This window comes from Bacillus sp. D7-8 (genome assembly GCF_052055895.1).
GTDB classification, from domain to species: Bacteria; Bacillota; Bacilli; order Bacillales; family Bacillaceae; genus Bacillus; species Bacillus velezensis.
This window is the reverse complement of the sequence record NZ_CP179922.1, coordinates 1,911,222-1,968,892: the sequence shown is the minus strand read 5'-3', so window position 1 is coordinate 1,968,892 and position 57,671 is coordinate 1,911,222. Positions and strand designations below refer to the sequence as shown.

Below are 57,671 nucleotides of genomic sequence, written 5' to 3'. Positions count from 1 at the left end.
ATTTTACGGCTTTCGCTTTTGTTCCGAGGTCTTTGCACATAAATACATATTGCAGATTTTGATATTCAAACGGTTCAGATGTGCAATTTGCGTTTGATTTAAGCGCACCGCCGCTCATTGTATTCCAGAAATGTTCTCTCGCTGACAGGGCCAGCTGAAGTGCTTGTTTTTGTGTAAGGCCATTAGGTGCATTTTTTGCAGTCGCCGCAGTGCCCAATGACAGAATCAATGTAATAGTAGTGAGGAATAATAGCCATTTTTTCATGATATAATCTCTCCTTCAATCAATCTCTTTCTCTTATGTTACAAATGTTACAATAATTACGGTAAGATTACAATACCTTTTCAGAAATATTTTCCGGACTTTTTATTTTTATGGTTTATTTCCATGCAAGACGTGAGAAAAAGATAAAGAGTTTCATTGAACAAAAGGTTTTTACAAGCTGTCTGCTGAATAATAAAATGGAAGAAAATCAAAAAAGGAGTCCTACATATGGAAGTACAAGATCATTTAGAAACAGCGGAAGGCCGCGGCCAGTCAGTCTGGCGATCGATGTCACTGTTTTTAGTGCCGCTGCTTTTAAGCAATGTATTGCAATCTGTCGGCCAATTGGTCGGAATGGTATTTGTCGGAAGGTGGCTCGGAGTCGATGCGCTTGCCGCCGTATCGTCTTTTTTTCCGCTGTTTTTTCTGCTGATCTCCTTTACGATCGGAATCGGTTCGGGAAGTTCCATTCTGATCGGGCAGGCTTACGGCGCGAAAAACGAAGAGAGGATGAAGGCGATTGTCGGCACTACACTGACTTTTACCTTTATGCTCGGTGTTGTTCTGGCAGTTGTCGGCAGTGTGTTTACGCTTGATATTCTGCGGCTGATGGGAACGCCGGAAAACGTAATAGATGTCAGTGTCCGATATGCGCGCATTTTGTTTTGCGCAATGCCGCTGATGTTTTTATATTTTGCGTATACGACATTTTTACGCGGAACGGGAGATTCAAAGACTCCGTTTTATACGTTAATCGTCAGTACAGTCATAAACATCGGGCTTTTGCCCTTATTGATTCTCGGGCTTTTCGGACTTCCGAAGTTCGGCATTTACGGTTCGGCGTATGCAACCGTGATTTCAAACATCGTGACATTTATCGTACTCATGGTTTATTTGCGGAAAAGGAAACATCCATTGGCATTTGATCGGACTGCGCTCCGTTCTCTTAAAATGGACAAAAAGCTGCTCGCGCTTTTACTCCGTCTCGGTATTCCGTCGAGCATCAATATGATTCTCGTGTCACTTTCTGAAATTGCGGTCATTTCATTTGTCAATCATTACGGATCAAACGCGACGGCTGCTTACGGGGTCGTCAACCAAGTGGCGAGTTATGTGCAGATGCCGGCGGTAAGCCTCGGTATCGCCGTTTCCATTTTTGCCGCCCAATCCATTGGCGCCAATCAATTCGGCCGGCTGAAACAGGTCATCAAAGTCGGCATCGGCCTGAATTATTTGATCGGCGGGGTTTTGATTGTGCTGATTTATACCTTCTCCCGGCAGATACTTGCTTTGTTTTTAACAGATCAGGACACGCTCCACATTGCCCGCAATCTGATTATGATTACCCTTTGGAGCTATTTGATTTTCGGTCATGCTCAGATCGTTTCAGCAACGATGCGGGCGAGCGGTACGGTGTTATGGCCGACGATTATCAGCATTTTTGCGATTTGGGGAATTGAAGTGCCTGTGGCCTTTATTCTTTCTCATTATACGAATCTCGGCATTCTCGGCATTTGGGTCGGTTATCCGGCGGCTTTTGTCGTCAGCCTGCTGCTGCAATACGGATATTACCGGTTTGTATGGAAGAAAAAACAGATCACCCGGCTGATTCAATAAGGTTTTACCGCACATCGCTCAGTTCATACGGGCGATGTTTTTTTAGAGAAGGAAAATGAGTTTAGAAAATGGAATTCCTATACATGCTAGAAAACAAGGAAAGGGCAGGTGCTTATGACGATTGAACATACGACTTATTTAGGGGTTTCAGCCATAAAAGCGGAGACTGATCAGGCTGAATGCATCATTGTGCCGGAGTGGGGATCAAATGTCATATCGCTTCGGGATAAAAGAACCGGTATGCGGCTTCTGAGAGAACCGGAAACTGCGGAGCAATTCCGCGCAAAACCGATGCTGTACGGCATTCCCGTTTTATTCCCGCCGAACCGGATTACGGACGGGACGTTTCGTTTTGACGGCCGCGCGTATCAATTTGAGATAAACGAAGAGGATAAACATAATCATATTCACGGCTTTCTTCATAATCAGCATTGGAAAGCGGCGGCAGCGAAAGAAGAGGGGGATGGAATGACAGTCGAAACAGAAATTGATCTTTCAAAGATTCCCCGTGTTCATAAACAATTTCCGCACGATGTCGTTGTCCGGATGACCTATACATTAAAAGACAATGTGTTTACGCAGCGGGCGCTGATTATCAACAAGGGAACGGAGGCTTTTCCTTGGGGGCTCGGCTATCATTCAACTTTTGTTTTCAATGAAGAGCGATCCCGTCTATTTTTGACGGCTGACCGCATGTGGGAATTAAATGAACGTTTCGTGCCGACGGGCCGTTTATTGGATGTTCCTGATAAAGAAGCGTTCCGTCATGGGATGTCTTTGAAAAATAAACAGTTTGACGATGTTTTTCTTTCTTCCGGACGGAATGGCGGCAATAATGAAGCTGTTATTTATCATCCGGATGAGCAATTATCCGTTTTGTATCAGGCAGACACGTCTTTCAAGCATTGGGTGGTATATAACGGTGACGGAAAGCAGGGGTTTGTCAGTCTTGAGCCTTATACTTCCGTTACAGATGCATTTAATCTGAATCAGCCTGCATCACTGACAGGGCTTCAGATTCTGAAACCGGGCGAAGAAGCGGCTGCGTCATCCAGGATCACCATTTTGCATGACGAAGAATAGGAAAGAGGCGGGATAACATTGAAAACATATGTGAAACGCTTGAGCGCGGTGATTCTGCTTTTGATCATTGCCGCAGTTCCTTATATTGATGATGCGGCTAAGGCGGCTGAACAAAAAAATACTTTGCAAAAAGAGCTGGAACACATTCTGGATGAAGAACCAACTTTAAAGGGAGCTTCAGCGGGCGTCAGTGTCCGGTCAGCAAAAACAGGGGAGGTGCTGTTCGGCAGCCGGGAAGATATGCGGCTGCGGCCTGCATCACTGATGAAGCTGCTGACGGCATCTGCAGCGCTTTCCGTTCTCGGAGAAGATTACACCTTTAAGACAGAAGTACGGGCAGACGGCGCCGTAAAAGGAAAACAGCTGCGCGGAAACCTTTATCTCAGGGGAAAAGGCGATCCGACCCTATTGGTTTCTGATTTTGAGAAGATGGCTAAACAGGTCAAAGCCAGGGGCATCCATGTCATTAAAGGAGATCTGGTCGGGGATGATTCGTGGTATGACGATACCAGGTATTCAGTTGATCTTCCGTGGAGCGATGAAGGCCAATATTATGGCGCGCAAGTATCAGCTCTTACCGCTTCACCAAATGAGGATTATGATACCGGAACGGTGATTGCGGAAATCAGCCCGGCGAAACAGCCCGGTAAAAAGCCGCGCATTTCGATTTCTCCCCATACGGACGTCGTTCGTGTGAAAAATGAAGTGAAAACCGTCGCTTCTGATGAAAAGAAAGATTTGACGGTTGAACGGGAGCACGGTGGCAATGTGATTACGATAAAGGGAACCATACCTGCCGGCTCGGCACAGGCAAGAGAATGGGCGGCAGTGTGGGATCCGTCGTCCTATGCTTTAGATTTATGGAAACAAGCGCTTACTAAACAGGGTATAACTGTAAAAGGGAAAATCAGAACAGGGCGAATGCCGCACCGCACCCAGCTTGTCACATCACGGACATCCATGCCTCTTTCAGAATTATTGATCCCGTTTATGAAACTGAGCAACAACGGGCACGCCGAAATTCTGATCAAGGAAATGGGAAAAGTGAAAAAAGGGGAGGGCAGCTGGGAAAAGGGCTTGGACGTGATGAAATCAGAGCTCAAATCGTTCGGGCTGAATCCGGATGAATTGATTGCAAGAGACGGATCAGGCGTTTCTCATATTAACGGCGTATCCGCCGGCCAAATCGGAGAGCTTTTGTATGCGGTTCAGAAAGAAAAGTGGTACCCGGCTTTCCTTCGTTCGCTTCCTGTCGCCGGTGCAAGTGACAGAATGACGGGAGGAACCCTTCGGAATCGGCTGAAGGGCACCCCGGCGGAGGGAAAGATTAAAGCGAAAACCGGATCACTAACATCAGTCAGTTCGATTGCCGGCTATGCAGACACAAAAACAGGAGATACGCTTATTTTTTCCGTGCTTCAAAATGGGCTGCTTGACGAAGATGACGGAAAAGACATTGAAGACAAAATTGCAGTCGTGCTGGCAAATCAATAAGAAGGGCCGAATCCTTAGAGGATTCGGCTTTTTATGATGTCTGTAAAACATTATATTGCGATTATGAATCAATCTTTTCAAAAAGTAATATCGGTAATATACTTCCTTTTTTTTACATGCTACTTTCTTACTTGTTCACCAATTTTTCATTTTCTAACATAAAACTTCTTTTCAGAAGGCAAAACCTTTTTAAAAGCGCAATTAATTATACATTTTATTCCTTATTATAGTGTTTAAGAACCAGTTTACAGTGTGCATACATACCGTTTTACATGGTATAAAGATTATAGAAATGAAGAAATGAAGTGAGGAATATATACTATATTCTAAAAAATGTTAGAGAAAATTTAATTTTTTATTGTGATTTCTAAAATATGTTTTAAAATAATGCTTATATGGATGATTTAGTCATATGCTGTCGAAATTTAATTGTAATTATTTCACTTTCTTATCCTCTTAAATTGAAATGGAGGGATTCCATTGAAGAACACTGTTTATTCTTTAACTCACGCCCAAAGAAGAGTGTGGTTTACGGAGCTGCTCGAACCGGGCACAAGTATCTGCAATCTCGCGGCATGCGTCAAATTCAGGGGGGACATCGATTTTGACGTACTGCGCCATGCTTTAGATTTTTCTATCTCGCAAAATGATTCGCTCAGGTTTCAACTGACAGAAGGGGACGGATCAGAACCCCAGCTGTATCTGGCGGGGCATCGGCCGATTTCTCTAGAGACTGTTGATTTTACTCATACTGATCAGGCAGAGCGGGACGCATGGATTGACACGCAGACCCGTGTTCCGTTCAAGCTGTTTCATTCACCTCTGTATCACTTTACTCTGCTTGTCATGTCAGACGAAGAAGTTTGGCTTTATTCAAAATTTCACCATATTATCATGGACGGCATCTCGCTCAACCTGCTCGGCAACCAGCTCATTGATATCTACCAAAAGATCATGCGGAGCGAGGATTTAGCTGAACATCACAGGCCTTCCTATCTCAGCTACATGGAAAAAGAACAGCAATACTTACAGTCTTCCCGTTTTCAAAAAGACCGTTCATTTTGGACTGAAACATACCGAACCGTTCCGGAACACCTTTCACTGGCGGAACGAACCTCTCATCTTAGACAAAGCACTGCGGCTTCCAGAGATACTATCACTCTTTCTCACTCCTTAGAACAATCTATCCGGCGTTTTTGCAAAGAAAATAATATCAGCATCATCTCTCTGTTTATGGCTTCGTTATACATATGCATCAGCCGTCTGACGGCTAAAAAGGATATTGCCATCGGCACTTATTACGGAAACCGGGGCTCCAGGCTCGAAAAGGATATGCTCGGCATGTTCGTCAGCACACTGCCGATCAGAATGACGGCAGATCCTGATGCGGAGTTCCTGTCCTTTGTCCGCAGCGTAGGAAAAGAGCAGCTGTCTGTTATGCGGCACCAGAAATATCCTTACAATCTTTTTGTCAATGAATTAAGGCAGATTCATCACGACCTGCAAAATATCATCGGGATTTCGATGCAATACCAGCCTCTCGCGTGGCGTCAGGCAGAAGGTTTCGATTATGAAACGGCGATGTTTTTCAGCGGGCATACGGCAAATGAGCTGTCCATTTTAATTAAGGAGCGGACAGATACGGGATTGATTGAGCTGAATTTTGATTACCAATCCGCTTTATTTACTGAAACATCAATTAAACGCATTCAAACTCATTTGCTGACGATCGTTGAAAATGCCGTTCGAAATCCAGACCGGCTGATTCGGCATATTGATATGGCGGATGAAAATGAAAAGAAACGGGTGTTAACTGCGTTTAACCGTACAGAAGCGGTTGAACCGCCGGCTCCGACGCTTCACGGGCTGTTCACCCGCCGTGCCGCGCTTTCGCCGCATCGTCCGGCGCTTCGTTTTCCGGGCGGTATGCTGACGTACGCCGAGCTTGACCAGTACACAGACAGGCTCGCCGCTCGGCTCCGACAAAAAGGCGTCCGCAAAGAAAGCATGGTCGGCGTGCTCGCTGAACGCTCGCCGGAGATGGTGGTTTCTGTGCTTGCCGTGTTAAAAGCGGGCGGCGCCTACGTGCCGCTTGACCCGGAGTATCCTGAGGACAGGCTGCGCTATATGCTCGATGACTGCGGCGCTTGTCTCCTGCTTGCACAGCCGGGATTATCCGTTTCTGGTTTTTCCGGAGAAACGCTTGAAGTGTCTCTTTCTGCTCTGACAGGTGAGACGGAGACAGGGGCTGTCTCTGAAGAAGCGGATAGCAATTCGCTCGCTTATATCATTTATACGTCCGGTTCGACGGGAACACCGAAGGGAGTGGCTGTTGAACACCGTCAGGCCGCCGCCTTTTTATCAGGGATGCAAGGGCAGTTTCCGTTAACGGAAGAGGATGTTATCGTGCTGAAATCATCCTTTTCATTCGATGCCTCTATCTGGCAATTGTTTTGGTGGACGATGTCCGGCGCCTCCGTGTATCTGCTTCCTGCCGGCTGGGAGAAAGATCCTGTGCGGATGATTAAAGCGTTTGCCTCAGAAAAGGTGACGACCGCGCATTTTATTCCGGCGATGGTCAACAGCTTTTTAGACGCGCTGGAAACGGAGCCTGCGGAAACAAGAACACGCCTCGGCAGAACCTTGACACGCGTGTTTGCCGGAGGGGAAGCTCTTTCCCCGCTTACGGCTGCCCGGTTTGCCGATCTTCTGCCGGAGACCGTGCTTATTCACGGCTACGGGCCGACGGAAGCGACGGTGGATGCGGCGTTTTACGTCTGTGACCGAAAACGTGACAGCGGACGGACGCGGCTTCCGATCGGAAAACCCGTTCCGGGTGCCCGTCTGTATGTATTAGATAGCGGAGGAACCATCCAGCCTGCGGGCGTGGCAGGAGAGCTGTACATCGCGGGGACAGGGGTGGCCCGGGGCTATCTGAACCGGCCTGAGCTGACGGAGGAGCGTTTTCTCGATGATCCGTTTTATCCGGGAGAGCGCATGTATCAGACGGGCGATATCGCACGCTGGACAGAAGACGGCCTTGTCGAATGGCTAGGACGTTCAGACGGACAGGTGAAAGTCCGCGGCTACCGGATTGAACCGGGAGAGATCGAAGCGGCGATCCGGCGCATCGACGGCATTCGTGAGGCGGCGGTCACCGCCCGGAACGAACACGGCGAAACCGCGCTTTACGCCTATATTGAAGGACGGGAAAGCGATGACGTGCGGGCGGAGCTTGCGACACGCCTTCCGGCTTACATGATGCCAGCTCAGTTCATAAAGATGACCGAATGGCCGGTCACACCGAGCGGAAAGCTTGACCGCCGCGCGCTGCCGGCTCCCGGCGGAGCGGCAGACAGACAGGCGTACACCGCCCCGCGGAACGTCACGGAAATGAAGCTTTGCGCCCTTTGGGAAGAGGTGCTGAAAAACGGCCCCGTCGGCATCCGGGATCACTTTTTTGAGCGGGGCGGCCATTCGTTAAAAGCGACGGCTCTCGTCTCCCGCATCGCCAAAGAGTTCGGTGTTCAGGTGCCGTTACAAGACATCTTCGCCCGGCCGACGGTGGAAGAGCTCGCTTCGGTCATTCAGGACTTGGAAGAGAGCCCGTATGAAGCGATTCAGCCTGCGCAAACACAGGACACCTACCCGGTGTCTTCGGCGCAGAAACGGATGTATGTGCTCCAGCAGCTTGAAGACGGCGGTGTCGGCTACAATATGCCGGCTGTGCTGGAACTGACGGGCCCGCTTGACCGCGGCCGGCTGGAGGAGACGTTCCGGCAGCTTGTTGAGCGGCATGAGTCGCTCAGAACGTCCTTTGAAACGGGGCCTGACGGCGAACCGGTGCAGCGCATCCATGACAGCGTACCGTTTCAGCTGGATGAGGCCGGGTCAGCTGACGCATTCGTCCGGCCGTTTTGTCTGGAGGAAGCGCCGCTCTTCCGTGCGGCCCTCGTGAAAGAATCGGACGAACGTCATCTTTTATTAACGGATATGCATCATATTATTTCTGACGGTGTGTCCGTCAACACCTTGATTAAAGAATTCGGCGAGCTGTACGCAGGCCGTTCGCTTGCGCCAATGCGCCTTCAATATAAAGACTATGCCGTCTGGCAGCGGTCGTTTCAGGAGAAAGAAGGGTACCAGAAGCAGGAAGCCTACTGGCTGAAGCGGCTAGAAGGAGAGCTTCCGGTGCTTGAACTTCCGGCTGACAAGCCCCGTCCGGCTGTCAGAAGCTTTGCGGGCGGCAGCGTATCGTGCACGCTTGACGCTGAAACGGCATCCGGCCTTCACCGCATTGCCCGGGATCACGGCTCCACTTTGTATATGGTGCTTCTCGCCGCGTACAATACGTTACTCGCGCGCCTGAGCGGGCAGGAAGACATCATCGTCGGCTCGCCGATTGCCGGGCGTCCGCACAAAGACCTTGAACCGATTCTCGGCATGTTCGTCAACACGCTCGCCATCAGAACGGAGCCGAAAGGAGACAAACGGTTTACCGATTACTTGGCGGAAGTCCGCCAGGCCGCGCTTGAGGCGTATGAGCATCAGGACTATCCGTTTGAAGAGCTAGTGGAACGGCTCGGTGTGCAGCGGGACATGAGCCGCAATCCGCTGTTTGATGCGATGTTTATTCTTCTGAATATGGAGCGAGAAGAGATAAATCTGGCCGGTCTGAAGGCGTCACGATCAGAACATACCGAACATGATGTATCAAGTTTTGACCTGACCTTATCAGCGGCTGAATCCGATGGAAACATCCGCTTTGAAATGGAATTCAGCACCGAGCTTTTTATGAAAGAAACGATTGAACGCTGGATGGGCCACTTACTGAATCTCTTGCGCCATGTTGCCGCCGAACCGGAAATCACACTATCGAAAGCTGACATTTTGGATGAAGAAGAAAAACAAAAGTTACTGATTGAGTTTAATAACACACAAACCGAATTCATGGAAAAACACAAACTGTTTCACCAGTTGTTTGAAGAGAAAGCAGAAGAAACGCCTCATCAGACCGCTGTTATTGAAGGAGCACAACAGATCAGCTATTCGCAGCTTAATGAGCGGGCAAATCGGCTTGCGCGAACATTACACAAAAATGGATTCGGTCCGGGAAAAAGAGCAGCTATATTGGCAAACCGCTCGATTGAAGCGATCGTCAGTGTTCTTGCCGTCATGAAATCGGGAGGGGCGTATATACCGGTTGACTCCCATTATCCCGAGGAACGGATTCGCTATTTATTAAAAGACAGCGCGGCATCCGTCTTAATGGTGCAGTCAGAATACAAAGAACTTGCTTCACAGCTGACGGATCACAATTTATTTCTCATTCAGCTTGATCTTGAAGATCAATACGATATTTGTGCAAAGAATATTCAGCCGTCAGCGTCACCGGATGATACTGCATATATCATATATACTTCGGGAACAACGGGAACGCCGAAGGGAGTCGAAGTCAGAAATCGCAGCTTTACGCATGCAGCACTTGCATGGCGCAGGATTTATGAGCTTGATCTTATACCGGTCAGAGTGTTGCAGATGGCGAGTTTCTCATTTGATGTATTTTCTGGGGATCTTGCACGCGCCCTGCTAAACGGGGGAACGCTTGTCATTTGTCCGGATGACGTCCGGCTTGAGCCACAACAGCTTTATCGGCTCATTGATCAGCACCGTATCACGTTTATGGAGTCGACACCCGCGCTGGTAGTTCCGTTTATGGAATATATATATCGCCGGAAGCTCGCGCTGCAAAGTGTAAAAATACTGGTACTGGGTTCAGATATGATCAAGTCGCAGGATTTTTATACGCTTCATGAACGCTTCGGAAAAGAAATGCGGATCATTAACAGCTACGGTGTAACAGAAGCGACAATTGATTCTTCGTATTATGAAGCCGAAATGAGCGAAGAGCCGCGGGAAGATGATGTGCCGATCGGTGTTCCGCTTCCGAATGTGCAAATGTACGTCTTAAACAAAGACAAACAGGTCCAGCCGATCGGCGTTTTCGGAGAGCTGTATATCGGAGGCGCCGGCGTCGCCAAAGGATATTGGGGACAGCCTGAGCTGACAGAGGGCGCATTCAGTGACCCGTTACAAATGGGAGAAACGCTTTACAGAACCGGAGATCAGGCTTGCTGGCTGCCAGATGGAACTCTTCGTTTTCAAGGGCGGATCGATAAGCAGGTGAAGATCAGAGGATACAGAATTGAGACGGGAGAAATAGAAAGTGTGCTTTTGAAACACGATCAAGTCAAAGAAGCGGCTGTTACCGTGATAAAAGATGCTGAAGGACAAGCCCGATTAGCGGCATACATCGTTCCTAAAGAGGCCGATACCTCATCACTTCGCCAGTCTCTTATGCAGGAGCTCCCGGCTTATATGATGCCGTCCCATATTATCGGTTTAGACAGCATGCCCCTGACACTGAACGGCAAACTTGATAAATCGGCATTGCCGGCAGAAGAGATACATTCATCACAGGCATTTGTCGCGCCCGGCGATGAAAAACAGGCGATGTTATGCCGGATTTGGGAAGATGTGCTTCATATTCAGAAAGCGGGAATTCATCACTCTTTCTTTGAGCTTGGGGGAGATTCCATTAAGGCGCTTCAAGTGTCAGCCCGACTCGCCGGAGAAGGCTGGAACATGTCGATCCGCGATTTGTTTCAGTTCCCGACGATTGCAGAACTCGCGAAGCACCTCACGCCGGCTGTTGCAACGGCTGATCAGGGGCCGATAGAAGGAAGCGCTCCGCTGACACCGATCCAGCAGAGATTTTTTGAGGAGCCGGGTGCGTTTGAGCTTCATTATAACCAAGCGGTCATGCTGTGCAGTGAAGACAGCCTCGAAATAGATGCGCTGTATCAGGCGGTTTGCGCGCTGACAGAACATCATGATGCGCTGCGAATGACTTTCACTGAAAATGAGCATGGGGAAACGGTTCAATATAATCGCGGAATCACAAAGCAGTATGAAGAAATCTTTACGCTTAACGTCATAGATATTTCAGAAGAAACGCAGCCCGAAAAACGGATAGCCGCTGAGGAAAAAGAAATACAGCAGGCTATGCGTCTTGATCAAGGGCCTCTGCTTCATCTCGGAGTGTTCCGGCAGAAGGAAGCCGACCATCTTCTTATAACGATTCATCATCTTATCGTGGACGGCGTGTCATGGAGGATATTGCTTGAAGATCTGCAGACAGCTTATCAGCAGGCATTGGAAGGCAAACAAATCAAACTGCCGCCGAAAAGCGATTCTTATATAAAGTATGCCGAAGAGCTTTTTGACATTTCCAAGAGTAAAGCATTGCTGGAGGAAGCCGCATACTGGGACAGCGTGATGTCTAGTGAAACAGCGCCGCTGCCGAAAATAACTGATGAAAACGCCGGACGATTGCAGGAAAACGCGCGCACGGCATCGTGGATATTAAGCAGCGAAGTCACGAAACAGCTGCTGTTGGAAACACAGCAGGCATACGGAACGGATGTTCATGAATTGCTTTTAACGGCGCTTGGAATGGCGCTTCATGAGTGGACGGGTTCTGAACAGATCCTTATCAGCACTGAGGGGCACGGGCGCCAGGGGCATATGCCTGACATTGATATGTCAAGAACGGCAGGATGGTTTACATCTGTTTACCCGGTGCTTTTGGATATGAGAGTGCCGGACGGCACAGGCGAAAAAACCGCTCACAGCATAAAGACGGTAAAAGACATGATGAGACGGGTTCCTCATCACGGAACCGGCTACGGGCTGCTGAGGTATTCGCGAAACATTCTTTATAAAGACCCAGAAATAAGCTTTAACTATCTCGGTGCGTTTGACGGTCTTGAGGGAACGCTGAAGATGTCACCGTTCAAGCCACAGCATGATATAGCGGCCGGGCGCATCCGCGAGTTTGATCTGGATATTAACGCGATGGTGGCGGCCGGGCAACTGGAGGTAAAAGCCGTTTATACCGATGTATTTGCACCGGGGGCAATCGAGTTCTTCATGAATCGTTTCCATACTCACCTCGAGGACATCATCGCCCACTGTTCCGGCAAGAAAGAGCGGGAAAAAACATTAACGGATTACAGCCATACAGAATTGACCGCTCAAGCACTATCAAGTATTGAAGATCTCGTAAAAGGACTTTAATTTCATAAAAAGGTGTGTGGCATTCGTGACACAAGCGACAGAAATTCAAGATATTTACCCTTTATCATATATGCAGGAAGGCATGCTGTTTCATTCGCTTCTGGATTCCGGATCAAACGCATATGTCGAGCAGATTTCGTTTACAGTCAGCGGGGATTTATGCATTGATACATTCCAAAAAAGTCTGGATATGCTTGTCAGCCGCTATGATATTTTCAGAACGATTTTCATAAAAGAAGTGCCTGACCTTGAAGGTCCGCAGCAGGTTGTCCTTTCACGCCGTGACACAGCCGTACAGACTGAGAACATTTCAGATTATTCGGAAGAACGGCAGCAAAGCATCATTGAGGAATTCAAGGAAACCGACCGGCATAAGGGGTTTGATCTGCAAAAAGGCCCCTTAATGCGCCTGGCTCTTTTTCAAACGGGAGAAAACCGCCATACATGCGTTTGGACTCATCATCACATTATGATGGACGGCTGGAGCTTGGGCATTGTGCTGAAAGATTTCTTCAGCATGTATTATGCGATCCGAAACGGGCGGCCTGTAAACCTCGGCAGTCCGGCTCCTTACAGTTCTTATATCAAATGGCTCCGAAGCCGGAATAAAGAAGAAACGTCAGCGTTCTGGTCGCGCTGCTTGGAAGATTACGGAGAAGTCGTTTCCGTTCCGCAAACGAAGAATAAGCCGGCGCAAAACGGTTATGCATCTGAGCATTTTCAATTTTCCCTTGAGTCTGAAACCGTGCAAAAACTGACAGACATTGCCCGAAGCACCGGGGTCACGCTGAATACTTTATTTACGAGCATTTGGGGACTGCTTCTCCACCGTTACAACGGCACTGAAGATGCGGTATTCGGTTCAGTTGTTTCCGGCAGGCCGTCAGCTATCGCCGGCATCGAATCAATGGCCGGACTGTTTATCAATACCGTGCCGGTAAGGGTGCGCGCGGCGGGGGATATGACTTTTTCTTCTCTTCTCAAAAAGGTGCAAAAAGAGTCACTCGCTGCAGAAGAGCACAGCTATTATCCGCTTTATGACATCCAAAACGAGAGCGGCCTGCAAAAAGATCTCTTGAACCACATCCTGGTTTTTGAGAATTATCCGGTTCAGATGCAGACTGCGGTAAACGGCTGGAAGCAAACCGAAAGCAGTGCGCTCTCACTTGAAAACTTTTCGATGGCGGAAGAAACCAATTACGATCTTAACGTCGTCATCGTTCCGGGAGAAGAGTTTTATGTGAAATTCAGCTACAATGCGGGCATCTACGATCGGGAAGACATGAAACGGATCAAAGGGCATATTCTGGAGGTCATCTCCTGTGTAACGGAAGATCCGGACAGGCTTTTATCAAGCATCAGTCTCGTGCCTCCAGAGGAAGAAGCCTTGATTCATTCGTTTAACGAAACGAACCGTCCGTACCCTGAGACAACCGTTCATGGGCTGTTTGAAGAACAGGCGGCAAAAACGCCTGACCAAGAGGCGTTGAGATATAACGGGGTAAGCTGGAGCTACAAGAAATTAAATCAGCGGGCGAATCAGATTGCGCATGCGTTAAGGGAAAAAGGCGCACGCCCCGACCAGATCACCGCTGTTATGCTGCGCCGATCAATGAGTACGGTTGCCGCTCTGCTCGGAATTTGGAAGTCGGGCAGCGCCTATATGCCGATTGATGCGGAATTTCCGCCTGAACGGATTTCATTTTTACTGAGAGACAGTGAAGCCTCACTGCTCGTGACCGAAAAGGACCTGCTCCCCCTCATTCCGCCGCATTTCAAGGGCAGCGTCGTCATCATGGAGGAAACGGTTTCCCAGCAGACTGCACCGCTTCCGCCGGTATCTGACAGCGGAAATTGGGCGTATGTCATTTACACCTCCGGAACGACAGGCCGGCCGAAAGGGGTGCTTGTACAACACAAAGCGATCAGCAATACATTGCAATGGCGGCGTGAAGAATACGGGATGACAGAAGGGGACATAGCGCTTCATCTTTTTTCATACGTATTTGACGGGTCATTAACGAGTCTTTTCACTCCGCTTCTGTCGGGCGCCTGTGTATTGTTAACTGATGAAGATGATGCGAAAGACGTCCTTTCAATAAAACAGAAAATCACCCGCCACGGAGTGAGCCATCTTCTGATCGTTCCGTCTCTGTATCGCGTTCTGCTTGATTCGCTGACGAAAAAGGATGCGCAGACGCTTCGGGCGGTGACATTTGCCGGGGAAGCGGCCACTCCTGATATCGTGGAAGCGAGCCGCGGCATATGCCCGAATGCCGAGCTGCTGAATGAATACGGGCCGACGGAAAACAGTGTGGCCACGACGATTCTGCGCAACCTGCAAAAAAGCAGCCGGATTACGATCGGGCGCCCGATTGCCAACACTTCTGTCTATATTATGCATGGAGATCGGCTGCAGCCGGTCGGAGCCGTCGGTGAACTGTGTATTTCCGGAAAAGGTCTGGCGGACGGATATTTTCAGCAAAAAGAGCTGACGGACAAAGTCTTTACCCCTCATCCGTTTCGTGAAGGTGAACGGCTGTACAGAACGGGAGATGCAGCCCGATTTTTACCGGACGGAACGATTGAATATATGGGACGCTTTGACGATCAGGTGAAGGTAAGAGGTTACAGAATTGAATTAGGAGAAATCGAAACGGCACTCAGAAGTCTGTCCGGGGTAAAAGAGGCGGCAGTCACCGTGCGCAAAATGGCGGACGGGGAACAGGAGCTTGCAGCTTATGTCGTACTGGAAAATGCGGGTGTGACATTTAAACCGCACGCTGAATTGGCCGGGAGATTACCTGCTTATATGATACCGGGAAGCTTTACCAAATTAACGGAAATGCCGCTGTCTGTGAGCGGAAAACTTGATCGGGCCGCACTTCCTGAGCCGAAAGAAGCCGAGAGAACCGGTGATTATCAAGCTCCGCGCACAATGCTTGAGACTGAGCTGCTGTCTATTTGGCAAGAAGTGCTGAAACGGGAACACATCAGTATGAGAGATGATTTCTTCCAAATCGGCGGACAGTCGCTGAAAGCCGCGTCGCTTGTTTCAAACATACATAAACGGCTGCAAATTGAACTTGCCGTCCGCCATGTTTTTGAACATCCGACCATCGAGAGCATGGCCCGCTTCCTTGAACAGAGGAAAAGAGGAGAATATGCAGAAATCACGCCTGCTGTGGCAAAGGACTTGTACCCGCTATCTTTTGCGCAAAAAAGGCTCTATGCCCTTCATCAGCTGGCAGCGGACAGTACGGGCTATCATATGCCCGCTTGTCTGGAACTGAGCGGCAGACTCAACCGGGATCGTCTGCACGAAGCCTTTTCAGCGCTGTTACAAAGGCATGAAGCGTTACGCACATCATTTGTTTTACGAAACGGGGAGCCGATGCAGCACATACATGCACATGTCGATCTTGACCTCACAGAGATTCACATGCCATCCGGGAACCTTCTTCAAGAGGTGATGGAAACTTTCGTCAAACCGTTTGACGTGGAAAAAGCGCCGCTTTTGAGAGTGACTTTAGCCAAAGTTACTGAAGAACGTCATTTTCTGCTGCTTGATATGCATCATCTTATCGCAGACGGTGTGTCAATGAGCGTTCTGATTCAAGAATTGACGGATTTGTACAGAGGAAAAGAGTTGCGGCCGTTAAAACTCCAGTACAAAGATTTTTCCGTCTGGCAGCATGAGCGGTTTGCCGCTGAAGAATTCAAAAGACATGAGCGTTATTGGCTGGAGACGATCGGGGAAAACATTCCCGTACTTGATCTGCCGCTCGATAAAAAGCGCCCGCCGCTTCCTGATTTCAGCGGGTCCGTTGTTCGAACGCGCCTTCAAAAGGAAACGGCGGAGAACTTGCGCCAACTCATGGATGAGACGGGTTCGACACTGTATATGATTCTTTTGGCAAGCTACTCCTTGTTCCTTTCTAAATTGAGCGGGCAGGAAGACATTGTCGTCGGTTCACCTGCGGCCGGCAGAAGCCGCGCTGAGCTTGACGGGGTCATCGGCATGTTTGTAAATACCGTGGCAATGAGAAGCAGGCCGAAAGGGGATAAGACATTCCGCGCTTATTTAGAAGAGGTGAAAATGCTCGCCCTCGGCGCGGCCGAACATCAGGACTTCCCGTTTGAAGAACTTGCCCAAAAGCTTGATACACACCGGGAAGTCAATCGCAATCCGCTGTTTGATGCCATGCTCGTTTTGCAAAACAGTGATGATTTCGAAGTGAACCTTCCGGGCTTATCCGTTTCTTCACATGCAGTGAAGCATGACATTTCAAAATTCGACTTGACGCTTCATGCCGAGGAACGGCCGGATGGCTCACTGGATTTTCATTTTGAATACAGTACCGCGTTGTTTGAAAAAGATACGATCGAACGGTGGGCCGGTCATTTTAAAGAGCTTTTAGGACAAATCGCATCGGATTACGAACGGAAGCTGTCTGACATTCATTTGCTGGGCATAAACGAGCGGCAGATGCTTCTTCAAGCGGAAAATCAAACGGCGGAGTATCCGAGGCATGAAACGATTGTCAGTTTATTCGAAGCACAGGCGGAAAAAATGCCGAATCAAATTGCAGCCGTCATGTCTCATGAGCGTCTCACCTACCGCGAGCTCAATGAAAAGGCGGATCGAATCGCCGATATGCTGTCGGAAAACGGCATCCGCTCCGGACAGATTGTCGGAATTATGACCGAACGATCTCCGGATATGCTGATTGGGATTCTCGGTATTTTAAAAGCGGGAGGAGCTTATCTGCCGATTGATCCTGACTATCCGGACGAGCGGATTTCATTTATGCTGACTGACAGCGGCGCGCGTGCTCTGTTGACGCAATCGGGTCTTGGGATATCCGGAATGGATGGGCTGCCGGTTTTATACATCGATAAGCCTGAATCCGTTTCAGCAGACAGAACGAAAGAAATGATAACGCCTGAACAGCCGGCTTACGTGATTTACACATCGGGCACAACCGGAAAACCGAAAGGCGTTATGACGGAACACCGCAATGTCATCAGCCTTATCACACATAAAGGACTGCCGTTTGATTTCGGCTCTGAAGACGTCTGGACGCTGTTCCACTCCTATTGCTTTGATTTTTCTGTATGGGAAATATTCGGCGCGCTCTTATACGGCGGAAAGGTGGTTATCGTGCCGAAAGACACAGCCCGTGATCCGCATTTGTACCGGCAGCTGCTGCAAAGTGAAGGCGTAACGGTGCTGAACCAAACGCCGACGGCTTTTTCCGGACTCATTCATGAAGAGGCCGGGCATACGGACAAGCTGAAGCTTCGATATGTCATTTTCGGCGGAGAAGCGCTTCAGCCAGGCATGCTGAAAAGCTGGAAAGAAAAGTACCCGGAGACGGAGCTTGTTAATATGTACGGTATTACGGAAACCACGGTTCACGTCACATGCAAAAAACTGAATATGGATGATATTGAGAGAAACAAAAGCAATATCGGCAGACCGCTGGAAACCCTTCATGCTTTTGTTATGGACGCCTATATGAATCCGCAGCCGATCGGAATTCCCGGTGAGCTTTATATCGGCGGGGAAGGCGTCGCGAGGGGATATGTAAACAGGGATGATTTAACCGCCTCCCGTTTCATCACGAATCCGCACGTTTCCGGCATGCGGCTCTACCGGACGGGTGATATCGCCAAAAGGCTCTTAAATGGCGAACTGGAATATGTCGGGCGGAAAGATGCGCAAGTAAAAGTCAGAGGCCACAGAATTGAGCTGGGAGAAATTAAATCAGCGCTGCAAGAGCTTTCCTCCGTGAAAGAGGCCGCCGTGATCACACGTGCTGATCAGCACGGTCAGCACTCCATTTACGCATACGCGGTCTTACACGGGAACGAAAAGATAAAAGAAGCAGAGATTCAGGCCTCTCTCAGAGCTTTTCTGCCGGAATATATGATTCCCGCCCGCTTGATAGCGCTTGATGAACTGCCTTTGACGGCGAATGGGAAGCTGGACGAGAAGGCGCTCCCGCAGCCTGAATTAAATGATAGCCTTGGAGATGATATCAGCCTGAGAAATGAAACTGAAGAAATGATGGCTGACATTTGGGAAGAACTCTTAGGTGTTGAAGGCCTCGGCCCCAATGCTCATTTCTTCCATCTCGGCGGGGATTCGATTAAAGCGCTGCAAGTATGTGCGAGGCTGAAACAGCAGGGCTATGAAACGACCGTCCGCGAGCTGTTCGAGCATCAGACACTGGGAGAAGTATCGATGCGGCTCCGGAAAGTCCGCCGCGTGATTGATCAGGCTCCCGTCACGGGAGACGTGCCGCTGACGCCGATCCAGCACTGGTTCTTGTCGCAATCATTGCCGCATGATCATTTTAATCAGTCCGTAATGCTCCGCAGTGCGGACAGAATCAATGAATCTGCTATGAGAAAAGCGCTGGCACAGCTCGCGGTTCATCATGACGCATTACGGATCGTATGCGGCACGCAAAACGGATCGGTGACTCAATACAACAGAGCGGAAAACCTTTCTGAAGAAGAACTCTTTACGTTTGAAACGCATGACGTGAGAGGGAAAGGGTCATTACAAGAGGAGCACGTCGCAATTGAACAGGCGGCCGCCCGTATTCAAACTTCCATTCGGCTGGAGACGGGGCCGCTCGTAGCTGTCGGATTATTTCACGCTAATGATGGCGATCATCTGCTGCTTTCCATTCATCACCTTGTCATTGACGGTGTATCATGGCGGATTTTATTTGAAGATCTCACCGCGTGCTACAGGCAGGCGCTCGAAGGAAAAGAAACCGCGCTTCCGGCAAAAACCGATTCCTATCAGACTTACGCGAAGCAAATCTCTGATTATGCAAAAAGCCGCCGGCTGTTACAGGAAGCAGACTACTGGTCCGAAAGAGAAAAAATGGCGGTCGAACCGCTTCCGAAAGATGCCCGCATCTCTTCCAATCTTCTGAAAGATACAGATGTGATGACCGTTAAATTGACAAAACAGGAGACTGAGCAGCTGTTAACGGAAGCGAACAGAGCATACACAACAGAGACGGGTGAATTATTGCTTGCCGCGTTAAGCCTTGCGCTGAACAGATGGACCGGAAACGAGACATTCAAAATCAGCATGGAAGGCCACGGAAGGGAAGAGCACTTGGAGCATCTTGATATCAGCAGAACCATCGGTTGGTTTACGTCAATTTATCCGGTATTGGTTGACGCAAGTTTTCAAGATCAGGCTGATGACGGCGAGCGGCTTGGCTATCACATTAAGCGGACAAAAGACATGATGCGCCGCATTCCGCATAAAGGAGCGGGATACGGAGTGCTGAAATATATAAGCAAACTCTGGGAAGAGACGGAATCCGATTCTCCTGAAATCAGTTTTAACTATCTGGGACAGTTTGACCGTGAAATCCGTTCCAGCGGCTTTGGTGTTTCTCCCGTAAAAGCGGGAAATGAAGTCAGCCCAGACTGGGAACGTCCGTACACACTTGATATCAGCGGCTCCGTATCGTCGGAATGTCTCAGCATGCATGTCGTGTACAACCGTTTTCAGTATCAAAAAGAAACGATTGAAGTTTTGACGGGATATTTTCATGCCTTTCTCAAGCAGATCATCTCGCATTGCACAGGCAAAGAGGAGCGTGAATGGAGCGCCGCTGATTTCAGTGACGAGGAGTTAACGCTGGAAGATCTGAGTGACATTATGGGAGCCGTCAACAAACTATAGAAAAGGAGTGGCGCAATGGGGCAGCAACCGGAAATACAAGATATATATCCTTTATCTTTTATGCAGGAGGGCATGCTTTTTCATTCTCTGTTGGATCATGACTCAAGAGCCTACTTCGAACAAGCGGTGTTTACGATCAGCGGACAGCTTGACCGGGAACGATTCCAAAAAAGTATAGATGCTGTTTTTGAACGATACGATATTTTCCGTACGACATTTATTCATAAGAATGTGGCGAAGCCCCGCCAAGTCGTGTTGAAAAACAGGCCGAGCCGCGTTCAGTTTCATGATATTTCTCATTTGGACGAGAAGGCACAAGATAAATATGCCGACCGATTCAGAAAGGAAGATAAAGATAAAGGCTTTGATTTGCAATCAGACCCTCTCATGAGAGTCTCCATTTTGAAAAAAGGGCCTGAACGCTATGTTTGTATATGGAGCCATCATCATATCGTCATGGACGGCTGGTGCTTCGGGATTGTCATGAAGGAATTTCTGATGATCTATCAATCTCTCGGAGACGGGTGGCTCCCGTCTCTCGAGCCTGTTCAGCCATATGGTAAGTATATTAAATGGCTCATGAAGCAGGATCGTAAAGAAGCCGAGATTTTTTGGAAAACGAGACTTGCCGATCTTGAGCAATCGGCGTCTCTTCCGAAAAAATCCGCGGAACCAAATGGCGAACTTGAGCAGGCGGTTTTCACCATTTCTGAAGAGCAGACAAATGAGCTGAAGAACATTGCGGCAAGGGCGGGAGCAACGCTGAATACAGTGTTCCAGGCACTGTGGGGCATTTTGCTCCAGCGTGTCAGCCGCTGTGATGACGCCGTTTTCGGTTCTGTCGTTTCCGGCCGGCCGTCGGATCTCACAGGCGTGGAAAAAATGGTGGGGCTGTTTATTAATACGATTCCCGTGCGGGTGAAAAGCGGTTCATTTTCTTTTCTGGAGCTCGTCAGGCATTTGCAGCAGGAGACGCTGCAAGCAGAAGCGTACAGCTATTATCCGCTGTATGACATTCAGGCGCAAAGCCCTTTGAAGCAAGCGCTGTTTGACCACATTATCGTGTTTGAAAATGTGCCGGCCCAGCGTGAAATTGAAAATGTGAGTCAGGCCGGTTCATTTGATTTTGCGGTAGAAGATTTCACGATGGAGGAAGTCACAAACTACGGATGCAGCATAAAGGTGATTCCGGGAAATTCTCTTTATATCCGCTTAAACTTTGATACCGGTATATACGATCGTATTTTTATGAAGAATATTGAAACATTTTTACGGCATATGATGAATTCAGTCATCTCCGATCCTGAAATTTGCGCCTCCGAGATCGCATTGCTTGATGCGTGTGAAGCCAGAAGTATGCTTGATGCGTTTAACCGTACAGAAACGGTTGAACCGCCGGCTCCGACGCTTCACGGGCTGTTTGCCCGCCGTGCCGCGCTTTCGCCGCATCGTCCGGCGCTCCGTTTTCCGGGCGGCATGCTGACGTACGCCGAGCTTGACCAGTACACAGACAGACTCGCTGTTCGGCTCCGCCAAAAAGGCGTCCGCAAAGAAAGCATGGTCGGCGTACTCGCTGAACGCTCGCCGGAGATGGTGGTTTCTGTGCTTGCCGTGTTAAAAGCGGGCGGCGCCTACGTGCCGCTTGACCCGGAGTATCCTGAGGACAGGCTGCGCTATATGCTCGACGACTGCGGCGCTTGTCTTCTGCTCGCACAGCCGGGGTTATCCGTTTCCGGTTTTTCCGGAGAAACGCTAGAAGTGTCTCTTTCTGCTCTGACAAGTGAGGCGGAGACAGGGGCTGTCTCTGAAGAAGCGGATGCTGATTCGCTCGCTTATATCATTTATACGTCCGGTTCGACGGGAACACCGAAGGGAGTAGCTGTTGAACACCGTCAGGCCGCCGCCTTTTTATCAGGGATGCAAGGGCAGTTCCCGTTGACAGAAGAGGATATTATCGTGCTGAAATCATCCTTTTCTTTCGACGCCTCCATCTGGCAATTGTTTTGGTGGACGATGTCCGGCGCCTCCGTGTATCTGCTTCCGGCCGGCTGGGAGAAAGATCCTGTGCGGATGATTGAAGCGTTTGCCTCAGAAAAGGTGACGACCGCGCATTTTATTCCGGCGATGGTCAACAGCTTTTTAGACGCGCTGGAAACAGAGCCTGCGGAAACAAGAACACGCCTCGGCAGAACCTTGACACGCGTGTTTGCCGGAGGGGAAGCTCTTTCACCGCTTACGGCTGCCCGGTTTGCCGATCTTCTGCCGGAGACCGTGCTTATTCACGGCTACGGGCCGACGGAAGCGACGGTTGATGCGGCGTTTTACGTCTGTGACCGAAAACGGGACAGCGGACGGACGCGGCTTCCGATCGGAAAACCCGTTCCGGGTGCCCGTCTGTATGTATTAGATAGCGGAGGAACCATCCAGCCTGCGGGCGTGGCAGGAGAGCTGTACATCGCGGGGACAGGGGTGGCCCGGGGCTATCTGAACCGGCCTGAGCTGACGGAGGAGCGTTTTCTCGATGATCCGTTTTATCCGGGAGAGCGCATGTATCAGACGGGCGATATCGCACGCTGGACAGAAGACGGCCTTGTCGAATGGCTAGGACGTTCAGACGGACAGGTGAAAGTCCGCGGCTACCGGATTGAACCGGGAGAGATCGAAGCGGCGATCCGGCGCATCGACGGCATTCGTGAGGCGGCGGTCACCGCCCGGAACGAACACGGCGAAACCGCGCTTTACGCCTATATTGAAGGACGGGAAAGCGATGACGTGCGGGCGGAGCTTGCGACACGCCTTCCGGCTTACATGATGCCAGCTCAGTTCATAAAGATGACCGAATGGCCGGTCACACCGAGCGGAAAGCTTGACCGCCGCGCGCTGCCGGCTCCCGGCGGAGCGGCAGACAGACAGGCGTACACCGCCCCGCGGAACGTCACGGAAATGAAGCTTTGCGCCCTTTGGGAAGAGGTGCTGAAAAACGGCCCCGTCGGCATCCGGGATCACTTTTTTGAGCGGGGCGGCCATTCGTTAAAAGCGACGGCTCTCGTCTCCCGCATCGCCAAAGAGTTCGGTGTTCAGGTGCCGTTACAAGACATCTTCGCCCGGCCGACGGTGGAAGAGCTCGCTTCGGTCATTCAGGACTTGGAAGAGAGCCCGTATGAAGCGATTCAGCCTGCGCAAACACAGGACACCTACCCGGTGTCTTCGGCGCAGAAACGGATGTATGTGCTCCAGCAGCTTGAAGACGGCGGTGTCGGCTACAATATGCCGGCTGTGCTGGAACTGACGGGCCCGCTTGACCGCGGCCGGCTGGAGGAGACGTTCCGGCAGCTTGTTGAGCGGCATGAGTCGCTCAGAACGTCCTTTGAAACGGGGCCTGACGGCGAACCGGTGCAGCGCATCCATGACAGCGTACCGTTTCAGCTGGATGAGGCCGGGTCAGCTGACGCATTCGTCCGGCCGTTTTGTCTGGAGGAAGCGCCGCTCTTCCGTGCGGCCCTCGTGAAAGAATCGGACGAACGTCATCTTTTATTAACGGATATGCATCATATTATTTCTGACGGTGTGTCCGTCAACACCTTGATTAAAGAATTCGGCGAGCTGTACGCAGGCCGTTCGCTTGCGCCAATGCGCCTTCAATATAAAGACTATGCCGTCTGGCAGCGGTCGTTTCAGGAGAAAGAAGGGTACCAGAAGCAGGAAGCCTACTGGCTGAAGCGGCTAGAAGGAGAGCTTCCGGTGCTTGAACTTCCGGCTGACAAGCCCCGTCCGGCTGTCAGAAGCTTTGCGGGCGGCAGCGTATCGTGCACGCTTGACGCTGAAACGGCATCCGGCCTTCACCGCATTGCCCGGGATCACGGCTCCACTTTGTATATGGTGCTTCTCGCCGCGTACAATACGTTACTCGCGCGCCTGAGCGGGCAGGAAGACATCATCGTCGGCTCGCCGATTGCCGGGCGTCCGCACAAAGACCTTGAACCGATTCTCGGCATGTTCGTCAACACGCTCGCCATCAGAACGGAGCCGAAAGGAGACAAACGGTTTACCGATTACTTGGCGGAAGTCCGCCAGGCCGCGCTTGAGGCGTATGAGCATCAGGACTATCCGTTTGAAGAGCTAGTGGAACGGCTCGGTGTGCAGCGGGACATGAGCCGAAATCCGCTGTTTGATGTGATGTTTGTGCTCCAAAATATGGAGCGTGAATCCCTGGTGTTAAATAAGCTGCATTTGGCTCAAGCTGCGGATACAAGTCATAAAACCGCAAAGTTTGATGCCACGCTTTACGCGTCAGAAGGGTCTGACGGTTCCATCAGCTTTGATTTTGAATTCAATACAGATGTCTATCAAAAACAGACAATTGAAAAATGGCTTTCTTATTTTACCCGTATTCTTACAAAAGTAATTGAAAACCAAGCGATACCGCTTGGTGACATTCACGTACTGGATGATGCTGAAACAAATCGCGTCATTTATCAGTTTAATCAGACGAAAAGCGATTACCCAAGACACGAAACCATCAGCCGTTTATTTGAGCGGCAGGCAAAAGAAACCCCCGATGCCCGGGCAGTTGTATATGATGGACAAATCTTGACATACCGTGAGCTGAACGAACGGGCTAACAGAATAGCGGCGGCTCTCCGATCAAATAGCGTCGGTCCGGAAAGCGTTGTCGCATTATTAACCGGCCGCACAACAGAGCTTGCTTCCGGAATCCTCGGAATATTAAAAGCGGGAGGCGCCTACTTGCCTATCGGTGACGATGTGCCGCGGGAACGGGCTGAATGGATGCTTAAAGACTGTAAAGCTGATATTCTTCTCCAATCTGATAAACTTGACGGTCTGCCGCTTTCAGGAAAACGTTTATTCATAGAGGATATTCAAACAAAGGCCGGATTGAGTTCGGAAAATCCCGAACCGCTCGGCGGACCTGAATCATTGGCCTACATGATTTATACGTCCGGATCAACAGGTGCGCCAAAAGGCGTCATGATTGAACAGCGAAGCGTGATCCGCCTTGTGAAAAACAGCAATTATATTGATTTTACGCCGGAAGATAGACTGTTATTTACTTCATCATTAGGATTTGACGTTACAACATTTGAAATATTCGGTCCGCTTTTAAACGGCGCTTCTTTATATGTAAGTGACCAGGAAACCTATCTCGACTCTGATGTTTTGGAAACATTTATACAGCAAAACGGCATTACGACACTGTGGCTGACATCGTCTCTGTTCAACCATTTATCAGAACAAAATGAACACGTGTTTTCCGGATTATCCCGATTGATTATCGGCGGGGAAGCACTGTCCCCAAGCCATGTAAACCGGGTTCGGAATGCGCTGCCGCATCTCTCAGTATGGAATGGATACGGACCGACTGAAAACACGACGTTCTCGACTTACTTTTTGATTGAACAATCATACGATCATTCAATCCCGATCGGCCGCCCTGTCGGAAATTCAACCGCATATATCATAAACAGCAGGGGAACACCGCAGCCGATCGGAGTCATCGGCGAATTATGCACAGGCGGAGACGGTGTGGCAAGAGGATATTTCGGCCGCCCTGAGCTGACGGAAGAAAAATTTGTCCCTAATCCTTTTGTTCCCGGAGAACGGATGTACCGCACCGGAGATTTAGCCCGCTGGCTGCCGGACGGAACGATCGAATATGCCGGGCGGATGGATGATCAAGTGAAAATCCGCGGTTATCGGGTCGAGCTGGGAGAGATTGAAGCCGCACTGAGGAGCCTGGACGGCGTGAAAGAAGCTGCCGTGTCAGTCAGAACCGGGCAGTCCGGCAATAAAGAACTGATCGCATATATGAGTCTGCAGGCGGACATGGATACAGAAAAAGTGCGTTCTTTACTGTCTAAGCAACTGCCGAATTACATGGTTCCGGCCTATATGATGGAACTTGAGAAGCTGCCGCTTACGCCGAACGGTAAATTGGATCGGAAAAATCTGCCCGAACCGGAGCTCGCGCTTCAAACCGCGTACACAGCTCCCCGCAATGAGCTTGAAGAACAGCTTTCCGTGATCTGGCAGGAAGTGCTCGGCACAAAACAAGTCGGGATTGAGGACTCATTTTTTGAGTTGGGCGGCGATTCAATCAAAGCGCTGCAAGTTTCCGCACGGCTCGGACGCTATGGGTGGAAAATGACGGCAAGCGACTTATTCCGGCATCCGTCCATTAAGGAGCTCGCGCCACTTATCCGGAAAGCGGAAAGAGTCATCGATCAGCGGCCGGTGGAAGGAGACATACCTTGGACACCCGTTCAGCACTGGTTTTTATCACAGCGGATGGAAAACAGAAATCATTTCAATCAGTCCGTCATGATGTTCAGCTCTGACGCATTGCATAAACAGCCGCTCAAAGAAGTCTTAGAGCATCTTGTCATTCATCATGATGCACTCCGGATAACCGTCAGTGCAGAAAACGAAAGTTTCAGACAAATCAATCACGGTATTCAAAAAGATGAACTGTACAGCTTGGACATTTGGGATCTGTCTGAGACAGATACTTGGGAAAAAGAAATAGAAAGTGAAGTCGCTGCGCTCCAACAGCGGATGGATATTGAAAAAGGCCCGTTATTAAAAGCCGGCTGGTTCAAAACCCGGTCCGGAGATTATTTATTCATCACCGTACATCACCTGGCGGTTGACGGAGTGTCATGGCGTATTTTGCTGGAGGATTTATCTGCCGCTTACACTCAAGCCGTAAAAGGTCAGCCGGTCCAGCTTCCGCCAAAGACCGATTCGTTTAAGCAATACGCTGAAAGGCTTTCAGAATACGCAAAAAGCAGCAAGCTGATGCGTGAAGAAGAATATTGGCGTTTTATTGAAGAAGAAACAGCCGCCGAACTTCCTTATGAAAAACCGCAGCATCAGACGGGAGCCGACAGCATTCGGCAAACGGTAAGCTTTACGCTTACAGAAGAAGAAACGTCCGTTTTGCTTCAGCAGGTCAACCGGGCCTACCATACCGATACGCAAGATATTCTTCTGACTGCCGCAGCTTTGGCTTTACGGGACTGGACAGGGGGCGGCAGACTGCGCATCGCGATGGAAGGGCACGGGAGAGAGCACATCATGCCGGAGCTCGACATCAGCCGCACCGTAGGCTGGTTTACCTCCATGTATCCGGTGCTCATTGACTTGAACACAGCAGGCGCTGAGCTTGGAACGGCGGTAAAAACGGTCAAAGACACACTCGGAAGAATACCGGATAAAGGAATAGGCTACGGCATTTTAAAATACATGACACCGCCTGAACAAAAAACAATCCGCTTCAGACAAGCGCCTGAAATCAGCTTTAACTATTTAGGGCAATTCAATGATACAGAAGATCAGCACACGTTCAGTCTGTCCGGTCTTGCAAGCGGGCACGACATCACGCCGACATGGCAGCGGGAACAAGCGGTGGAAATGAGCGCGATGGCCGCACAAAACAAACTTCACTTCAGTTTGAGCTATCCGCCGAGCCGCTTCCGCAAAGAAACAATGGAACAGCTGCTGCAAACTTTACAGCAATATTTGCGTGATATTATGGCGCACTGCACAGGCAAAGAGGAAGCAGAAAAAACCGTTAGTGATTTTAGCAGCAAAACGTTAACATCTGATGATTTGGACAGCATAGCGAGTTTTGTCGAGGAACTGTAGAAAAAGGCGACGGGGAGATTATAACATGACAAAAAAGAATGCAATTCAGGATATTTATCCGCTGTCTTATATGCAGGAAGGAATGCTTTTTCATTCCCTCCTGCAAAAGGAATCACAGGCTTACGCCGAGCAGGCCTCCTTTTCAATAACGGGGAAGGTTGACACCCGCGTGTTTGAAGAGAGCGTTCATGCCCTTTTCGAAAGACATGATATTTTCAGAACGATCTTTATCAGCCAGAACGTGTCAGTGCCGCAGCAGGTCGTATTAAAAGAGCGGAACGTCAGCATCATTGAGGAAAATCTCACCAATTTAAACAAGGCTGATCAAATCAAGCATATTGAAGAAGCCAAACGAAGAGACCGTAAGAAAGGGTTTCATCTGCAAAAAGACATGCTGATGCGGGTGACGCTGCTTCAAACCGGTGAATGTGAATATACGTGCATATGGAGTTTCCATCACATCATTATGGATGGCTGGTGTCTCGGAATCGTGCTGAAAGAGTTCTTCCAGATATACGCCTCGCGGCTCCGCCGGACACCGTTAACGCTTGAGCCCGCTGTGCCGTACGGGACCTACATCAAGTGGCTGATGGAGCAAGATAAAGAAAAAGCTGCTTCGTACTGGGAGCGATACCTTGAAGGCTTTGAACAGCAGACTGTTCTGCCGAAGCAGAAAAAAGCCGGCGAAAGCAGACAAGAGGAAGTGACGTTTTCCTTTTCAAAAGAGGACACGGCTAAGCTGAAAGAGCTGGCCGTAAAAGAAGAGGTCACGCTGAGCACCATTTTCCACACGCTCTGGGGCATTTTGCTTCAGGCGTATAACCAGACAGAAGATGCGGTTTTTGGTTCTGTCATTTCCGGAAGGCCGTCTGAAATCGAAGGCATCGAGCGAATGATCGGCCTGTTTATTAATACCGTGCCTGTCCGGATCAGCGGGGCAAACATCCCGTTTCAAAAGCTGATCAAAAACGTGCAAAAGGACGCTTTGAAAGGACAGGCTTACAGCTATCACCCGCTTTATGACATACAGGCGAATTCACAGGTAAAACAAGGCTTAATTGATCATATTCTTGTCTTTGAGAATTATCCGGTTGAACAGGAGCTTGATGTGCTGAACAGCAAGGGGGACACGAAAGACCTTTTTCACATCCATGATTTCAGCATGGAAGACGAAACCAACTACAGTTTTTACCTGATGGTGGCGCCGGGTGACGAGATTCATTTGAAAATGAGATACGATTCAAGCGTGTATGACCGCCAATTCATCGAAAATATCAAAGGCCATTTGGCACATATCGTCTCCCAAGTTCTCGACAAACCGGACATCACGCCGGACAAGCTTGAAATCATAACCCCGGAGGAAAAAGCGCAGCTGCTCGCACCGATTTCTGAAGAGACCGAAAAGCCTGAATATGACACGGTTCATGCGATGTTTGAACGGCAGGCCGCAAAAACGCCGGATCAAATCGCGATTCGGTATGAAGGCGAGTCAGTAACGTACAAAGAGCTGAACGAATCGGCTAATAAGCTGGCCCGCCTGCTGCAAAAGCGCGGATTAAAGCGGGAGGAACCGGTAGGCGTCATGCTCGGCCGTTCCCCTTCTTTAGCGGCGGCTGTTCTCGGTATTTTAAAAGCGGGCGGCGCCTTTGTCCCGATAGATCCGGGCAGTCCAAAGGAGCGTATCCGATATGTCATTGAAAACAGCGGCTGCGTCCATGTTGTAACAGAGCGGCATCAGTCAGTGCCCGCGGAACAAACGCTGCAAGTTACATACATAGAAGACGCCGGGACGGAAGCGGACGGAAGCAATGTGCAATCCATTAATACGGCAGACGACCTCCTTTATATGATTTATACATCCGGTACGACAGGGAAACCGAAGGGCGTGCTGCTCGAACATAAAAATATGGCCAACCTGCTTTCTCACCAATTGACGAACACAGACATTGATTTTTGCACAAATGTGCTGCAGTACGCATCTGTGGCGTTTGACGTCTGCTATCAGGAGTTATTTTCAGTACTCTTGAGCGGCGGCACCCTTTGTATCGTGCCGGAATCAATCAAACGGGATGTTTCTCAGCTGTTTTCGTTTATTGATCAGCACAACACGGAAGTTGTGTTTTTCCCGACTGCGTTTGTCAAAATGCTTTTCAATGAAGAAGGTTATGCACAGTCTTTTCCCCGCTGTGTGAAGCATGTCATTACGGCCGGGGAGCAGCTGACCGTTTCGCGTTTGTTCAGGCAGACGCTCCGTTTACACGGTATGCATCTGCATAATCATTACGGCCCGTCAGAAACTCATGTGGTTTCAACGTATACGATTTCTGCGGGAGATGACATACCTGAACATCCGCCGATCGGGAAACCGATCCATCATAACAAGATGTATATTCTCAGCAAAAATAGGCAGCTTCAGCCTCTCGGAATTGCGGGAGAATTGTATATTTCCGGGGCGAATACAGGAAGAGGCTATGTGAACAATCCGGCGCTGACCGAAGAGAAATTTTTGCCGGATCCGTTCAGAACGGACGCCGTCATGTACCGGACCGGAGATTTGGCAAGACTGCGTGCGGACGGCCAAATTGAATACATCGGCCGGACAGATGATCAAGTGAAGATCAGAGGGTACCGGATTGAACCGAAGGAAATTGAAACCGTCCTGGCAAATCATCATGCCGTGAAAGAAGCTGCTGTTCTGATTCAAACGAATGAGTCGGGCGAAAATGAATTATGCGCCTACTGCAGCGTCTCACAAGCGACTGATCCTTCTCAGCTGCGAAGTGATTTGGCTAAAGAGCTGCCTGATTATATGATTCCGGTCAAATGGGCTTTTGTTGACTCGATTCCGCTCACTGCGAACGGAAAAGTCGATCAGCGGGCCCTTCCGGAAGCTTCGGCATACGCCGCAGGCCGTCAATATACAGCTCCCCGGAACGTGACGGAGCTGAAGCTTACCCGCATATGGGAAGAAGTGCTTCAAAGCGGCCCGATCGGCGTTCACGATCACTTTTTCGAGCTTGGCGGCCATTCATTAAAGGCGACGGCACTCGTTGCAAAAATAGCTAAAGAGTGCAGTGTGCAAATCCCGCTGAGCGATGTCTTCAGCCATCCGACTGTAGAAGAACTCGCCAAAATCATCAGTGAAGCAGAAGAGAACCCGTTCGCATCCATAGAAAAGACAGAAATGAAAGAAACATATCCTGTCTCATCCGCCCAAAAACGGATGTACGTCCTTCACCAGCTTGAAAATGGCGGTGTCAGCTATAACATTCCAGCCGTTTTAGAGGTGAAGGGGCCGTTTGACCGAGACAGGATGGAAGCCGTGTTCAAGGAACTGATCCGGCGGCACGAACCGCTCAGAACGTCCTTTGAAGAAAAAAACGGCCTGCCCGTGCAGAGGATTCATGACGACGTGCCGTTTGCATTTACAAAAGAACAATCAGCCGAAGCGTTTATCCGGCCGTTCGATCTCGGCAAAGCGCCCCTTTTCCGGGCGGGATTTGTCCAAATAGAAAAAGACCGGCATCTGCTTTTAGCTGACATGCATCATATTATTTCAGACGGCGTATCCGTCAATCTTTTGATACGTGAATTCAGTGAGCTGTATGCTGAGAGAAGTCTGCCGCCGTTACGGATTCAATACAAAGATTATGCCGTCTGGCAGCAATCATTTATGGCGGGCGCCGCATATCGGAAACAAGAGGAGTACTGGCTGAACCGGCTTGCCGGTGAGATTCCCGTGCTTGAATTGCCGGCTGATAAGCCGCGTCCCCCGGTGCGGAGCTTTTCCGGTGACCGGGTGTCATTTGTCATCAATGAAAAACATACAGCACAGTTGAAAAAGCTGGCGAAAGAAAACAAATGCACACTGTATATGACGTTGCTCGGTGTGTACACAGTTCTGTTAGCCCGTTTAAGCGGACAGGAAGATATGATCGTCGGGTCTCCGATTGCAGGAAGGCCACATGCCGACCTTGACGCCGTTCTGGGCATGTTTGTCAATACGCTTGCTTTCAGGACGCGTCCCGACGGAAGCATGACATTCAAAGAATATTTAAAGGAGATTCGCCAAACAGCGCTTGAGGCTTACGAACATCAGGATTACCCGTTAGAAGAGCTCGTCGATAAGCTCGGTGTGCCGCGGGACATGTCCCGAAATCCGCTGTTTGACACAACATTTGCGCTGCAAAATATGGAACAGCAGAAGCTTAGGGCAGCCGGACTTGAACTGCAGCCGGCAGACGTCAGCCTGCCGATTTCTAAATTTGACTTATCACTGTACATCTCTGAAAACGCCGGTGAATTATACTGCCAGTTTGAATACAGCACCGATTTGTTTAAGAGAAAAACGATTCAAAAATGGGCGGGATTTTTTACGACACTTGCCGAAAACGCCGCGGCTGATCCGGGCTTGGAATTAGACGATATTTCTGTTTTGACAGAAAAAGAAGAAGTGTCTCTGCTTCAAGATTTCAGCCCCTTTCAGAAAACAGCGTTTCCGCTTCATCAGTCTCTTCATGATCTGCTGGAACAGCAGGCGGAAAAAACGCCGGACCGTCCGGCAATTTTAACTGATGACATTTCGATTACGTATCAGGAACTGAACGAAAGGGCAAACGAGCTTGCGCATCAGCTGATCAAGCGCGGGATAAGGCTGGAGGATAAAACTGCCATTATGGGCCGGCGTTCTCCTGACATGCTGATCGGCATTTACGCTGTCTTAAAAGCAGGCGGTGCATATCTGCCGATTGATCCGGATTACCCGGAAGAGCGGATTCGCTTTTTACTGAAAGACAGCGGCGTGAAATTCTTACTGGCAGAACCAGAACTTTTCGCACCAGATCTTTTTGAGGGAGAAACGATCTCTCTGAAAAGCGGACAAACAGGAAACCCTGAATCTGCGGCCAACCCTAACGTTCCGGTAAAACCTGATTCATTGGCTTATATCATCTATACATCCGGTTCTACAGGACGCCCAAAAGGCGTGCAGGTTGAACATCGGTCAGCCGTAAACTTTTTATACTCACTGCAAACGCGTTATGGATTAAGTGATTCTGACATCATTTTGCATAAAACATCATACTCTTTCGACGCTTCGATTTGGGAGCTGTTTTGGTGGCCGATCGCGGGAGCTTCTGTTTTCCTCCTTCCGCAAGGCGGCGAGAAAGACCCTGAAATGATACTGAACGCATTGGAGAATAACCGCATAACGGCGGCTCATTTTGTGCCATCCATGCTTCATGCTTTCTTGGAATATATAAATTCCAGAAAACAGCCGATCAAAAAGACCTGTTTAAAAAGGGTTTTTGCCGGCGGCGAACAATTGGGCCCGCACCTGGTTTCCCGTTTTTATGACCTTCTGCCGGGAACGGAATTGACAAATTCCTACGGTCCGACGGAAGCGACAGTAGAAGCGGCGTACTTTGATTTGCCGCAAGGAAAAGAATTTCACAATGTTCCGATCGGCATTTCCGGGCATAACATGCGGCTGTATATTTTAAATCAAAAGAAACGGCTTCTGCCGCCGGGCTGTATCGGAGAGCTGTACATCGCGGGGACAGGGGTGGCCCGGGGGTATCTGAACCGGCCCGAGCTGACGGAGGAGCGTTTTCTCGATGATCCGTTTTATCCGGGAGAGCGCATGTATCAGACGGGCGATATCGCACGCTGGACAGAAGAGGGCCTAGTCGAATGGCTCGGACGTTCAGACGGACAGGTGAAAGTCCGCGGCTACCGGATTGAACCGGGAGAGATCGAAGCGGCGATCCGGCGCATCGACGGCATTCGTGAGGCGGCGGTCACCGCCCGGACCGAACACGGCGAAACCGCGCTTTACGCCTATATCGAAGGACGGGAAAGCGATGACGTGCGGGCAGAGCTTGCGACACGCCTTCCGGCCTACATGATGCCGGCTCAGTTCATAAAGATGAGCGAATGGCCGGTCACGCCGAGCGGAAAGCTTGACCGCCGCGCGCTGCCGACTCCCGGCGGAGCGGCAGACAGACAGGCGTACACCGCCCCGCGGAACGTCACGGAAATGAAGCTTTGCGCCCTTTGGGAAGAGGTGCTGAAAAACGGCCCCGTCGGCATCCGGGATCACTTTTTTGAGCGGGGAGGCCATTCGTTAAAAGCGACAGCTCTTGTCTCCCGCATCGCCAAAGAGTTCGGTGTTCAGGTGCCGTTACAGGACATCTTCGCCCGGCCGACGGTGGAAGAGCTCGCTTCGGTTATTCAGGACTTGGAAGAAAGCTCGTATGAAGCGATTCAGCCTGCGAAAAAACAGGACACCTACCCGGTGTCTTCGGCGCAGAAACGGATGTATGTGCTCCAACAGCTTGAAGACGGCGGTGTCGGCTACAATATGCCGGCTGTGCTGGAACTGACGGGCCCGCTTGACCGCGGCCGGCTGGAGGAGACGTTCCGGCAGCTTGTTGAGCGGCATGAGTCGCTCAGAACGTCCTTTGAAACGGGGCCTGACGGCGAACCGGTGCAGCGCATCCATGACAGCGTACCGTTTCAGCTGGATGAGGCCGGGTCAGCTGACGCATTCGTCCGGCCGTTTTGTCTGGAGGAAGCGCCGCTCTTCCGTGCGGCCCTCGTGAAAGAATCGGACGAACGTCATCTTTTATTAACGGATATGCATCATATTATTTCTGACGGTGTGTCCGTCAACACCTTGATTAAAGAATTCGGCGAGCTGTACGCAGGCCGTTCGCTTGCGCCGATGCGCCTTCAATATAAAGACTATGCCGTCTGGCAGCGGTCGTTTCAGGAGAAAGAAGGGTACCAGAAGCAGGAAGCCTACTGGCTGAAGCGGCTAGAAGGAGAGCTTCCGGTGCTTGAGCTTCCGGCTGACAAGCCCCGTCCGGCTGTCAGAAGCTTTGCGGGCGGCAGCGTATCGTGCACGCTTGACGCTGAAACGGCATCCGGCCTTCACCGCATTGCCCGGGATCACGGCTCCACTTTGTATATGGTGCTTCTCGCCGCGTACAATACGTTACTCGCGAAATTGAGCGGGCAGGAAGACATCATCGTCGGCTCGCCGATTGCCGGGCGTCCGCACAAAGACCTTGAACCGATTCTCGGCATGTTCGTCAACACGCTGGCCATCAGAACGGAGCCGAAAGGAGACAAACGGTTCACCGATTACTTGGCGGAAGTCCGCCAGGCCGCGCTTGAAGCGTATGAGCATCAGGACTACCCGTTTGAAGAGCTAGTGGAGCGGCTCGGCGTGCAGCGGGACACAAGCCGCAATCCGCTGTTTGACGCCATGCTTGTCGTCCAGAATATAGAGCATGAGGAACTGCTGTTGGACGGTTTGCATATTCAGAATGCGGACGTGTCCCGTCCGGTTTCCAAATTTGATGTCACTTTGCAGGCTTCTGAAGGCGGGGGACAGATTCATTTTCTGTTTGAATATGCGGCGTCTTTATTCCGAAAAGAAACGATGCAGCGCTGGGCTTCCCACTTTATGACGATGCTTGAACACATTGTCCGTGAACCGGAAACTTCTTTACAAGCGATCAGCATGCTGACTGCTCCGGAACGGAACCGGATTCTTTCGGACTTTAACGGCATGACGGATCAACAGCTGCCTGAAAAAACAGTTCACGAACTGTTCATCACCCAGGCGCGAAAAACACCTGATGCCGCGGCCCTTATCAGCGGGGAAACATTGATCACATACAAAGAATTAGATGACTGGTCGAATAAAATCGCCAGAGCCCTGCAAAAACGGCAGATCGGACCTGATGCAGCCGTCGGCATTGTGATACCAAGATCGCCGGAACAAGTAGCGGCAGTCTTCGGGGTTTGGAAAGCCGGAGGAGCCTACGTCCCGATAGATCCTGAATATCCGGAGGAACGCAAGCAATATATCATCTCAGACAGCGGCACAGCGCTTCTCCTTACCGCACACGGTGCGATAGAACAAGTGCCTGATCGTTTTAACGGTGAAGTGCTCGCACTGGAGGATATCCAAGAACAGGATGCTTCGCCGGTCCAGTCATTATCAGCACCGGAAGATTTGGCTTACATCATTTATACATCGGGAACGACAGGCAGGCCGAAAGGGGTTATGGTCGAACATCGATCCGTCAGCCAAACCCTTCAATGGCGAAGCGGATTTTATGATCTGAATGAGAAAGATACGATTCTTCAGCTCTTTTCATTTTCATTTGACGGGTTTGTAACAAGCATGTTCACACCGCTGATTTCCGGTGCGAAAGCGGCCGTTTTAGCCGAAGATGAAGCAAGAGATATTCTTGCTATTAAACACTATCTTGCATCTTACCGCATCACTCACATGATCATTGTTCCCGTACTGTACCGTACACTGCTTGACGTACTGGAGCCGGGGGATGCAGAGTCTCTCAGAATTGTCACATTAGCCGGAGAAGCTGTCGACCAAAACATTATCAGCCGCAGTTTATCAGTTTGTCCACACACGGAGCTTGCCAATGAGTACGGCCCGACGGAAAACAGCGTCGCCACTACAGCGGCAAGACATATAGAACAAAGTGAGAACATTACGATCGGCCGTCCGATTGAGCATTCACACGTTTATATTTTAAACGGAGATCATCCGCAGCCGATCGGTGTAACGGGAGAACTTTGCATCTCGGGTTCCGGCCTTGCAAGAGGGTACCGCAATCTTCCTAAGCAAACGGCCCAAGCCTTTGTCCAAGACCCGTTCCAGAAGAACCGGCGCATGTACCGCACGGGCGACCTGGCAAAATGGCTGCCGGACGGCACGCTGCAATATATCGGCCGAATAGACGAGCAAGTCAAAATCAGAGGCTACCGGGTGGAACTGAAAGAAATTGAATCCGCCTTAACAGGCATAAAAGGTGTCAAAGAAGCAGCCGTCACCGCTCATACCGCATCAGCAGGCCAAACGGAACTATGCGCTTATATCGTGACAGAAGAAGGAACAGAAAGTGAAACCGTGCAGCAGGCACTCAGAAATGAAATGCCCGCTTATATGGTGCCGGCGTTCTTTGAAACACTTGAAGCCCTGCCTGTCACACCGAACGGGAAGCTTGACCGCCGCGCGCTTCCTGAGCCGCGGAAAAAAGCGCACACCGGACAGGCATTTACCGAGCCTGAAAGCGACATGGAAAAAGAGCTGTCCGCGATTTGGAGCGAAGTGCTCGGAACTGAAAACATTGCCGCGGATAAATCATTTTTTGAACTGGGCGGCGATTCCATCAAAGCCCTGCAAGTATCAGCCCGATTACATCAGGCAGGAAAACAGATCGCCGTAAAAGATATTTTCAGCCGGCCGACAATTAGGGAGCTGGCGCCTTATGTCCGTACAGAGCGGCAGCCGGTCAGCCAAGCTCCTGCAGAAGGAGAAGTGAAGTGGTCGCCGATTCACAAATGGTTCTTCACACAAGACACGAAGGAAGCAAATCATTTTAACCAGTCCGTCATGCTGACGAGAGCAAATTCAATAGATGAAGAGGCTCTGAGGAAAACGTTAAAAGCCATTACCGTACATCATGATGCCTTGCGCCTTGTCTGCATAAAAGACGAAGAGAAAGGTCTTCTCCTCTTCAACAGACCGGCTGACCTCGCAGATGAGCAGCTTTACAGCCTGACCATATTAGAAATGGAAGGCGATGAGCATGAGAAGGAACGTTTTGTAAAACGCCGCGTCGCAGAGCTTCAGAGAAACATGGATTTAGAGAACGGGCCGCTGGTACAGGCGGGGCTGTTCCGCTCTGAAGCAGAAGATTACTTGTTTCTGACGGTCCATCATCTCGCTGTCGACGGGATATCATGGCGGATTTTATTGGAAGACTTGGCTTCTGCTTATGAACAGGCCATCTCTGGACAGGAAATCAAACTCCCTCCGAAAACCATGTCATTCAAAACATATACGGAGCAGCTGGCCGATTATGCCGAAAGTAAACAGCTTCTTCAGCAGGCGGAGTATTGGCGGGAGATTGAACACTATGAAACAGAAAGTCTTCCTTACGAACAGGCAGATTTATCTCAAACTCCTGCAAAAAAACGGAACACGGTATCCTTCACTCTGACAGAAAGTGAAACGGACGCCCTGTTGAAAGATGTGCACAGCGCCTACAATACGGATACGCAAGATGTGCTTTTGGCTTCCGCCGTGCTCGCTGTTCAAAAATGGTCGCCGCGGCACGCTTTGAAAATCGCCCTTGAAGGACACGGACGCCAATCGGAGCAGGCAGGTGCGGACATCAGCAGGACAGTGGGGTGGTTCACTTCCATTTACCCGGTGCTTTTCCGGAGCGGAGCTTATGAACCTCTTGAAGAATATGAAATTCGCACATTGAAAACCGTCAAAGACACATTGCGGCGCATTCCGGATAAAGGGAACGGATACGGTGTCCTCAAATATTTAACACCGCCGAAGCTTGCCGGGATGACTTTCGGGAAAGCACCGGAGATCAGCTTTAATTATCTCGGGCAATTCGATGCGCCCGGCGGGAACCCGGCAGAAACGGAACAGCCTGACGCGTTTCAGTTTTCTCCTTTGGGAGGCGGAGATGATGTGACAGATACATGGAAACGGGAGCAGTCACTTGAAATCAGCGCGATTGCGGCAAAAGGCCGGATGACCGTCAGCATTTCCTATGAAACGGAGCGCTTCCGGCAAGATACGATCGAACGGCTGTCCGAAAGCTGCCGGTATTATCTCCTGAAACTGTCGGAACACTGCCTCAGCAAAACCGATACGGAGAAGACCGTCAGTGACTTTGATGATCGGGAGCTGACTGAGGAAGCATTGCAGGATATTGCCGACTTACTCAGCTTCCACTAAACCGAGCGGGAGGAACACATGGACAAAACAAAAAATATCCAAAATATTTATCCCCTCAGCCGAATGCAGGAAGGAATGCTTTTTCATTCCTTTCTGCAAAAGGAGGGGGCTGCATATATCGAGCAATCCGTCTTCACCATAAAAGGCCGGCTTCGTCCGGAATTGTTTGAGCAAAGCGTACAGTCTGTCATCAGACGCCACGATATTTTCAGAACGGTTTTTTTACCTCATGTCGCTCAGCTGAACGGCCCCCGCCAAGTTGTGCTGCGTGAGCGGGAATTCCGGCTGCACCGCGAAGATCTTACACATTTGGACGAACCGGAACAGAGCATCTATTTACAGCGATTTAAGGAACGTGACCGCTTAAAAGGCTTTGACTTGCAAAAGGATATGCTGATGCGTGTTTCTTTGTTTAAAACGGCTGACGAAAAATATGTATGCGTCTGGAGCCACCATCACATCCTTATGGACGGCTGGTGCCTCGGCATCGTCCTTCAGGAATTCATGCATATGTACCGGGCGATTGAAACAGGCTCACCCGTCACACTGGCGCCCGCAAAGCCTTACAGCACTTATATTACATGGCTGACGGATCAGGACAAAGACGCGGCTTCTGAGTATTGGAAAGGATATTTAGCAGGCTGTGAGACACCCTCAGGACTCCCGAAAATATCGGCCCGTCCCCAGGAAAAAGGCTACCGTAAGAAAGAGCTGCTGTTTTCTATAGATCAAAACCTGACGGACAAGCTGAAAACCATCGCCAAAGAAGAGGGCGCTACGCTCGCGGTTCTTATGCAGACTGTATGGGGCCTGATGCTGCAGCGCTACAACCGGACGGATGATGCCGTATTCGGCGCCGTCGTATCAGGGCGGCCTTCCGTCATTGACGGCGTGGAAAGCATGATCGGGTTGTTTATCAATACCGTGCCGGTACGCATTAAAACGGGTGACGAAAGCTTTAGAGAACTGCTGGGCCGCTTGCAGAAAGAAATGCTTGATTCAGAGGCGTTCAGCTATCATCCGCTTGCTGACATCCAATCTCAGACTGAGCTGAAACAGGATTTAATCGACCATATCATCGTGTTTGAAAATTATCCGATTCAGCAGCAGATGAAAGACGCGGAAAAGGAATCGGATGCACCGTTCCGGATCGGGAATGTCAACGTTTCGGAACAATCGGGTTACGATTTTAACCTCATCATAGCGCCTGGCGATGAGCTGCTCATCAAATTCAGCTACAATGCGAACGTTTATGACGAAGTATGGATAGAGAGCGTAAAAGGACACTTGGAAGAAGCTCTGCGCGGCGCCGCCTTCAATCCCGATTTTCCGGCTGATCGGCTTCCGATGCTCGGACAAAAGGAAAAATCAAGAATAATCGGCGAATTTAATGACACGAAAACAACTTATGAAAGAGATGAAAGCATCATCAGCCTGTTCAGCCGACAGGTAAAGAAAACCCCGGACCATCAGGCGCTTCACGCCGGCGGGCTGACGATGACGTACCGGGAGCTCGATGAACGGTCAACTGCATTCGCCCGCACCCTGCTGGAAAACGGTTTGGCGCCAAAGGGAATTGCCGGGATTCTGGCCGAACGCTCACCGGAATTTATCATCGCTGTTCTCGCTGTATTGAAAGCGGGAGGGACGTACCTTCCTCTTGATGCAGAACTGCCAACCGACAGGATCGCCGATATGCTCACTGAGAGCGGAGCACAGCTGTTAACGGTGCAAAAAGGAATTGAGACTGACATTGACTTTTCTCACATCATCTCTATCCCGGCTGCAGCTGAAAAACAAACACCTGATGCGGGAAAACTGAATACCGATACAGCACCTGATGACCTTGCCTATATTATGTATACATCCGGTTCAACAGGAAAACCGAAGGGCGTGATGATTTCCAACCGAAACGTCGTATCGCTCGTGTCAAACAGCAATTACACGTCGGCTGGCATGTCGGACCGTCTCATTCTGACAGGGTCCATCGGTTTTGACGCAGTGACGTTTGAAATCTTCGGAGCACTTTTGAACGGAGCATGTCTTCATGTGGTTGACCGCTCGACAATGCTTGCCCCTGAGAGGTTCGGCAATTATCTTTCTTCCAACCGTATTACGATTCTGTTTTTGACGACGGCACTCTTTAACCAGTTCGCCCAGGCAGATCCGGAGATGTTTTCTGGGTTGCACACCTTATATGTCGGCGGAGAAGCATTGTCCCCGGCGCTCATCAATAAGGTCAGACACCGCTGTCCGAATCTCAGCCTTTATAACATATACGGACCGACAGAAAATACGACATTTTCTACCTTTTACGAAATCAGGCACGATTTTTCTCAGCCGATCCCAATCGGAAAACCGATCAGCAATTCAACCGCGTATATCATTGATAAAAATGGCGGACTTGCGCCGATCGGCGTGCCCGGTGAGCTTTGTGTCGGCGGTGACGGGGTTGCCAAAGGCTATTTAAACAGGCCTGACTTAACAAGTGAAGCGTTTGTCAGCCACCCGGTTCATCCTGAAGAAAAGATCTACAAAACAGGCGACTTGGCACACTGGCTGCCTGATGGAAGCATCGGATACATCAGCCGTATCGACCGTCAATTCAAGATTCGCGGGAAGCGGATTGAGCCGGCCGAAATCGAAGCGCGCTTGACTGAAATCGATGGAATCAGGGAAGCGGCAGTCATCGTGTCAGACGAAGGACAAGAAGCAACCCTTTGTGCGTATTATACGGGCGCGCATGCTGAAGAAAGAGCCATTCAATCCCTGCTGGCCAGGTCGCTTCCCGACTATATGATTCCGCAGTATGTGATGAAGCTTGACCGTATGCCGCTTACTGCAAACGGCAAAGTGGACCGCCGCGGGCTGCCTGCGCCAGAACGGAAAAAAACGTCATCAAAAGCCGTTCCGCCACGAAACTGGGTAGAGCGTGAGCTGATCGACATTTGGACGCCGATCCTCGGCTGCGGGGAGCTGGGCATACAGGATGACTTCTTTGAGCTGGGCGGCCATTCTTTGAAAGCATTGCAAGTGATTCATCAGCTGAAGACCAGGCAGCAGATGGATGTGCCGATTGAAATGATATTTGAATATCCGACAATTGAACAATTGGCTGAAAAGCTGTATTCAAACACACTGTCAGAAGCTGCAGAGCAGCATATCAGCAGACTGAACCAGCCGAAAGGCCGCAATCTATTCTGTTTTCCGCCTATCTCAGGTTTCGGCATTTTCTTTAAAGATCTTGCGGCGGCATTAAACGGACGGGCTGCTGTGTACGGTTTTAACTTTATTGAAGAAGACAGCAGAATGGAACAATACATTGATAAAATGCTGGAAATACAGCCGGAAGGCCCTTATATCCTCTTCGGATATTCAGCGGGCGGCAATACGGCATTCGAGGCGGCAAAAGCGATGGAAAAGCGCGGCTTAGAAATCAGCGACGTCATTATCGCAGACGCGTACAGAAAGCTTGACGCACTGCCGCCGCAGCCAACAAACGCAACAGCCGAAAATGTCCCGGAAGCCGTCAGAGAAGCGGTCATCAAAAAGACAGAGCGCTATCAAACGTACTGGGCGGAACTGATAAATGATGGCCAAATTGCGGCAAACCTCCATTTTATCGAGGCCGGTATAAAGGAAGAGCACAGTGATAAGACCGAGCCGATGAAATGGGAAGGCGCCACAACGGGACTCTATCAGGAATATCAAGGCGGGGGCGCCCATAAAGATATGTTTGAACCCGCCTTTGCACATCAAAATGCTGAGGTCATACTCGACATCATTGCAAACAGCGGAAGACGCTTGGCGCGGAATCTGTAACATCCGGCAGAATGGTTCAGGATGACAGAGGGCAAGATAGGGGAATCAAACCAGTTTTTTGGAGGCTTTGACATGACGAACCTATCTTGGCTTACGTATGTAATGATCATTCTTGCCAGCTACCGGCTGACCCATTTGATCGTATTTGATAAGATTACGGAATTCATAAGAAAACCCTTTATAAAGCAAGAAAAAACCGTCGATCAAAACGGGCGCGCCGTCCAAAAAAAAGTCCCTTCCTCCGCATTCGGTTATATGCTGCAATGTTATTGGTGTGCGGGCGTCTGGTGCGCCATATTGATCGGCATCTGCTACTTGGTCTGGCCCCGCTATGCACATCCGGTTATTTTCATTTTGTCCATCGCCGGAGCGCAGGCCATTCTTGAAACGTGTGTCGGCGTCGGAACGAAGGTCATTGACGTGCTCGCCGCCATGAAACATAAAAAGTCCTGAAGCGTTTTGATTCGCTTTAGGACTTTTTTCTTTCCCTTTTAGGCTGAGAGGAGCAAAGCAGGCTTTCTGATTCACCGCCCGGAATGCTTCGGAATACCGTAAAGCAGAGAGGGGGAAAAACATGAAAAGCTGCCGTTTTAGCATGATATGGTTTTTGGCCGTTGTACTGACAGCCGGCATCTTTACATTCTCAGCATCCGCACAAGCAAGCGGCACTCAGCCGAAGAGAGAAATGAGAGCCGTATGGATCGCGTCTGTCACCAATATCGACTGGCCCTCTAAAAAAGGGCTGTCACCGGAAGAGCAAAAAAGAGAATACAGCAAGCTGCTGGATGACGTTCAGGAGATGGGAATGAACGCCGTTATCGTCCAAATTAAGCCTGCGGCTGATGCTTTTTATCCATCAGATTACGGGCCTTGGTCAGAGTATCTGACAGGAACACAAGGCAAAAATCCCGGCTACGATCCGCTTGCTTTTTTAGTTGAAGAGACACATAAACGGAATCTTGAATTTCACGCTTGGTTCAATCCTTACCGGATCACGATGAATCACACAAATTTGAATGCGCTTTCAGATGATCATCCCGCGCGTTCGCATCCGGACTGGGTCGCTGCATACGGAAAACAGCTGTACTATAATCCGGGCATTCCGGAAGTAAGACAATTTATAACGGATGGAATCAAAGAGGTGGTCAGCCGTTATGACATTGATGCGGTTCATATGGATGATTATTTTTATCCTTATAAAATTGCCGGACAGGAATTCCCCGATCAGGCGGAATACGAACGGTACGGAAAAGCTCACTTTGCATCAATTGATGACTGGCGCAGGGATAACGTCAACCGGCTTGTAAAAGAAATCAACCAAACCATCAAACGAGAAAAACCTTATGTCAAATTCGGAATCAGCCCGTTCGGCGTATGGAGAAATGCCGCAGATGACCCGACAGGCTCCGAAACGGCCGCAGGGGTGCGGAACTATGATGATTTATATGCTGATACGAGAGAATGGATCCAAAAAGGATACATTGATTACATCGCACCGCAAATTTACTGGAGCATCGGATTTAAAGCGGCGGCATATGACGTCTTAGCGGATTGGTGGGGAAAAGAAGTGAACAATCGGCCGGTGCATTTATATATCGGGCAGGCAGCTTATAAAATCAACAACAACGCTGATCCTGCCTGGGCCGACCCGGGGGAATACGGAGGACAGATTACTCTAAACAGGGGATCAGCATGGATAAAAGGCAGCTTGCATTTCAGTTTAAAGGATTTAAACCGTAATCCGCTCGATGTGAAAAACCGTTTGATCAAGGACATGTACAGCCAGCCCGCGATAATTCCCGAGATGCCTTGGCTCGGACATTCCGCTTTAAAAAAACCGTCTGTCAAACGGGCGGAGAAGAATGCTTCAGGCCATACACTCTATATTGAAGATGCGAAATCCAACGGTAAAAAAACGGCTTATTACGCCATTTACCGCGCAGAAAAGGGAAAGCAGCCTTATTTAGTGGATACAGTCAGAAAAACATCGTCACGGACGCAGACATTTTCAGATACTGATACTCGGGCGAAAGGAGCCTGCACCTATATCGTTACTTCCGTTGACAGGCTTCACCATGAGAGCCATCCCTCCGCAAAACGGACGGTTAAATAGCATTATTAATAAAACTGACAGTTGCGGCGCTGTCAGTTTTTTTGTAGCGGATGAGTCCGAATGTTCAGACTTCATTTGGATGGAATGAATAAAGACCCCCATTAATAAAATGTAGAAAGCAGCAGAAGGAGGAAGGTTAATGAATTTTCAACTGACAAAAGAACAGCAGATGGTGCGCGAAATGGTCAGAGATTTCGCCAAAAATGAAATTGCCCCGAAAGCCCATGAGGTTGATCAATCAGCCGTCTTCCCGATAGACACATTTAAAAAAATAGGCGAACTCGGGCTGCTCGGAATTCCGTTTCCGGAAGAATACGGCGGGGCGGGCGGTGACACCATTTCATATGCAGCAGCGGTCGAAGAAATCGGAAAAGCCTGCGGCAGCACGGGGCTGAGCTACGCGGCAGCCGTGTCACTCGGTGCAAGCCCATTATACTATTTCGGTACTGAACAGCAAAAGCAAGAACATCTTATTCCGCTTGCTTCGGGAAAAGCGCTCGGATCATTCGGGCTGACGGAGCCGAATGCCGGTTCAGATGCCGGCGGAACCCAGACAAAAGCCGAGAAAAAGGGCGGTGACTATGTGATAAACGGAGAGAAATGCTGGATCACAAACGCAAATTACGCCCGCACGGTCATTGTCACCGCCGTTACGGGAAAGAACTCCGCCGGAAAACCGATCATTTCAGCTCTCATCGTCCCGACAGACACACCGGGATTTACGATCACAAATCCGTACGACAAGATGGGTGTGAGAGGGTCGGATACGGCCGAGCTTGTGCTGGAGGATGTCAGGGTGCCTGCCGATAACCTGCTCGGTGATCCTGAAAAAGGTTTTAAACAATTTTTATATACATTAGACGGCGGGCGGATCTCGATTGCGGCACTGGCTGTCGGTATCGCTCAAGGCGCACTGGAGGCGTCGCTGTCATATGCGAAGGAACGCAAGCAGTTCGGCAGTCCGATATCGTCATTTCAAGCCATTCAATTTAAGCTGGCCGATATGGCGATGGAAATTGACCTTGCCAGACAGATGGTGCTTAAAGCGGCATGGCTGAAGGATCAAAACCTGCCATTTACGAAAGAAGCTGCATTCGCTAAGCTCTATGCTTCTGAAATGGCCGTCAGAACGTGCCTTCAGGCCATCCAAATTCATGGCGGTTCCGGTTATATGAAGGAATGCGGTGTCGAACGTATGCTTCGTGACGCAAAGCTGATGGAGATTGGCGAAGGAACGTCAGAAATTCAAAGAATGGTCATCGCAAGACAGCTTTTGAAGTGAAATGAAAACGTTTACTAAGACAGGGATGGAAGGGGGGCAGGTCATATGGCTGAACTTATCCATTTAACAGCCGGAAAGCTGCTTGAGCGGACCGCGGAGCTTTTTCCGGATCGTGAAGCGGTTGTTTACCCTGAGCGCGGCCTTCGTTATACGTATGCCGAGTTTGACCGGTTATGCCGGCAAACCGCAAAAGGGCTGATGAAGCTGGGAGTTGAAAAAGGAGATCATGTGGCCATATGGGCATCCAACATTCCGGAATGGCTCGCGGCGCAATTTGCAACAGCGAAAATCGGCGCCGTTCTGGTCACCATTAATACCAATTTTCAAATCGCAGAGCTCGATTACCTGCTGGCACATTCAGACGTCTCGGCCTTGATAATCATGGATTCCTACCGGCAGACATCTTATGTTGAAATCGTGAATAAGCTGATTCCGGAGCTGAAAACTTGTGAGCGCGGCAGGCTGCGTTCGAAACGTTATCCATTTTTACGGACGGTGTTATATATCGGTGATAAAAGCCCGCCCGGGATGCACCGTTGGGATTCATTGCTGGATAATGCCGAAGCTGTAACGGATGCGACGCTTGACGGAAGGATGGACAGCCTGAAAAAGGATGATTGCATTCATATGCAATATACATCAGGTACGACCGGATTTCCGAAGGGCGTCATGCTCTCACATTTTAATATCGTAAATAACGCGGCCAATATCGCAGAATGCATGAAGCTTACTTCAAGTGACCGTTTATGTATTCCCGTGCCGTTTTTCCACTGCTTCGGGTGTGTGCTCGGCGTGCTGGCATGTGTTTCCGCGGGTGCGGCGATGATTCCGATCGAACAGTTTTCTCCGCCGGCCGTTCTGAAAACGGTGGAGCAAGAAGCCTGTACGGCTCTGCACGGTGTACCGACGATGTTTATCGCCCTCCTAAATGACAGCCGTTTTTCTGAATATGATCTTTCCCACGTCCGAACCGGGATTATGGCAGGCTCGCCATGCCCGGCGGAAGTCATGAGAGAAGTGATCGGCAAAATGGGGATGACTGACATTACAATTGCCTACGGACAGACCGAAGCATCACCTGTTATTACGCAGACAAGAACGGATGATTCATTTGAAAGAAGAGTGGAAACAGCGGGGCGCGCGCTTCCCCATATCGAAGTCAGAATCGTTCGGCCCGGAACATCCGGAGAAGCCGCCCGGGGCGAACAAGGAGAGCTCTGCACCCGCGGATATCATGTCATGAAAGGCTATTATAAAAATCAAGAAGCGACCGAAGAAGCGATAGACAAAGACGGCTGGCTGCATACCGGTGATTTGGCGGTCATGGACGAGGACGGGTACTGCAAAATCACGGGCCGTCTGAAAGACATGCTGATCAGGGGCGGCGAAAATATCTATCCGCGCGAGATTGAGGAAATGTTATATCGGCATCCCGCGGTAGCAGACGTTCAGGTCGTCGGCGTTCCTGATCCGAAATACGGAGAAGAGGCCGCGGCGTGGGTCAGGCTCAAAGACGGACAAACCGCTTCCGCAGAAGACATCAGAACCTTTTGCAAAGAACATATCGCCCGCTATAAAGTCCCCAGGTACGTTTTGTTTACAGATGAATATCCAATGACAGCCTCAGGAAAAATTCAGAAATTCAAGCTGCGGGAAAAAACGATTGAAGAGCTCAAGTTAACTTAATGAAAAAGGAGTGCTTCACATTTGTTTAAAAAAGTCCTGATTGCCAACAGAGGAGAAATCGCCTTACGAATTATCCGCACCTGCAAACGTCTCGGCATCCCCTCGGCAGCTGTGTATTCAGAAGCCGACCGGGACGCGCTGCATGTAAAAGCGGCTGATGAGGCCTATCCGATCGGTAAATCGAGAGTAAATGAAAGCTATTTACATATCGACAGAATCATAGAAGCCGCCAAATCCGCCGGAGCGGACGCCATTCATCCGGGCTACGGGCTTCTGTCAGAAAACAGCCTGTTCGCCGAACGCTGCCGAAAAGAACAAATCACATTTATCGGTCCGCCCGGTGATATCATCGCCAAGATGGGCAGCAAGATAGAAGCCCGAAAAACGATGCAAAAAGCAAAGGTCCCGATCGTTCCCGGTGTTTCAGAGCCATTGCCCGATGTTCACTCCGCCTTAGCCGAAGCCCGTGCCATCGGTTTTCCGGTCATGCTGAAAGCGTCCGCAGGAGGAGGCGGAATCGGCATGCAGATCGTACATTCAGAAGAAGAGCTGGCCAAAGCGTTTGAAGGCAATCAAAAGCGGGCCGCCTCCTTTTTTGGAGACGGCGCAATGTATATGGAAAAGGTCATTGAAAATGCCCGTCATATTGAAATTCAGATACTCGCAGATTCTTTCGGCAACACCGTTCATCTGTTTGAACGTGACTGTTCAGTACAAAGGCGCCACCAAAAAGTGATAGAAGAAGCGCCGTCGCCGTTTGTTGACGATGAATTAAGACAAAGACTCGGTGAAACCGCCATTAAAGCCGCAAAATCGATCGGCTACCAAAATGCAGGCACAATAGAATTTCTCGTCGACGAAAAGAAACAAATCTATTTTTTAGAGATGAACACCAGACTGCAGGTGGAGCATCCGGTGACAGAAGAAATTACAGGACTGGATCTTGTGGAAGAACAGCTGAAAATTGCCGCTGGGCAGGCGCTGCCTTTCTCGCAGAAAGATATCAACCACCGCGGTCATGCGATAGAAGTGCGGATCTATGCGGAAGATCCGGTCACCTTTTACCCGTCTCCCGGTACCATCTCGTCTTTTTCCGTTTTAAGACACCCGTCAGTGCGACACGAATGCGCCGTCGAAAAGGGAAGCGTCATTTCTCCGTTTTACGATCCGATGATTGCCAAAATGGTCGTCACGGCGAATACGAGAAAACAAGCCATTGAACAACTGAAAACCGCCCTTGGCGAATATCATGTAGAAGGGATTAAAACCAACATTCCGCTGCTGACAAAAATTGCCCATTCAGAAGTGTTTGAAAAGGGCGAGGCAACAACCGGTTTTTTACAAACAATGAACGAGGGGGCGTCAAAATGAGCGTCATAAAAATTCAGATGGCGGGAAACCTGTGGAAAATTCATGTGAAGCCGGGTGATGTCATTGAAGAAGGACAGGAAGTGGCCATCTTGGAATCTATGAAAATGGAAATTCCGATTATCGCTGATGCAGCGGGTACGGTGAAAGAAGTGAAAAAATCAGAAGGTGATTTCACTGATGAAGGAGAGGTCCTGATTGAACTTCAATAAAACGGGAGGTGCAGCATGAACTGTCCGAAACATGTCCGCATCAATGAAGTAGGACCGCGTGACGGCTTGCAGAATGAATCGGCGTGGGTGGATACAGAAGATAAGATTGAGTGGATCAATATGCTGTCAAAAACAGGCCTTCCCTATATCGAAGTGACATCATTCGTGCATCCGAGATGGATTCCGGCTCTTCGTGACAGCCTGGACGTCGCAAAAGGCATTGCCAGATCTGAACATACGGTCTACGCGGCTCTCGTTCCGAACCTCATCGGACTGGAGCATGCGGCAGAAGGCGGAATCGATCAGGCATGTGTATTTTTATCTGCAAGCGAAACCCATAACCAAAAAAACGTAAACAAACCGATTGACCGGACCGTTCAAGAGCTCAGGCGGGTTATTACTGAAGCAAAAGCTGAAAAAATGGCGACGAGAGCTTATCTGTCCACTGTGTTCGGCTGTCCGTACGAACAGAACGTGCCGATCGAACAAGTCATCCGCCTGTCAGACACCCTGCTCGAAATGGGTGTTGATGAAATATCGCTCGGCGACACAATCGGCGCGGCAAACCCCTTGCAGGTCATAGCCGTGCTTGAAGCCCTTTTGCCGAGAATTCCCGCCATAAAAATCGCACTCCATTTCCATGATACAAGAGGAACGGCTCTAGCGAATATCATTCCCGCTCTTGATATGGGCATCACATCCTTTGATACTTCCTCAGGGGGGCTTGGCGGCTGCCCGTACGCCCCTGGATCAGCAGGAAACGCTGCCACAGAAGACGTCATTTATATGCTCGAACAAATGGGGATTGATACCGGGACGGACATGAATAAACTTCTTTATGCCGCCGGCTGGATCGCGGATAAAATAGGCAAAGACCTGCCAAGCAGAAACCTGCAGGCATTCAGAACGAAATGAGAAAGGAGAAGCCATGGGAGATTGCGTTTTGTATTCCGTCTGTCAAGAAACAATCGGTCTGATCACGCTGAACCGCCCGCATGCGGCCAACTCGCTGTCTTCAGAAATGATTGATCATTTACAGCGTGTGATTGAAGACATCAAAAACTCGCCATCCATTCGTTGTGTCATTCTCACCGGCACCGGGAACACATTTTGCGCCGGTGCTGATTTAAAAGAAAGAGCGGGGATGAATCATGAACAAGTTAAGCAAAGCGTCAGGCGTATCGGTGAAACGGCCGCATCCATTGAAGCTCTCCCGCAGCCGGTCATTGCAGCGCTGAACGGAACCGCTGTCGGAGGAGGCCTTGAACTCGCTCTCGCCTGCGATATCAGAACAGCCGTCAGCCGGGCGGGCCTCGGCCTTCCTGAAACAGGGCTTGCGATCATTCCCGGAGCGGGCGGAACGCAGAGACTGCCCCGGCTTATCGGCCCCGGCGCGGCAAAAGAATTGATCTATACCGGCCGAAGACTTTCTGCAGAAGAGGGAAAAGACATGAAGCTGATCGAGCATGTTTGTGAAGCCGATGAACTTATGGAAAAAGCAAAAGCACTGGCCGGCCGCATCGCCGCTAATGGGCCGATCGCCGTCAGACAAGCAAAATCCGCGATAAACAAGGGTCTGGAGACAGATCTCAATACAGGGCTCGAAATCGAACGAAAAGCATATGAACAAGTCATTCCCACACTTGACAGAGAAGAGGGCCTGCGCGCTTTTAAAGAAAAAAGACCCCCTGAATACAAAGGAAAATAAAACATGGAGGGACTCGGATGGATTACGAAAAAGAACGGCAGACACGCAGCAAAACGATTGAAAAGGGAGGAGCCGCGAAATATCACGCAAGCAACGAAAAGAAGGGAAAACTTTTTGTAAGAGACAGGCTGAAGCTTTTATTCGATGACGGCATATCCGTTGAAGACGCTTTTTTCGCCGAGTGCATGTCAGACGGACTTCCGGCTGACGGGGTCGTTACCGGAATCGGAACCATCGGCGGCAGAACCGTTTGTGTGATGGCAAACGACTCAACCGTAAAGGCGGGCTCGTGGGGCGCGAAAACGGTGGAAAAAATCATCCGCATTCAGGAGACGGCGGAAAAGCTTCAGTGTCCGCTCTTGTACTTAGTCGATTCCGCAGGTGCGAGAATTACGGATCAGGTCGACATGTTCCCGGGCAGAAGGGGAGCCGGCCGCATCTTTTATAATCAAGTAAAGCTATCGGGCCGCATTCCGCAAATCTGTTTATTGTTCGGCCCTTCCGCTGCGGGCGGCGCTTACATTCCGGCCTTTTGCGACATTGTCATTATGGTCGAAGGCAACGCATCCATGTACTTAGGTTCCCCGCGTATGGCAGAAATGGTGATTGGCGAGAAAGTATCGCTTGAAGAAATGGGCGGCGCCCGTATGCATTGTTCCGTATCAGGCTGCGGTGATCTCCTCGCCCCGACGGAACAGGAGGCAATCATGATGGCGCAGACATACCTCAGCTATTTTCCGTCAAATTATACTGAAAAAGCGCCCGTCAACAAATCTAAGAACCCGAAAGCTTTTGAAAAACCGCTCTCAGATGTCATCCCGGCACATCAAAACGCACCGTTCAACATGATGGATTTAATTGAACGTGTCATTGATGAAGACTCATTTTTTGAGATTAAACCGTTATTTGCGCAGGAATTAATAACGGGGCTTGCGCGGATTCACGGACAGCCGGTCGGCATTATCGCCAATCAGCCGCGTGTCAAAGGCGGGGTTTTATTTCTCGATTCGGCGGATAAAGCCGCAAAATTTATCGCTTTGTGCGACGCATTCCATATTCCGCTTCTGTTTTTAGCAGACATTCCCGGATTCATGATCGGAACGAAGGTTGAGCAGGCGGGCATCATCAGGCATGGCGCAAAAATGATCTCCGCAATGGCGGAAGCGACTGTTCCGAAGCTTTCCGTTATCGTCAGAAAAGCCTACGGTGCCGGATTATACGCGATGGCGGGGCCTGCTTTTGAACCGGACTGCTGTTTAGCGCTTCCGACTGCGCAAATTGCCGTAATGGGTCCTGAAGCAGCGGTGAATGCGGTCTACGCAAACAAAATCAGCGAGCTAGCCCCTGAAGAAAGGCCGGCTTTTATTCAAGAAAAGCGTGATGAATATAAGGAAGACATTAACCTTTACCGGCTTGCCTCTGAAATGGTGATTGACGGCATTGTTCCTGCTGATTCCTTGCGGGAAGAACTCAATAAACGCCTCACTGCTTACATGTCCAAACAACTGACATTCACACACCGGAAACACCCCGTATACCCGGTATAAATAAAAAAAAGACTGCATAGATCCGGCTCGCAGCCGTTCTTATGCAGTCTTTTTTCACAGTCTTGATCTCATTTTCTTCACAACGAAATAAACAACAATAAATACGAGAGCCAATATAATGATCGGAGTTGTATACATTCCGGCATAGCTGTCTACGTCTTTCCACTGTCCCCCGAGCTGATACCCGAGATAAACGAAAATGACAGACCACGGAATAATGGCGAGTGTCGTCAATATGACAAACTTGGAAAGAGGCATTTTCGCAAGGCCGGCCGGGATGGAGATCGCATGTCTGACGACCGGGATAAACCGCGCCGAGAACACAACGCCGGCGCCGTAACGGCGAAACCAGTTTTCCGCAACATCAACATGATGCTTTTTCAGAAGTAAGTACTTGCCGTACTTGTCCAAAAACGGCCGTCCCCCATAACGGGCGATCCAGTAAATAAAGCACTGCGCGATCGTTCCCCCGATCACACCGGCGACAATGGCGCCGATAAAGCTGATCGTGCCTTCTGACACCATATATCCTCCGTAAGCCAGAACGATTTCACTCGGAATGATTTCGATCATTAATCCGAGCGCAATCCCTAAATAGCCCATACTTGTCAGCCAGGATAATATTTCACTAATAAAATTGCCCACACTGTTCACAACCTCTTTATCTTTTTACCCAATTATATGACTGATTGACAAGCAAAATGGTTACAAATTATTTTTTAACGCACGATTTCTTCAGATTCTCTTTTTAACACCTCTTCTAAATAAGCTAAAAGTTTCGGTCTCATTTCTTCCCGCAGAAGCCCGATCTCCGTGCCGGCCTTAAAACAGCCGAACTTATCTCCTATATCAAACCGGCTTCCTTCAAGCTCCCGCGCGTAAATGCTTCGGGTGCGGCACACTTCGCGCAGCGCGTCTGTCAATTGGATTTCGTTGCCCGCGCCTCTTCCGATCGTCTTCAGCGTTTTAAAAATAGCAGGGGTTAATATGTAGCGGCCCATCACGGCAATATGAGAGGGCGCCTTTTCAACAGCCGGTTTCTCAATCAGATCCTCAACCTGGTACACATGACCGCCCTGCCGCCCCGTCTGTATAATACCATATTTGCTGACATCAGCAGGATCGACGGGCTGTACGCCGACCGTTTCTGTGCCGTGTTGGTTATAGACGTCTATGAGCTGTGAAAGAGCGGGAGTGTCAGATACCATAATATCATCACCTAAGAGAACGGCAAAAGGCTCATCTCCGATAAAATGCTCCGCACACAGCACCGCATGTCCTAGTCCGAGCGGTTCTTTCTGACGGAGGTAATGAATATTGGCCAAATCGGCAATCCGCTGCATCTCCTTCAGCGTCTCCGTCTTGCCTTTTTCCTCAAGATTGAATTCCAATTCCGCCGACCGGTCAAAATGATCTTCAATCGAGCGTTTGTTTCTCCCTGTAATAATCAATATATCTTCAATTCCTGCCGCTGCGGCCTCTTCGACAATATATTGGATGGCCGGTTTGTCGACAATCGGCAGCATTTCTTTAGGCTGCGCCTTTGTCGCCGGCAGAAATCTCGTTCCTAAACCTGCTGCGGGAATGACCGCTTTTCTCACTTTTTTTCTCATTCATCTTCACTCCTGATCCTGTATGTTTTTCAGCGAATCTCCAAATACCCAGATTCGGTTTCCGATAAAATTCATCATCATCCCGCCGATAGTGGCGGCGAACTTACTCACCAATAGCGAACAGCCGCCTTTTTGAAACGCGTAAAGCAGCAAAAAGGTGATTCCCGACGCGGCAAGATTAATCATGACAAATCGCATGATCTCTTTCCCGTCAGCCTTGCGTTTTACACGAAACGTCCACTTCCGGTTCCATACATAGCTGTTGATGATCCCTGCCGAATAGGAGCAGATCTGCGCCGGAAGATAGGGGACATGACAAGCGGCGAGAAGAAAGAAGACACCAAAATCGATCAGCGTATTGCCGACGCCTACAGTGCAAAAACGGCCTGCTGTCTTTACTTTTTCTTTCAGCATAACGGCATCCGGTTTTGACCTCCCTTCATAAAAAAATCAGATGGCTGTCATATTTGTTGATATGGATTACTTTAGCGGACAGTGTTGAATAAACAATTACTAAAATATGAACAAAACATGAAAACGTAATGAGGCTTTGCAAAACTCATTCAGTTAACATTTTGATAGTTTAGGTTGACATATTCCGAGAAGGGCACTAATATTCTGTATAAGTGTTAACCTAAAATTTATTTTGGTTAACATTAATTTTCAAAGTAAGAGAAAGGAGGGGAATATATGCGGGAAGAAACCTATTACAGCGTCAGAATGAGAGCTTCCCGAAACGCCCCCCATGAGCAGGGCGGAAAACACATTTCCGGCGGAGAACGGCTCATCACTTACAGCGGTTTACAGGAAGCGGTAGATGGCTTATTACATAAAGGCTTCTCGCACTCAAGAGGGATACCTGATTTTATGCAGATTCAGCTTGAAAGCATTAATGAACCGATCGAAACGATCCGCCCTTTGCCGGTTGCTTTCCATCAATCAGACACGCCGGAAAAAGGACAAGCAATCGCCCGCAAGCTTCTGCAAAAGGCGGGGATTCCCCCGCACATGATAGAGAAAGCGTACGAAAACATTGCGGAATATGCAGAAGCAAGAGGAGCGGTCCTGTTTGATATCCGGGCAGGAGAACGCATTGACGGCAGAGGAAATAGAGGTGTGCGGGTATCCCGAATGGATTGGCCGTCACATGATTTTCAAAAATGGGCTTTTACGCACAACATGCCGGAAAATTCACGAATAAAAGAAGCACATGCCATCGCGGCAAAAGTTTGCGCACATCCGGGGATTATTGCTGAATTGTGCTGGTCGGATGACCCTGATTACATAACAGGCTACGTTGCCGCAAAGAAGCTGGGATATCAGCGGATTGCCAAGATGAAGAATGCCGGAGATGAAAGCGGATGCCGGATTTTCTTTACAGATGGCTCCATAGATACGGAGAGTTGTATCCATTTTTTGGAGAAGCAACCTGTATTCATTCAGCGGGAGGAGAACATATGAAACAATCAATGATTGAAAAAAGCAAACAGCATCTTTGGCTGCCTTTCACACAAATGAAAGATTACGATGAAGATCCGTTAATCATTGAAAGCGGAAATGGGATCATGCTGAAAGACATCAGCGGCAAAGAATATTATGACGGCTTTTCTTCAGTATGGCTCAATGTACACGGCCACCGCAAAAAAGAAATGGATGAAGCGATTCAAAAACAGCTTGAAAAAATCGCTCATTCGACCTTACTGGGTATGACGAACGTTCCCGCAACAGAACTTGCCGAGATGCTGACAGGCATCACACCGGAAAAGCTGACACGCGTTTTTTACTCCGACAGCGGAGCGGAAGCAATGGAAATCGCTCTGAAAATGGCCTTTCAATACTGGAAAAACATAGGGAGACCCGAGAAACAGACGTTTATTTCTATGCAGAACGGCTATCACGGCGATACGATCGGAGCCGTCAGCGTCGGCTCCATTGAACTCTTCCACCATGTGTACGGCCCGCTGATGTTTGAAAGCTACAAAGCCCCGATTCCGTATGTATACAGATCTGAAAGCGGCGACCCCGTACAGTGCCGGGATGAATGCCTTCACGCGCTCGAACAGCTGCTTGCAAAGCATCACGAAGAGATTGCCGCACTTACGATCGAATCGATGGTGCAAGGCGCATCCGGGATGATCGTCATGCCTGAAGGCTTTCTGGCAGGCGTACGAAAGCTGTGTACGGCATATGATGTGTTAATGATCGTTGACGAAGTGGCGACGGGGTTCGGCCGCACCGGAAAAATGTTTGCCTGTGAGCATGAAAATGTCCAGCCGGACTTGATGGCGGCAGGGAAAGGCATTACGGGAGGCTATTTGCCGATCGCTGTGACGTTTGCCACAGAAGCCATTTATGAAGCCTTCTACGATGACTACGACAAAATGAAAACATTTTTCCACGGCCATTCCTATACAGGAAATCAGCTTGGCTGTGCCGCGGCAATTGAAAATCTGCGTTTATTCGAATCAGAGCGCATCGTTGAACAAGTCGCCGAAAAATCAAAAACGGCAGCGAAATTTCTTCATGATCTGAAGCAGCTTCCTCATGTCGGCGATGTCCGCCAGCTCGGTTTCATGTGCGGCATAGAGCTTGTGCAGGATAAGGGGACAAAACAGCCTTATCCGCCTGAAAAGCGGATGGGATACAAGGTGTCCTTGAAAATGAGAGAGCTTGGTATGCTGACACGGCCGCTCGGAGACGTCATCGCCTTTCTGCCGCCGCTTGCCAGCACAACCGATCAGTTACAAGCCATGATCTCCATTATGAAAGAAGCGATAGCCGAGGTGACCGGCCGTGGATTTTGACGGATGGCTCCTCGGAAGGCTCGATGCGGTGAAAAGAGACGGGCTGTATCGGACGCTGCGAACACAGGAAACCGCTCTCAAAACCAAAGGGCAAAAGCGGCAGACCTGGGCGTCCAATGACTATTTAGGCCTGTCAAAAGATGAGCGGCTGATCACAGCCGCGCAAACGGCGATGAGCCGGTTCGGAGCGGGAAGCGGCGGCTCACGGTTAACGACAGGAAATACTGTGTGGCACGAAAAACTTGAACACACAATCGCGGATTTTAAACAGACGGAAGCGGCTTTATTGTTTTCAAGCGGTTACTTGGCAAATATCGGCGTGCTTGCCTCACTGCCTCAAAAAGGCGATGTCATTTTAAGCGATCAACTGAACCATGCGAGCATTGTTGACGGCTGCCGTTTATCAAAAGCGGAAACCATCGTGTACCGCCATATTGATATGGCTGATCTTGAGAAAAAACTTGCCTCCGTCCAGGCTCGGAACCGCCGCTTCATCGTCACAGACGGCGTCTTCAGCATGGACGGCACCATCGCGCCTCTTGACCGCATAATGGCGCTTGCAAAGCAGTACCAGGCATTTGTGATAGCAGATGACGCGCATGCAACCGGTGTACTCGGGGAAAACGGCGGGGGAACCAGTGACTATTTCGGTGTTTGTCCTGATGTTGTCATCGGCACATTAAGCAAAGCTGTAGGAACGGAAGGCGGTTTTGCCGCGGGATCAAACAT

Annotated in this window: 24 protein-coding genes (2 of these 24 cut by a window edge); 20 read left to right on the top strand and 4 right to left on the bottom strand. The window is 49.8% G+C overall.

From position 1 onward, the window contains the following. A protein-coding gene (locus ACKTRM_RS09385; RefSeq protein ID WP_012117706.1) for an IseA DL-endopeptidase inhibitor family protein crosses the window boundary here: on the bottom strand, positions 1 to 265 show its start. It extends 278 nt beyond the left edge of the window; 265 of the gene's 543 nt are visible here — the first part of the coding sequence; its start codon is at positions 263 to 265; its stop codon lies off the left edge, out of view. A 228-nt stretch (positions 266 to 493) separates the two neighbouring features. Between ACKTRM_RS09385 and ACKTRM_RS09380 the strand changes: the two genes are divergently transcribed. The 17 genes from ACKTRM_RS09380 (at position 494) to ACKTRM_RS09300 (ending at position 52,525) form a co-directional block, all read left to right on the top strand. Continuing rightward, positions 494 to 1,882, top strand: coding sequence for an MATE family efflux transporter (locus tag ACKTRM_RS09380; RefSeq protein WP_007407362.1), 1,389 nt, complete (start codon positions 494 to 496; stop codon positions 1,880 to 1,882). Between the two features lie 114 nt (positions 1,883 to 1,996). Further along, a complete protein-coding gene (locus ACKTRM_RS09375) occupies positions 1,997 to 2,965 on the top strand; it encodes an aldose 1-epimerase (RefSeq protein WP_012117705.1) in 969 nt (322 codons plus the stop codon). A gap of 18 nt (positions 2,966 to 2,983) precedes the next feature. Beyond that, positions 2,984 to 4,459 (top strand): D-alanyl-D-alanine carboxypeptidase/D-alanyl-D-alanine endopeptidase, encoded by a 1,476-nt coding sequence (gene dacB / locus ACKTRM_RS09370; RefSeq protein ID WP_012117704.1) that lies wholly within the window; start codon positions 2,984 to 2,986, stop codon positions 4,457 to 4,459. 480 nt (positions 4,460 to 4,939) lie between these two features. Next, on the top strand, positions 4,940 to 12,598 hold the full coding sequence (locus ACKTRM_RS09365; RefSeq protein WP_012117703.1) for a non-ribosomal peptide synthetase: 7,659 nt from the start codon (positions 4,940 to 4,942) through the stop codon (positions 12,596 to 12,598). 25 nt (positions 12,599 to 12,623) lie between these two features. Next, positions 12,624 to 20,321 carry a non-ribosomal peptide synthetase gene (locus tag ACKTRM_RS09360; RefSeq protein WP_012117702.1) on the top strand — a complete coding sequence of 2,566 codons (7,698 nt, stop codon included), beginning with the start codon at positions 12,624 to 12,626 and terminating at the stop codon, positions 20,319 to 20,321. Between the two features lie 15 nt (positions 20,322 to 20,336). Then, entirely contained in the window at positions 20,337 to 27,986 is a 7,650-nt protein-coding gene (locus ACKTRM_RS09355) for a non-ribosomal peptide synthetase (protein ID WP_149235880.1), read from the top strand. Positions 27,987 to 28,011: 25 nt separating this feature from the next. Then, positions 28,012 to 38,787, top strand: a complete 10,776-nt coding sequence (locus tag ACKTRM_RS09350) for a non-ribosomal peptide synthetase (RefSeq protein ID WP_012117700.1) — start codon at positions 28,012 to 28,014, stop codon at positions 38,785 to 38,787. An 18-nt stretch (positions 38,788 to 38,805) separates the two neighbouring features. After that, positions 38,806 to 42,609, top strand: coding sequence for a non-ribosomal peptide synthetase (locus ACKTRM_RS09345; protein ID WP_012117699.1), 3,804 nt, complete (start codon positions 38,806 to 38,808; stop codon positions 42,607 to 42,609). Between the two features lie 72 nt (positions 42,610 to 42,681). Continuing rightward, on the top strand, positions 42,682 to 43,062 hold the full coding sequence (locus ACKTRM_RS09340) for a DUF1360 domain-containing protein (RefSeq protein ID WP_007410116.1): 381 nt from the start codon (positions 42,682 to 42,684) through the stop codon (positions 43,060 to 43,062). A 121-nt stretch (positions 43,063 to 43,183) separates the two neighbouring features. Beyond that, entirely contained in the window at positions 43,184 to 44,722 is a 1,539-nt protein-coding gene (locus ACKTRM_RS09335; protein ID WP_012117697.1) for a glycoside hydrolase family 10 protein, read from the top strand. Positions 44,723 to 44,861: 139 nt separating this feature from the next. Continuing rightward, positions 44,862 to 46,004, top strand: a complete 1,143-nt coding sequence (locus tag ACKTRM_RS09330; RefSeq protein WP_012117696.1) for an acyl-CoA dehydrogenase family protein — start codon at positions 44,862 to 44,864, stop codon at positions 46,002 to 46,004. Positions 46,005 to 46,049: 45 nt separating this feature from the next. After that, complete coding sequence (locus ACKTRM_RS09325) at positions 46,050 to 47,690, top strand: AMP-binding protein (RefSeq protein ID WP_012117695.1); 1,641 nt, start codon at positions 46,050 to 46,052, stop codon at positions 47,688 to 47,690. 21 nt (positions 47,691 to 47,711) lie between these two features. Further along, entirely contained in the window at positions 47,712 to 49,061 is a 1,350-nt protein-coding gene (locus tag ACKTRM_RS09320; RefSeq protein WP_012117694.1) for an acetyl-CoA carboxylase biotin carboxylase subunit, read from the top strand. Continuing rightward, positions 49,058 to 49,270, top strand: coding sequence for an acetyl-CoA carboxylase biotin carboxyl carrier protein subunit (locus tag ACKTRM_RS09315; RefSeq protein ID WP_007410121.1), 213 nt, complete (start codon positions 49,058 to 49,060; stop codon positions 49,268 to 49,270). The genes ACKTRM_RS09320 and ACKTRM_RS09315 overlap by 4 nt, the downstream gene beginning before the upstream one ends. 15 nt (positions 49,271 to 49,285) lie before the next feature. Continuing rightward, entirely contained in the window at positions 49,286 to 50,185 is a 900-nt protein-coding gene (locus tag ACKTRM_RS09310; protein WP_012117693.1) for a hydroxymethylglutaryl-CoA lyase, read from the top strand. Between the two features lie 13 nt (positions 50,186 to 50,198). After that, positions 50,199 to 50,978 (top strand): enoyl-CoA hydratase, encoded by a 780-nt coding sequence (locus ACKTRM_RS09305; RefSeq protein ID WP_012117692.1) that lies wholly within the window; start codon positions 50,199 to 50,201, stop codon positions 50,976 to 50,978. A 17-nt stretch (positions 50,979 to 50,995) separates the two neighbouring features. Further along, entirely contained in the window at positions 50,996 to 52,525 is a 1,530-nt protein-coding gene (locus tag ACKTRM_RS09300; protein WP_012117691.1) for an acyl-CoA carboxylase subunit beta, read from the top strand. Positions 52,526 to 52,579: 54 nt separating this feature from the next. Here the strand turns inward: ACKTRM_RS09300 and ACKTRM_RS09295 are convergent, their stop codons facing one another. From ACKTRM_RS09295 to ACKTRM_RS09285, 3 genes are all read right to left on the bottom strand, one after another. Then, positions 52,580 to 53,170: a DedA family protein gene (locus tag ACKTRM_RS09295; RefSeq protein ID WP_007410125.1), complete on the bottom strand. Its 591-nt coding sequence runs from the start codon at positions 53,168 to 53,170 to the stop codon at positions 52,580 to 52,582. 74 nt (positions 53,171 to 53,244) lie between these two features. Then, positions 53,245 to 54,138 carry a UTP--glucose-1-phosphate uridylyltransferase GalU gene (gene galU / locus ACKTRM_RS09290; RefSeq protein ID WP_012117690.1) on the bottom strand — a complete coding sequence of 298 codons (894 nt, stop codon included), beginning with the start codon at positions 54,136 to 54,138 and terminating at the stop codon, positions 53,245 to 53,247. 6 nt (positions 54,139 to 54,144) lie between these two features. Beyond that, on the bottom strand, positions 54,145 to 54,552 hold the full coding sequence (locus ACKTRM_RS09285) for a GtrA family protein (RefSeq protein WP_012117689.1): 408 nt from the start codon (positions 54,550 to 54,552) through the stop codon (positions 54,145 to 54,147). 276 nt (positions 54,553 to 54,828) lie between these two features. On the opposite strand from ACKTRM_RS09285, the gene ACKTRM_RS09280 reads away from it, so the two are divergent. The 3 genes in view from ACKTRM_RS09280 to bioF are tightly spaced (each overlapping or abutting the next) and all read left to right on the top strand, a layout consistent with a single transcriptional unit that may run on beyond the window. Continuing rightward, complete coding sequence (locus ACKTRM_RS09280; protein WP_012117688.1) at positions 54,829 to 55,599, top strand: 6-carboxyhexanoate--CoA ligase; 771 nt, start codon at positions 54,829 to 54,831, stop codon at positions 55,597 to 55,599. Then, positions 55,596 to 56,942, top strand: coding sequence for an adenosylmethionine--8-amino-7-oxononanoate transaminase (gene bioA / locus ACKTRM_RS09275; protein ID WP_012117687.1), 1,347 nt, complete (start codon positions 55,596 to 55,598; stop codon positions 56,940 to 56,942). Before ACKTRM_RS09280 ends, bioA begins: the two co-directional genes overlap by 4 nt. Beyond that, positions 56,932 to 57,671: the 5' portion of an 8-amino-7-oxononanoate synthase gene (gene bioF, locus ACKTRM_RS09270; RefSeq protein ID WP_012117686.1), read on the top strand. The gene runs 421 nt beyond the window's last position; only the first 740 of its 1,161 coding nucleotides appear in the window; it begins with the start codon at positions 56,932 to 56,934; the stop codon falls past the right edge of the window. The genes bioA and bioF overlap by 11 nt, the downstream gene beginning before the upstream one ends.

Coding starts and splice junctions, on each gene's coding strand:
- ACKTRM_RS09280 (WP_012117688.1), top strand. CDS start 54,829: ATGCGGGAAGAAACCTATTACAGCGTCAGAATGAGAGCTTCCCGAAAC.
- ACKTRM_RS09335 (WP_012117697.1), top strand. CDS start 43,184: ATGAAAAGCTGCCGTTTTAGCATGATATGGTTTTTGGCCGTTGTACTG.
- ACKTRM_RS09380 (WP_007407362.1), top strand. CDS start 494: ATGGAAGTACAAGATCATTTAGAAACAGCGGAAGGCCGCGGCCAGTCA.
- ACKTRM_RS09340 (WP_007410116.1), top strand. CDS start 42,682: ATGACGAACCTATCTTGGCTTACGTATGTAATGATCATTCTTGCCAGC.
- ACKTRM_RS09345 (WP_012117699.1), top strand. CDS start 38,806: ATGGACAAAACAAAAAATATCCAAAATATTTATCCCCTCAGCCGAATG.
- ACKTRM_RS09355 (WP_149235880.1), top strand. CDS start 20,337: ATGGGGCAGCAACCGGAAATACAAGATATATATCCTTTATCTTTTATG.
- ACKTRM_RS09285 (WP_012117689.1), bottom strand. CDS start 54,552: ATGCTGAAAGAAAAAGTAAAGACAGCAGGCCGTTTTTGCACTGTAGGC.
- ACKTRM_RS09300 (WP_012117691.1), top strand. CDS start 50,996: ATGGATTACGAAAAAGAACGGCAGACACGCAGCAAAACGATTGAAAAG.
- ACKTRM_RS09315 (WP_007410121.1), top strand. CDS start 49,058: ATGAGCGTCATAAAAATTCAGATGGCGGGAAACCTGTGGAAAATTCAT.
- ACKTRM_RS09310 (WP_012117693.1), top strand. CDS start 49,286: ATGAACTGTCCGAAACATGTCCGCATCAATGAAGTAGGACCGCGTGAC.
- ACKTRM_RS09375 (WP_012117705.1), top strand. CDS start 1,997: ATGACGATTGAACATACGACTTATTTAGGGGTTTCAGCCATAAAAGCG.
- ACKTRM_RS09305 (WP_012117692.1), top strand. CDS start 50,199: ATGGGAGATTGCGTTTTGTATTCCGTCTGTCAAGAAACAATCGGTCTG.
- ACKTRM_RS09325 (WP_012117695.1), top strand. CDS start 46,050: ATGGCTGAACTTATCCATTTAACAGCCGGAAAGCTGCTTGAGCGGACC.
- bioA (WP_012117687.1), top strand. CDS start 55,596: ATGAAACAATCAATGATTGAAAAAAGCAAACAGCATCTTTGGCTGCCT.
- galU (WP_012117690.1), bottom strand. CDS start 54,138: ATGAGAAAAAAAGTGAGAAAAGCGGTCATTCCCGCAGCAGGTTTAGGA.
- ACKTRM_RS09330 (WP_012117696.1), top strand. CDS start 44,862: ATGAATTTTCAACTGACAAAAGAACAGCAGATGGTGCGCGAAATGGTC.
- ACKTRM_RS09350 (WP_012117700.1), top strand. CDS start 28,012: ATGACAAAAAAGAATGCAATTCAGGATATTTATCCGCTGTCTTATATG.